This is a genomic window from Sphingomonas sp. BK580, from assembly GCF_014194975.1.
Lineage (GTDB): Bacteria > Pseudomonadota > Alphaproteobacteria > Sphingomonadales > Sphingomonadaceae > Sphingomonas.
In genome coordinates, this window is the sequence record NZ_JACIAY010000001.1 from 1 (window position 1) to 57234 (window position 57234).

Here is a 57234-nt window from a genome sequence, read left to right on the forward strand (position 1 = left end):
CTGCATCGACAGGCCGGACACACGGAAGCACCTGAACCCGCGCTAAAATCTCTTCAACACCCTCTTGCATCCGAAGGGGCGTCCACACACGGTCATTCACCGTTTCGAGTGTGGCTCCCTGGAAACGGACGTCCGTTAAGGTAACGTGGCCTCACAAGCCTCCACCATCGCCATACTGTCACATGTGCGCGGTAGCGGCGCTGCCATGACGATCTCGCGCGACCGGGCGGCGTGGCTAGGACGCCATATCTTTCCGAACGAGGCGGCGCTGCGGCTCTGGCTCGCGCGTCGACCCGCCATCGGCATGGACGTCGAAGATGTCGTCCAGGAGAGCTACGCGATCCTCGCGGCGCTAGATCGCGTTGACCATATCGTGGATCCGCGAACCTACCTCTTCCAGGTCGCCAAGTCGGTCGTATTGCGCACGCTACGCCGAGCGCGGATCGTCGCGATCGACGCACAGATCAGTGTCGAGCTGCTGGAAGTGCCGGCCGATCTCCCCTCGCCCGAGCGCGTCGCGGCGGATCGTCAGGAACTGACCCATGTCGCGAAGCTGATCGCGGCGCTGCCGGCGCGCTGTCGCGAGGTGTTCACGCTGCGCAAGTTCCACGGCCTGTCACAGCGGGCGACCGCGGAACGACTGGGCATCGCCGAGAGCACCGTCGAGAAGCATATGGTCAAGGCATTGGCGCGCCTGACGGATGCGATTGGGCGTGGCGGAAGTGGGCAGCTTCGGTCATCTAGTCCGCGTGACCCAGGTGCCGCCCGATCCGATGACGAAGACCGCGACGCCGAGCTCGCTTGACGAGGTGGCGGCGCGCTGGGCGCTTCGCGTCGACGCGGGCGCGCTGTCCGTCACCGAGGAAGCCGAGCTGAACGCCTGGGCGAGCGCGGACGTGCGACATGCGGGCGCCTTCGCCCGAGCCATGGCGGCGAATGCCTACCTCGACCGCGCCGCCGCACTCGGCGCGCTCGACGCCGATGTCGCTGGGGAGCCGACCGCCCCGCCCGCGGTGTCTCGCCGTGCCTGGATCGGCGGAGCCGGGGGCGCCCTCGCAGCGGCGCTGATCGGCACGGTCGCGCTCTCGCGCCGCCGTCCGGAGGCGCGCATCGACGCACCGATCGGCAGTCAGCGCCGCACCGCCCTCGACGATGGATCGTCCGTGACGCTGAACACGGGCGCTCAGATCGCGCTCGCCTTCGCGCCGGTCGAGCGCCGTGTGCGGCTTCTCGCCGGTGAGGTGAACTTCGACGTGGCAAAGGACCGCGCGCGGCCTTTCGTGATCGAGGCCGGAACAACGATCGTGCGAGTCGTGGGCACCAGCTTCATCGTGCGCCGGGAGCGAGAGACGGTGTTGGTGACCGTCCGTGAGGGCATCGTCGACGTTCAACGTGCGGCCCGACGACACCGGCTTCTAGCGGGCGATCGGCTGATCAGCAGCGATGGTGCCGATCGGCTCGATAAACTGTCGAGCGCGGACGTCGAGCGCGCAGGCCTGTGGCAGCGCGGTGAGATCGACCTCACCGGCATGACGCTGGACGATGCCGCGCGCGAATATGCGCGCTACTCCGACCGCCACATCCTCATCGCTGATCCCGCGGTTGGCCGCTTAAAGGTCGCTGGGGTCTACGCGACGAGTGACCCGATGGGCTTCGCCCGCGCCGCCGCGCTCGCGCAAGGGTTGACCGCCAGCGACGTGCAAGGCGGCATCCGGCTCGCACGCTGATCGCAATTTTTTTCGTCGCCGGCATGGCGGAGGCAGCGACCTCCACGCTCTACCCTCTCGAGGCTGCCACGATTGCGGCCGTTCGGGGGAACAGAGAAGAATGCGACCTTCCTACCTGCTCGGCTGCAGCACCGCAGCCGTCGCTCTCGCGAGCGCGTCTTCCGCGACGGCGCAGCAACGTGCCTTCGACATCCCTGCGCAGCCGCTCCACGCCGCGATCGCGGCCTTGAGCCGGCAGGCAGGCGTTCAGATCGTGGCGCCCGGGGAGGGCCTGGATCAGCGGCGTAGTACGCCGCTCTCCGGCACGATGGACGCGAGCGCCGCGCTGCGCCGTCTGATCACCGGCAGCGGACTCGAGATCGCCTCCGACGAGGGCTCCCGCATCGTGCTGCGCCGGCGTGGAGCTGACGCGGGAAACGACGCGGCCACGCTCGCGGACACCGGTGAGCCCGCCGACGCGGACATCGTCGTCACAGGATATCGCGCCAGTCTGCAGACGGCGCGCGAGATCAAACGTCAGTCCTCCGCGATCCTCGACACGGTCGCCGCGGAGGATATCGGCCAGCTCCCCGACAATAGCGCGACCGAGGCGTTGGCGCGCCTGCCCGGCGTGCAGGTATTCCGCAATCGCGGCGAGGGCCAGGCGATCACCGTGCGCGGCCTCAGCCAGGTTCTCACCACCTTGAACGGCCAGGAGTCGTATGTCGGCGCATCGCGCCGCAGTCTGCTCAACACCTATCCGGCAGACCTGCTGCGCGCGGTCACCGTCTACAAGGCGCTCACGCCCGACCTGATCGAGGGCGGCATCGGCGGCGCGATCGACATCCAATTGCGCCAGCCCTTCGACTTCAAGCCGGGCTGGACGGTCGCCGGCACCGCGCGCGGCAGCTACGACGATCAGGCTCAGCGCTTCTTCTACAACGGCGACCTGCTGGTCAGCAATCGCTGGCACACGGGCATCGGCGAGATCGGTGTTCTGCTTAACGCCTCTTACGTCCGCCGCGACTATCTTGAATCGTATCGAGAGAACTTCGGCCCGCAGACCAGCACCGCGACCCAGTCGATCACTCCCGCGGGCTTCGGCGCGGTGCGCTTCCCGACGCGCAGTCTGGTCAAGCACCCCAACGGCAACTTCAAGCGTCCGGTGCTCACCGGCGAGCTGCAGTGGAAGCCGGTCGATGACCTACGGCTCGATCTGCGCGTGACACACATCCACGACAAGAACACCTATTTTGACAATGACCTTGAGCTGGTCATCCCGGCGGGAACGGCGCTGCGCGACGTGACGCTCGTGCCGGGCACCGATATCGTCAAGAGCGCGCGTTACACGCTGGCCACCCCGACCGGACCGCGTTCCTCCTACAACCTCAACGATATTCGCACGACACAGGGGGAGTTCGGCGTCCGCTACGACGCCGGACGTGCGACGCTGTCGACCAATCTGACCTACACGCGCTCCAACCAGGAGCAGATCGTTCGCGCGGTCCAGCTCGCCTTCCGCTCGCCACAGACGATCGACGCCGTGTTCCACGGCGACTCGCGCTGGGGTAGCCTCTCCTATCAGCTGGATGGCGCGACCGATCTCGAGGACCCCGCCACCTTCAAGGCCAACCTCTACAGCGACGCGCTGGTGCGGCAGAAAAGCCGCGGACTGCAGTGGCGCGGCGACCTCGTGCTCGACACCGATGGCGGCCTGGTCAGCGCGTTTAAGAGCGGGTTCCGCTACACCGACCGCAGCACCGACTATCAATCGGGCTCACGCTCGGTCAGCCTCTCCGCGCTGAACCTGCCGCTCTCCGCGCTGCCGGGCGGGGCGTCGGCTGAGACGATCGACCGCGGCTTCCGCGGCGACGACGTGACCGTCCCGTCGCGCTGGGTCCAGTATCCGGCGGCACTGCTCGGCACAGACGCGGGCTATGCCGCGCTCAACGCCTACGTCGCGACCCTGCCGGGCCAAGCTACCACATTTGCCAGCGAGCGTCCGGCGTTCAGCCCCACCGCCTCTTTCGGCGGCACCGAGCGATCCTACGCGGTCTATGGTCAAGCGCAGTACGGTTTCACGCTGGCGGGGGTCGCTTTCGACGGCGTAGCGGGCGCGCGCGCGGTCAACACCGTGTTGTCGATCCGCGGCACACAGCTGCGCACCACCGGCACCGGAGCCGGCCGGGTGACCACCGCGGTCGCGTTCGACCAGCGTCAGAACTACCTCGATGTCGACCCGAGCGTCAGCCTCGTGGCGCACCTCTCGCCCGAGATTCAGCTGCGGGGTGCCTGGACAAAGACCTTCAGCCGGCCGGATTTCACCCAATTGAACCCGAGCGTGTCGGTGGTGGAGAGTGCCGGAGGTGCCAGTGCGACCGCGGTCGCGAGCGGCAACCCGGCGCTGCGCCCGATCAGGTCCGAGAACCTCGACGTCTCGCTCGAGGGCTATTTCGGGCGCGCCGGCGCGGCCAGCGTGGCGCTGTTCCACCGCGACGTCGACGGCTTCATCATCAATACCATCGATCGCGTGACGCTGCCTGGCAGCACGACGCCGACCAACGTGACTCGCCCGTTCAACGGCGGTGCGGGCACCATCAAGGGCTTCGAGCTCTCGGTCAGCTCGTTCCTCGACATAGCCCCAGGCCTGCTCCGCAATCTCGGCGCCTCGGCGAACTTCACGTACATCGACACCGAGCAGGTGCTGCCGCAGACCGGCGCGAATGTCGCGAGCAGGGGGCTCATCCCCGGCATCTCGAGGCGCAGCTTCAACTCGTCGCTGTTCTACGACGACGGCCGCTTCCGCGCGCGCGTCGCCTATAGCGTGCGCAGCCGGTTCATCCTCTCCTACGTGCTCGCTGACCCGACCGCCAACCTCAACTGGTTCCCGATCAGCCGGCTCGACGCCTCGACGGCGTACAAGCTCACCGACGCAATCACGCTGACGCTCGACGCGCAAAACCTGCTCGGTCGACCGCAACGCGCCTTCTGGGGCGCCGGATCGCTCGCGTTCACCGGCTATACCGACCGCGTCTACTACGAGGGGCGGGTCTACTCGCTCGCGGCCCGCTTCCGCTTCTGACGAGAGGGAGAGCGATGATCCACCGTCGACACGTCGCGCTTGCCATGGCGCTCGTCCTGTTGTGCGCCGACGCCGGCGGGACGCCGAGTCTGTCGAACGCGCGCTGGGCCGGCGCATGGGGCTATGCCCCCTCGCCGGCGACCGCGGCGACGCCGCCGACGCGTCCCGCCGGGCGCTTCCTTTATAGGCTGCGGCTCACACGGGGCGGGAGCGCACTCTCGCTGCGGCTCGGCAATCCTGAGCGCTCGCTACCTATGAGCGTCACCGCCATGACCGTCGTCGTCGAGGGTCGGGCCGCGGCACCGACGCGGCTGCGTTTCGGCGGCAGCCCTGCGCTCCGATTGGGCGCCGGCTCCGCGCGCGACAGCGACCCGGTCCCCCTGGCGGTCCGCGCGGGCGACACCGTCGCGGTGACGATCAGCACCGATGCGCCGAGCACGCAGGTGACCGGCAACGCCGGCTTCGTCGGCAGCTTCGCCGACGCGGACGGCGTCGAGAGCGAGTCGCGCGATCGCCCCTTCGTCACGCTCGCGTCGGTGCGCGCCACCGCGCGCTGCACGATCGTCGCGCTGGGCGACTCGATCACCGAGGGTGCGCGGAACCAGGACCCGGCCCGGCGCGGCTGGCCCGACCGGCTGGCCGAGCGACTGGCCAAGTCACCGGGTCACGCCTGCGGTGTGGTCAATGCGGGCATCAGCGGCAACCGGTTGTTGCGCGAGGGCCGCGGGGTGGCGGCGGTCGACCGCTTCGAGCGCGATGTCGCCGCTGTGCCCGGCACGACGCATCTGATCGTGCTCGAGGGCATCAACGACATCGTGCGCGGCGGGCAGCCAGACGAGACGCCGGTGACGTCCGCTGACCTGATCGGCGGGTACCGAAGGGTCATCGCCGCGGCTCACGCGCGCGGGATCAAGGTGATCGGCGGCACGCTGACGCCGGCCTGGGGCTATCGCCTCATGACCCCGGCGCTGGAGGGCGTGCGCGTCGACACGAACCACTGGATCCGCACCAGCGGCGCCTTCGACGCGGTGGTCGACTTCGAGGCGGCGGTCTCGACAGGCGAGGACATTCCCATGCTGCGCAGCGACGCCGACTCCGGCGACAAGCTTCACCCCGGTGATGAGGGCTATGCCGCGATGGCGGCGGCGATACCGCTTGGATTGTTCGACTGACGCGGCCCCTCGCCTCATCCTGTCGGGACGTTGCAAGGGTCCTTCGTCGTCAGCGCCTTGTACAGGACACAGGAGAGCCGCAGACCAGACTGCTGAAGTCGCGTCGCGACGATCGGGTATTTGCGCGTCGTGTAATCATAATCGAGCGTGGTCCGGTGCTCGATGTCGCACGACGGATTACCTTGGCCTCCACAGATCGGCAGGGTGACATAGCCCTGATCCTGGTAGATCGAGACGCGCGCCCACTCGCGGCTCTCAACCGCCCAGTCGCGCGGGGCGCCGTCGACCCTCACCCCCGTCCCGATCTGCGCACTGACATCGTCGGCGAACAGCGCGAAGTTATGCATCCAACCTTTCGCGATCGCGCGGTCGTTGATGATATTCCGGTCCCACACCGAATGAATCTGCCAATAATGGTGTGGATTGCCCTTATCGTATTCAACCGGGTTTAAGATCCAGACATCGGGGATAGTGAAATCGCCCGGCTGGTTCGGAAGGTACACGTAGTTGTAGCCGATCGGATCAGAACCGTGCAGCGGCTGGTGCAGGTCGCCGACGAGATGGACCACATATTTGAGCGCCTCACGCCGCTCGTCAGCCGAAAGGCTGTTCAGTCGCGCGATCTTTGCGGCGTAGAAGGTGACCGCATCGCGCCGCCCGCCGGGCAGGTCATCGGCGATGGTGCGGCGGGCTATGTCGTCTCGCACGCCACCAACAACAGCTTCAGGCTGACCAACCGGCTGCTCAAGGCCAAGCTTCCTGTCTCCTGGATCACCGCGCCGGTCACCCTCGACGGTGAAACGCTGGCGCCGGGCGCGCTATGGATCCCCGCCTCCGCGCGCGCCGCGAGGATGGTGGGGAGCGCCGCGAGCGAGCTCGGCATCACCGTGCACCGCGTCGCCGCGAAGCCGACGGCACCGACGGTGCGGCTTCGCCCGGTACGGATCGGACTGGTGGATATATACGGAGGCTCGATGGCCTCGGGCTGGACGCGGTGGATCTTCGAGCAGTTCGAGTTCCCCTACAAGCTGGTCTACCCGCAGGAACTCGACCGCGGCGGACTTCGCGGCAAGTACGATGTCCTGCTGTTCCAGACCGACGTCTTCGGCCGCGAGGGCAGACGCCCCCGGCCGCAGCCGGAGGCGAAGGATATACCGGCAGCGTACCGCACCATGCTCGGGCGCCTAGGCGACGAGAAGACGCTGCCGCAGGTGGCCCGCTTCGCCGACCAGGGCGGTACGGTGATCGCGGTCGGCAACGCCACCACGATCGGCCCGAAGCTGGGGCTGGCCGTCACGAACGCCCTGTCCACGCCGAAAAATGGCAAGCAGGTTCCGCTGCCCAGCAGCAAGTTCTACGTGCCCGGCTCGATCCTCTCAGCAAGCTTCGACCCGAACCATCCCCTCGCTTATGGGATGCCGGCGACGGGGGACGTCTTCTACTATAACAATCCGAGCTACAGGCTTGCCGTAGGCGACGCCAGCCTGCGCAGCGTGGGCTGGTTCACGTCCGACGATCCGCTGCGATCGGGTTGGGCGTGGGGACAGAAGCTGCTGAAGGGGACATCCGCGATCGTCGACGCCAAGCACGGCAGAGGGCACGTCTATCTCCTCGCCCCCGAGGTGACTCAGCGAGCCCAATCCTATTCGACCTTCAAGCTGCTGTTCAACAGCGTGCTTTATGGGCCCGCTAGCACGTCGGCGCGGTAGCACTCGCGAGCTCGGGTACGATCGCTCATAGAAAGACTGCGTTCCGCGTGCTGTACGCCGCTGCTAGGAGGTAGCCCATGCCGCGACAGATGCACCTCGGTGCCTTCTTGCGCCCGATATCGATCCATACCGGAGCGTGGCGCTATCCCGGCGCCTGGCCGGACGCGAACTTCAACCTGGCGCCTCTCAAGCGCCTGATCCGCACGCTCGAGGCGGCCAAGTTCGACGCCTTCTTCATGGCCGATCACCTCGCGGTCTTGAACATGCCAACCGACGCGCTCAAGCGGAGCCATACCGTCACGTCGTTCGAGCCGTTCACCCTGTTGTCCGCGCTGTCGCAGGTGACCGAGCGCATCGGCCTGGTCGCCACGGCCTCGACGACCTACGACGGGCCGTTCCACGTCGCCCGGCGCTTCGCCTCGCTCGACCACCTGAGTGAGGGCCGCGCCGGGTGGAACGTTGTGACCACGGGCAATCCGGAGACGTCGCATAATTTCGGCAACGAGGAGCATCTCGCCCACGCGGACCGCTACGTCCGCGCCCGCGAGTTCTACGACGTCGTGACCGGCCTGTGGGACAGCTGGGCTGACGACGCCTTCGTGCGTGACGTCAACAGCGGCATCTTCTTCGATCCGGCCAAACTTCACGTCCTCAACCATCGGGGGCCTGCCTTCTCCGTCCGCGGGCCGCTGAACATTGCCCGGCCGGTGCAGGGCTGGCCGGTGATCGTCCAGGCCGGCGCGTCCGAGGCGGGACGCCAGCTCGCCGCGGAGACGGCCGAGGTCATCTTCGGCGCCTCGAGCACGCTCGCCGACGGGCGCGCCTTCTACGCGGACGTGAAAGCGCGCATGGCGGCGGTTGGACGCGATCCCGACGACCTCAAGATCCTGCCCGCCGCCTTCGTCGTCGTCGGCGACACGGCGGCCGAGGCGAAGCTCAAGCGTGACCGGCTGGATAGCCTCGTCCACTACGACAGCGGCATACGGTCGCTCTCGATCGCGCTGGACTATGACGTATCGGCCTTCGACCCCGATGGCCCGCTACCCGATATCCCCGAGAGCAACGCGAGCAAGTCGGCGCGCGATCGGATGGTCGCCTATGCGCGCGCGACAGGCGCCACGATACGGCAACTCGCCGCCAAGGTGGGGAGCTACGCTGGGCTCGCCTTCGTCGGCACGGCGGAGACGATCGCGAACCAGATGGAGGCGTGGCTGGAGGAGCGCGGCTCGGACGGCTTCAACGTCATGTTCCCGTTCGTGCCTGGAGGCCTCGATGATTTCACGTCCAAGGTCGTACCCGAGCTGCAGCGCCGCGGCCTGTTTCGCTCCGACTATGTCGGCTCGACGCTGCGCGATCACCTCGGCCTGTCGCGGCCGGCCAACCGCTTCTTTGAGTGACCGCGCCCACGCCGGCAGACCCGTCTCCAATCGGATTGTCTTGTTTTGGGCGGCTCGCGATCACGAGCCAAGCGGGAGATTCCATGACCCTCGACGACTCTGATCAGACAGCGGCGGTGCTCGGCATGACCGTCACGAGGTCGGGCCCCGTTCTCGGAGCCGAGCTGGCCGGTCTGCGTGTCGATGACCTGCGGTCGTCCGACATCGCGGCGGTGCTCCGTTCCCTGCTGACGCGGCACAAGGTGCTGTTCATCCGCGACCTCGACCTGTCGCACGAGCAGCATCTCGCGCTGGCACGTGTCTGGGGTGAGCTGGAGGGGCATCCGGTGATCGGCCACGTTCCGGGCTATCCAGAGATCCTCGACATCCGCGGGTCCGACGGTCGAGTCGAAGACAACGTCGGCGACCGGCGTTTCCGCACACTCGATAAGTGGCACGCGGACGTCACCTTCCGCGAAGCGCCGTCGATGGGCGCCGTCCTCCGCGCGCGCACCTTGCCGAGCATCGGCGGCGACACGCTCTGGGCCGACGCCGCAGCGGCGTATGACGGCCTGTCAAACGAGGTGAAGTCGCGCATCGAGGGGTTGACCGCGACGCACGACCTTCTGTTCGACTTCGGCGACCGTATCGCGCCGGAGAAGCGCACCGCGATGGCGGCCGAGTTCCCGCCGCAACACCATCCGATCGTCCGCACGCATCCTGAGTCGGGCGAGCGCGTGTTGTTCGTCAACGCCAGCTTCACCAGCCGGATCGACGACATGGACGAGGCCGAGGGCGCCGCGCTGCTCGCGCACCTGCTCGATCGCTTCAAGGTGCCGGAGTATCAGGTGCGCTTCCGCTGGACGCCGAACGCGATCGCGATCTGGGACAATCGCGCGACCCAGCACTATCCGGTGGCCGACTATTGGCCGGAACGCCGCCGCATGGAGCGGGTCACGATCCGGGGAACGAGGCCATAGCGATCGGGCAGGTTCCGCCGCGGATCTGCTGCGCTGGCCGATATGCGGATGCGCCGGCCGAGCAGCGGCGTCCGGTGATCGATCGAGCTACGACTCGATCACCTGGCCGGCGCCGCGGCGCTCAGGCGACCTTGAGGTCGGGCAGCCGCGCCGGGCTTAGCTGACGGCTGGTGCGCCCGTCGACCGAGACCGGCGGCTCGCCGTGGATGGTGACGCGGCGGACGATCCGCCGCTGGTCGCCATAATCGTCGATCGCGTAATGTTGCGTCGCCTGATTGTCCCACATCGCGATATCGCCCTCGCGCCACGCCCAGCGGCAGGTGTTCTCGAGCCGCGTGACATGCGCCTGGAACGTGTCGAACAGCCGCCGCGACTCGCTGCTGCCGAGCCCGACGAAGCGCTTGAAGAAGGCGCCGAGCACCAGCGCGCGCTCGCCCGTGAGCGGGTGCACCCGGACGAGCGGGTGCTCGGCCTCGTAGACCGTCGAGACGAACTCCGCCTGATAGGCGTCAGTGTCGGCGTCCTGCTCGGTCTGGTTGGCGGCATAATCATAGTCGTTGCTGTGCACCGCCCATAACGTGTCGGCGAGCGCGCGCAGCGGCGCCGGCATCCGGGCATAGGCCTCAACGGTGTTGGCCCAGACGGTGTCTCCCCCGACCGGCGGGATCGTCACCGCGCGCAGGATCGACGCGGCGGGATAGCTGGTGACGAAGGTCAGATCCGTATGCCAGACGTTCGACTTGCCGCCGTGCTTGGAGTCGAGCTCGAGCAGGAAGTCACCGACCTGCGCCGGCGCGGTCGGGTGAGTCGTCGGCGCACCGAACCTCCGGCCGAGCGCCTGATGCGCGGTATCGTCGAGGTGCTGCTGGTCGCGGAAGAACAGGACCTTGTGTCGCGAGAGCGCGCGGCGGAGCTGATCGACGGTGACCTGGTCGAGCGCCGCGGAAAGGCTGACGCCCTCCACGACCGCGCCGATTCGTCCCGCCACCGGGCGGAGTCGGAGCGGGATCGTCGGGTCGGTCGCGTTGGGTAGGTTGATGCCTTCGGTCATCGTCATCTCTCCTAGGCTACCATGATGGTGGAATGGGGTTGGGCGGTCTGTCGCGCGCTCAGCAGCCAATCGCGGACGATCTCGACCGCGCTGTCGGCGCCGCGGTCAGGGTGCTCCACGACGTGATAGCCGCGGTCGCTGCGCAGCGGCGCGTCGGTCAGCCGCACCAGCCCGCCCGCGGCGATCAGGTCGTCGATCAGCGGCGCCCAGCCGATGCAGACGCCGCGGCCGAGCAGCGCGGCCTGGAGCACCAGCTGGAAGTTGTCGAAGGCGAGGCCGTCGTCACGGCGGTCTTCCGCCAGGTGGTGCGCCGCGTGCCAGTCCGACCAGGTGAACCAGCGTCCCTTCGCGCCGCCGCGGAGGTGAAGATGCCGCAGTCGCGCGACCTCGCGCGGCGGCAGCGCGCCGGCCGCCCCCGCATAGGCCGGGGAACAGACCGGATAGACTTCCTCGGGGAAGAGCGGGGTCGCGGCATAGCCGCTCCAGTCGCCGCGGCCGAACATGACCGCGATGTCGAAGTCGTCGCTCGCCGCGGCGACGTCGGCCTGGGTCGTCGCGATCCGCACCTCGATACCCGGCAGCAGCCGCTCCAGCTCGGACAGCCGCGGCATCAGCCACCACGCGGCGAAACCGAAGTCGGTCAGGATCTGCAGCACCTTCCGCCCCGCGTGCCGGCGCGTCCGCTCGACCCCCAGCGCGATCGCGCGCAGCCCTTGCTCGACGTCGGCGAGCAGGGTGGTTCCCGCGGCGGTGAGCTGCACGCCGCGCGCGCCGCGCTCGAACAGCGCGACCCCCAGATCTTCTTCCAGCTCGGCGATCTGCTGGCTGACCCGGGCCTGCGACATGGCCAGCTCGCTCGCCGCCGCGGTGAAACGACCGTGGCGCGCCGCGGCCTCGAACACGGCCATGTTCCGCAGCGGAAGGCGGTGAAAGCGCGGTGCGATAAGCTCCACTTATACCCTCCTTAAGAAACGCTTGGGTGCTCGCCTCGGTCGGATCAGTCTACCCAATCCCTACCAAGCTGGTAGAGAATATGGAAGCACCCCGCTGAAGCGCAGCTTTCAGCCCAGCGACCAGGCTCTGCGGCGCAGCGGCGCGATCGCGCCGGCAACATGGGGGACGTCAGATGCTGCTCTCGCTTCTCGGCACCACCGCGCTCGGCGCGGCCTTGGCGGCGACGGCCGCACCCGCTGGCCCTGCCGTGGGCGCGGAGGAGGACCGCGCGGCCGTGACGTCGTCGGCGGAGACGGGCGGCGAGGTCGTCGTCACCGCCACCAAGCGCGCCGCGCGCGCGCAGGACGTGCCGCTGTCGCTCACCGTCGTCGATGCCGACACGATCGCCGAGCAGCACCTCAAGGACGGCATCGCGCTGGCGCGCCAGACGCCCAACCTGGTCGCCGAGTCGGCGATGGGCGCGGCGATGCCGCGTTTCCGCCTGCGCGGCATCGGCACCAACGACTTCACCCCGACCACCGCGTCGCCGGTCGGCGTCTACGAGGACGAGGTCTATATCAGCGCGGCCTCGGGTCTCAGCCGCCCGCTCTACGACCTCGACCATGTCGAGGTGCTCCGCGGCCCGCAGGGCACGCTCTGGGGCAAGAACACCACCTCGGGCGCGATCCATTATGTAACGACGAAGCCGGGCGGGACGTCGTCGGGCCAGGCGCAGCTCAGCTACGGCACCGACGACACGCGCGAGGCCGAAGCGGGCCTGGGAGGGCCGCTCGGCGAGCGCCTCAGCTACCGCGTCGCCGGAGTCTACAAGCATCGCGACGGGCAGTTCGTCAACGACGCGACCGGGCGAGAGGCCGGCGGCTACGAGATCTGGGACCTGCGCGCGCAGCTGCGCTGGGAGCTGGCGCCGGGTGCGACGCTGCTCGTGAAGGGGCACGGCGGCCGCACGCGACAGGATCAGCCGCTCCAGCACGTCGGGATCCTCGCCGGCGGCGCGGACAGCGACGGCTATGTCGAGCGCGCCGACCGGGACGCGCTCAGCAACAACGGCCGCGGCGACACCTCGGCGCATCGCGCGGGCTTCGACGCGCAGCTCGACGTCGATCTCGGCGGCGCCACGCTGACCAACATCGCCGCGTTCGAATGGGCCGACTCGCTGATCTACTCCGACGACGACGCCAACCCGATCTCGCGCTACCACGAGCGCTACGGCGGTGGGTCGCACACGTTCACCGACGAACTTCGCCTCGCCTCGCCCGATACCGACCAGCTCGGCTGGATCGTCGGCGGCTATTACCTGCACGATCGCACCAACAGCTTCGGCCAGCTCGGCCTCTACAGCCCGACCAACTTCGGCGTGAACGGCATCGGCTATGATCTCGACGTCACCACCGACAATCTCGCCGGCTTCGCCAGCCTGAGCTACCGCGTGACGCCGCGGCTCAAGCTCGTCGCGGGAGCGCGGTACACGTGGGAGCGCAAGGGGATCGAGGGGCGCGCCTTCGAATATGCGACCAACCCGAGCGACGTCTTTGACAGCCGCGACGAGACGATCGTCTACGTCGACACGCGCGCCGGCCGCTCCGTGGACGAGAGCGGCGCTCCGCTTGCCCCCGTCACACCGCATCGCGCGTGGCGCAAGCTGACCTGGGATGCGTCCGCCGACTACGCGCTGTCCGACGCCGCGCACCTGTTCGCGCGCGTCGCGCGCGGCTTCCGCTCGGGCAATTACAACACCTATATCGCCACGCCGGGCGACCTCTCGGTCTACGACCCGGAGACGCTCACCTCGTACGAGGCTGGTATAAAGACCAACCTGCTCGATCGGCGGCTGACGCTCAACCTGACCGGCTTCCACTATGATTTCGACGACATGCAGGTCACCGTGCTGCAGGACGCCGGCACGCGCACGCAGAACGCGGCCGCAGCGCGGGTCAACGGGCTCGAGCTCGAGGCGGTCGCGCGGCCGCTCGCCGGGCTCAGCCTCAACGCCGGCTGGGGCTATCAGGACTCGCGCTACAAGGATTTCACCGACGCTTCGGTGCCCTTCCCGATCAACCGCGGCGCCCCGCTCGACCTCTCGGGCCAGCCGCTCGAGCGCGCGCCGCGCCACACGGTCAACCTGGCCGCGAGCTACGAGACCCCGCTGGGCACGGGCACGCTGCGGCTCAACACCGACTGGCGCTATACCAGCCGCTACCGCTTCCACGTCTGGTCCGACGCCACCAACAACGATCCCGCGCCCTTCCTCGCCGACGCTTCGACCCGCCAGCTCGTCCGCGACACGTTCAGCCAGGATGACCTATGGCTCGGCAACGCCACGGTCGCCTATCGGCTGCCGAGCGGGGTCGAGGTGGCCGCCTGGGTCCGCAACCTGACCGACCGGGCGTATAACACCAACGCCTTCGGCATGTTCTTCAACCGCTCGATCAGCACCTACCCGGGCGAGCGGCGCACCGCGGGCGTCTCGCTGAGCTATCGCTTTTGACCGCCACGGCGCGCCCGGCGTCGTCGTGGCGGGTGCTGCTCGGCATCGGTGCCGCGACAGCCGCGGCGCATATCGGCAACAATTTCAGCACCTATCTCATCGGCGGCTTGATCGACCGCTACGGCTTCTCCCCTGCCGCCATGGGCGCCTGGAGCATGACCGAGACACTGTCCTACGCCGCGGCCATGTTCGTGATCGCGCCGCGGGCCACCACGATCCGACCGCGTGGGCTGGCGATCTGGGCGGGGCTGCTTGTCGTCCTCGCGCAATTCGCGGGTGCGCTCGGCGGCGTATATGAGCTGCTGCTCCTAAGCCGAATCGGCACCGGGATCGGCTTTGGCCTCGCCAATGCCGCGGTAAACCTAGCCGCGGGCACGACGCGCCATCCCGCGCGCGCGATCTCGATCGGAATCACATGCCAGACCTTGCTGTACGCGGGGGTCAACCTCGGGTTGCCGCTGGTCGGCAAGCAAGGCGGTGTCGCCGGCATGTTCCTCGCGTTGGCGGTGCTGTCCGCGGTCCTAACCGTCGCGGCATCGGCGCTGCCCGGTCGACCCGTTGCCGCGCGCGACGCCGCGCCGCTGCCCCATACGCCGCTGAGCGCGGCGGAGCGGCGCGTGCTCCTCGCGATGGCGCTGTTCACCTTCGGCAGCCTAGCGATCTGGCCCTTCATGGAGCGAGCCGCCCATGCCATCGGCATCTCCGCGGTGACGTTCGGGCGCTATCAAAGCGCCGCGACCCTCGCCAGCGCGCTCGGCAACGTCATTCTCGCGGCAATCGTTGGCCGGATCCGCGGCGACGTGGCGGTGGCGCTCGCACTGGCCGCCTGCGGTGCTGCATGCTGCGCGCTCACGCTCTCCAGCGCAGCCTGGGTCTTCGCCGTCGCCCTGGGGGCCTATAATGTCGCGTGGTTCGTCAGTTACCCGCTGTTGCTAGGGATCGCTTACCGCGTCGATCGGAGCGGGCGCCTGCCCGTGCTCTGCTCGGCGGTGTGGCTGACGATGACGTCGGTCGGGTCGCTGCTGACCGGGATCATCGCTCAGGTGCTGGGCAGCTACGCGCCGGTGGGACCGCTCGGCCTGGTCTTCTGCCTGCTCGCCGCGGCCTGCGCGGTGCCAATCGCCCATCGTGCGCCCGCGACCGAGCCGACGCTCAATGCCGCGCGCCCGAGAACAGGTTGATCACTATGGTGCCCGCCAGGATCAGGGCGATGCCGAGCAGCGCTGCCCCATCAAGCCGCTGGCGGTACACCAACAGGCCGACGAGCGAGATCACCACGATGCCGATGCCCGACCAGATCGCATAGGCAATGCCCATCGGAATGACGCGCAGCGCGACCGACAAACAGTAGAAGGCGGCGACGTAGCCTAGGATGACGATGATCGAGGGGATTGGCCGCGTGAAGCCGGCCGCCGCCTTCAGCGCCGAGGTCGCGACGATCTCGAATTCAATCGCCCCCGCGAGATAGAACCAGTGCAATTACACTCCCTTTCGAAGCCTTGACGAAAGTAGCTGAGTGCCATCTCATCGGGGCAACAGGACCTAGCCGCCCCTTACAACAACGCCGCTTCGTTGTTGCCGGGAACACGAGCTCGTTCGCGATCGTGTCAGCTTCTTAGCGTGCCAAGGTCTGACAGACGGTCGGCTAGCGCAGCAATGGCATCGTCATGGAAGACGTGTGTCAAAGCCCCGTTCATTTGCACCGGACGTTCCGGGGTCAGGACGGCCCCCTCGCGATAAGCAGAGTCTAGCGTCAGCCACATTCGCACGGCGCCGTCCAGACTCGTAACCTCGGCGAGATCGTCATTTCCTCTAGGCACATTCTCCAGCGCGGCGCTCATCCGCCAGTCAATCTCCGGTGTCGGGCCACCACCCCACGTGGCCCCAGCCATCTTCTACTCCGTGCCCGCGTCCGACTGGCACTTTGAGCGCTCCCGCTGACATGAAGTTCCGCGCGCGTACCCAAGCGTCGGGGCAGCGAGCAGGGAACACTTTACAACGCGGAGGCGATGACGGGAGCGACACCGCGCGCATATCAATCCTAAAAAGGATGCCGCTCGAAAGCGCTCCCTCAGCCCTTTGCCAAGGCAGGGTTGGTGGAAGACAGACCTCAACCGATCCACTCGGGTGCTCGGCTCACAGCAGAGGCAATCAACACCAGCTGTTCCGCCGTCATGCCGTCCTCTCCCCTTGCCGTGCTCGCTGAATCGTAATCCGACCCGCGGCGCGTCGTCGCGAGTCGAGCCCGTCGTCAGCGCCGCCGCGGCCGCGTGGAGGATGTGGTCCGGCCACCCTCCACGAACTCAGGCTCCGTGATCGCGCGCTCGATCTTTGGCCGCTCCTATCAATTTGCGCTGCGGCTCGGCTATTGACGTGCGGGACCAAGGAAGACGCACGAATGGACAGGCGTAGCTTATTGAGGGCGGCGGCAGCCGCGGCAGCAGCGACCTCGGGCGGAGCGCTTGCCACCATACCTGGTGGACGACAGCGTAACGTGCTGCTGCTGATCTCCGATGATCAGGGGCTGGATGCCGGCTGTTACGGCGTGCCGATCCGCACGCCTCGGATCGACCGGCTGGCGCGGCAGGGCACGCGCTTCACCAACGGCTTCGCCGCCGTATCCTCGTGCAGTCCCAGCCGCGCCGTCATCAACACGGGTCTCTACGCGCATCAGAACGGGATGTATGGACTCCAGCACGACGTCCATCACCAGTCGCTGCTGCCGGGGATTGAGACGCTGCCTGCATCGCTGCGTCGCGCCGGCTATGCGACGGCGTTGGTCGGCAAGAAGCATGTCGGTCCCGACAGCGCCTTCCCCTATGAGGCGGAGCTGGTGCCGGAACGATCAGGTATTCGCGATGTGCACGAGCTTGCGGTGGCGGCAGCGAGCTTCATCCGCTCGAGCGACGACCGTCCGTTCTTCGTCACCATCGGCTATAGCGACCCGCACCGCGCACCGGTGGATTACGGCAACGATCGGCCTTGGCCGGACGTGAAGCCCGTCGTCTACGATCCCCGCACCGTGCCGCTGCCGTCGCACCTGCCCGATTTGCCGGCGGTGCGGCAGGATCTGGCGCAATATTATGAATCTATCAGTCGGCTCGACAGCGGCATCGGCCTGCTGCTCGACATGCTCGATCAGAGCGGAAGGGCGAACGACACGCTCGTCCTCTTCCTGAGCGACAATGGCCGGCCGTTTCCGGGAGCCAAGACGAATCTTTACGACCCGGGCCTTCACCTGCCCCTCATCATCCGTGCGCCTGGAACCTTAGCGGCGGTCAACGATGCCTTGGTGAGCTGGATCGACATCGTCCCGACCGTGCTGGAATGGGCCGGGGTCGCACCGCCCGCTGCCTATCCGCTGCCCGGCACCTCGCTGCTGCCGCTTCTCGGCCAAAGCAGCGGAAGCGGACGCGAGGCGGTGTTCGCGAGCCACGAATTCCATGAGATCAACCAATATTATCCGATGCGTGCCATCCGTACGCGCTCGCACAGCTATATCCTCAACCTCGCGCACCCCCTGCCGTATCCCATCGCGGGCGACGTGGCCGGATCATCCAGCTGGACGGCAATCAGCGCCGATCCTGCCATCCCGCTTGGGCACCGCACACAGGCAGCCTATCGTCAGCGCCCAGCCGAGGAACTGTACGACCTTGCCCGCGATCCCGACGAACTGGTCAACGTCGCCGGCGATCCAAGCCTCCAGTCGATCAAGCAGGATCTGGCGGGCAAGCTGCACGCCATGCGACGTTCGACGAAAGATCCGTGGCTGGCTGAACTCAACGACCCCTACGGCCATGTCGGGCATGACTAACCGATGCCGTTGATCGTAGATTGCCGTGGCGGTCAGGATGCTTCTCCGACCGCTGGGCTCTCGACCCAGAAGCGGTCACTCAGGACCACCTGGCGCCCTCCCACCTTCGGACGCTTGTTCATCTCGGTGTTTAAGCCTTCCCGAGCGGCTCGCGTAGGTGCCAGATGGCTTGAGTGGAAGCCTAGCGGTCACTTTAGCTCGGTTTGAACGCCCCAGAGGATCCTCCTCGCAGCTGAGGACCGCCGGCAATGCGCTGGAGCGTCTCCAGGGCGACTTGGTGCGGCGGACGTGCACCTCCTCTATGGTCGCTGTCGTGCCGGTAGCGGCTCAGTAAGATAATCGAATTACGACCGGTTGAGTGTCCCTCCGCGCCGTTCTTCGATGGTCAGTGCTTCTGCTGCTAATGGCAGCGAGCGTCTTGGCCGTTGTCCGCGCAGTTGCATGGGTACGGGAGCGTGACCCGTACGTTCCCGCCTGGCTTCGAATGATAGACACGCCCCTCGGCCAGGTAGCAGTCGACGAACAAGGTTCTCGTTCCGGGCGAACCGTCCTGATCGTACCCGGAACAGCAGGCTGGAGCGGCTTCTGGAGGAACGTGACCGCGCATCTGGTCGCACGCGGCTACCACGTGGTGGCGGTGGATTTGCCGCCGTTTGGCTACTCGGAGCACGATGCTCGCGCCCGATACGACCGAAGATCACAGGCTGCACGCCTGCGCGCGGTTCTGGCGGCGACATCTCCGATGCCAGCTATCGTGGTGGCGCACAGCTTCGGAGCCGGGCCCGCGACCGAACTCGCGCTCGTTGATCCAAAGAGGGTCGCCCGTCTGGTACTGATCGACGGGGCACTCGGCGAACTTGATCCCGCCGGGCCAGGCGGCAACGCATTGCTTCGGCTGCCCTTCATCGCGCAGCCACTTGTCGCGGCAACGCTCACCAATCCGCATGCGATCGGCGCGCTGTCCCGATCGATGCTCGCGCGCAAGGAGGCGGCCGCGGAATGGCGGGAGACCCTGCGCGCTCCTATGCGCCGCCCCGGCACCACTGCGGCGTACGCAGCCTGGTTGCCGTCTTTGCTGGCAGCCGATGATGGGGCACCGAGCCGCCGTACTGAAGCGCTGCTCGGCTTGAAGCCCGCCGTACGGCTAATTTGGGGAGAAGCCGACACCGTCACCCCGATCTCGCAGGGGCTCGCGCTGGCGAGGCTGTTGCGCGCGCCGATCACCCGATTGCCCGGCGTCGGGCATGTGCCTCATATCGAAGATCCGACCCACTTCCTACCGGCGCTGGACGCCGCGCTTGAGGAGCCTACCCAGTGACGCGCAAGCACTTGTTGGTTGGGGCCTCGCTGCTGGCGCTCGCCGCCGCTGGAGCAACCGCCTATGTCGCGCCGCTCGCAGCTGACCCGAAAGGTCCGAAAGACTGCGCCTCGGTACTGCCTGAGCTGCCGAACGCGCACTCGCGGGCGGCTGACGCACGCGAACCGAACTGGGCTCAGCGCGGAGGGAACGTCAACGATGCGAGCTGCCTCAGCCGCACATCCGTGGCGGGCGTTGTGCGGGTACGCACCGACGCAGATGTCGAAACCGCGCTACGATACGCCAGCGCACATGGGCTAACCGTGTCGGCCGCGGGCGTGAAGCACTCGATGGGCGGCCAGGCGTTCAAGCGTGGTGGCGTCGTTCTCGACATGCGAGGCATGGATGCGATCCGGCTCGATCCGGAGGCCCGCACTGTCGAGGTGGGCGCGGGCGCTACGTGGCACCAGATCCAAATGGCCCTTCACCCTCGCTTCGCGGTCAAAGCCATGCAGTCGACCGACATCTTTTCGGTAGGCGGGTCGATCAGCGTCAACGCACATGGGATGGATCACCAGGCAGGCGCGGTCATGGGTTCTCTCAGGAGCCTCCGGCTCATGCTCGCGGACGGCAAGGTCGTGACCGCCTCGCGGACCGAGAATGCTGACCTCTTCCGTCACGTCGTCGGCGGCTATGGTCTGTTCGGCGTGATCCTCTCGGCAACGCTCGATGTGGTGCCTAACGACGTCTATCGCTCCGGGCGCGAGATCATCGACTACCGAGCCTTCCCGGCGACCTTCGAGCGGATCGCAGCCGACCCGAGCATCGGCCTCAGCTACGTTCATCTCTCCACCTCGCCTGACAGCCTGCTGCGGGAGGCGCTCGTCTACACGTACTCGAAGCATGTAGAGGACCAGAGCCTTGATCGCGCGGCACTCGGCGAGGTCGCCTCGACCAAGATCCGCCGCCTCACCGTCAACCTCGCCAAGCGCAATGACACGTTCAAGCGGGTGAAATGGTGGAGTGAGAAGCACCTGGAGCATCGCTTCGAGAGCTGCACGATCACCCGTAGCCAGGCCCAGGGATCCGGCGAGGCCTGCCTGGTCGCGCGCAACGATCCGATGCACGACTCCGTCGCCTACCTGTTCAACGATCTGCCGGCGGAAACCGACATCCTTCACGAATATTTCGTGCCCCGCGCGCGTATCATCCCCTTCATCGACGGCATGCGCGAGATCTTCCAGCGCGAAAGTGCCAATCTCGTCAACGCGTCGATACGGGCGGTGGGCCGCGAGGACAACGCGCTCAGCTATGCGCCCGCGCCTGCCTTCTCGGTCGTACTCTACCTCAACCAGCCGACGACACCCAAGGGCACCGACGCGATGCGGCAGCTGACGAGCGACCTGATCGATCTTACGGCCCGGCAGGGCGGACGCTTCTTCCTGCCCTACCAGCTCCACTACAGTCCCGAGCAGCTCGCGCGCTCATATCCGGAGATTGGCGGCTTCTTCGCAGCCAAGCGCCAGTGGGATCCGCAGGAGCTGTTCAGCAACACCTGGTATGCCCGCTATGCTCCGGCCTTTGAGAAGCAGCCCCCCGCGATCCGGCCCTCGAACACCGCCACAGCTCCGTTAGCGTAGAGGCGGCGGACAAAACCAGGATAGCGGGAGCGCGCCAGCGTTGCGCCGCGGCGCACCTCCACGACCTGACCACCAGCGGCCACGATGGCGCGCATCGCCCTGTTGGCATCACCGACGACCGCGACCTGCCGGCCCGCCGGACCTATGAACGGCATCGCGATCATGACAAAGCTCCAGAGCAGCAGGACCAACGCCACGTGAACGGCGGTCCTAGTAATCGTAGACATGCTCGATAGCCGCTCCGTGCGCTCGCGCGGCGGATACCATTGGCAGGAGCTCAGGCACCTTCACCGACACGCCATAGCGTGACCAGCCTGGCCGCTCCGCCAGCCTCATCGTCATGAGGGTGGTGCCCTGCCACCGCGCGCCATCCGGCGCCAGCAGGGTCACGAACACGTCGTCATTCCCTGCGATCTCGACCAGCTGCAGGTGCGCGGACGCCATCTTGGCGATGAGATCGGTGAACTGCGCGTAACGCGGAGTGTCGACCACGGTCAGTCCGTCCGAAGCGAAGCGCACGACGCGCAAACGCGGATCGATGGCGACGATCTCGTCCGGCGTCGAACGGGCCACGAAGCGCATGCGAACCTGGTCGGGCTGCATCGCCGCCGCGTCGGCAGCGCCGATCAGCTTCGCATAGATTGCCTTTACGCCATAATCGGCAGTCGTCGCGAAGCGGCGCTCGAGGTGACGGATGCCGCGATCCCTCGTTCGCCACTCACCACGTAACGCCTCGTTGAACGGGAAGCGGTACCAAGGGGTCTCATGCATGAAGGTGGCGTAGCGCTGCTGCACGGTGGCAGCGTAGCGGTCGTCGGCGCTTCGCCAACCACCTATCCACTCCGACAGCCGGCCCATCGTCCGCTCATAGGTCGCTTTGATCACCATCTCGGCGGTGAAGCTCACACCGATGGTGTAGATCATGACCTTCGCGTCCGATGCCCCGGGTCGGGCCCCGCTTACTCGGCTGATGGCGCAGAAGCTGCGCCAGAAGCCCGTGATGTCGTCACCGTACGGGTAAGCGCTCGGCGGTCGTCCGGCGGCAAGATGACGGCCGAGGCTCTCGGCGGAGTAGACGATGTGCCACTCGGGATAGGTCAACCAGGTCCTCGCCTCAGGCCGACCTTCACCGATCGGCAGTAGTCGACGGTAAGCCGCGTCCGGTGAATACCCGTCGACAGGCGCACGACAACCGAGCTCGATCCCGGCCACAGGAACGAGCACCGCGGCAGCGAGCAGCGCCCCAACCGCGATGAGGAGCCGCCAGCGCCGCTTCACGCCTCGTCGCCAGCCAGCCCAGGCGATCGCGCAAGCCGATAGCCCACCCAGATCGCGGCCCCGCCGATGAGGAGATGAGGCAGGTTGGCGAAGACATGCGCGTAGAGCGATTGGCGGATCGGTCCATAGAGGAAGATGCCACCGTCCAGATAGCCGCTCCCCAGGAACAATCCCATGACGCCATCGGCGAAGTAGAGCGGGCCGAACAGCCGGAAGTAGCTCCGTGCAGCGCCGTACGACCACCATGCGGCAACGCCGGCCCAAAGTCCGGAGAAAAAGTGCAGGCTGTCATCGTACAGGTCGAGCTTGAACAATCCAAACAGGTTGCCGTCAGCGTCATGGAAGCTCGGCACGTAGCCGATCGCGACGACGAGCATGAAGCCGACGCAGTAAGCGAACCCCCACCATCTGACCCGGTTCATAAACATCCCTCTTGCCTTCGCCCGCTTGTCACGGTTCCGGTTAGGAAAGGATGAGCATGCACGAACGCCGCCGGGTCAAGTGCCGCCTTCAAACGCCTTCGGTTACTCCCTTGTTGAGCGGGCGCGATGATGGGTGACCGCGCCACGATCGCGAAGGCGCCTCTGCTCACACGTGGCGAGGACCCAGAACCAGTCATCCAGATGTCCTTACCTGCTTCTCAACTCCGGCCGCTCGTTCATCTCGCCGCTCGAGCCTTCCCAGCGCTATGTAGCGGTCTCGCTGGCCGGATTTGGCAAAGAGGGACGTCAGCTCTCGGTGGTGCTTCGCTGAGGTATCTGTCAGTCTCGTCGTCAACGCCTATCGGAGACTCGACATGCGCCTCGTGCCTGCGTCCACCGTCGGCCTCGTCCTGGTACTGTCGTCACCGTCTCTCGCCCAAACTCAGCCCTTGAAGGGTGCGGAAGCTGCGCTGGCCGCTCTCGACATGCAGCAGAAGGAGATGGTTGCCCGCGCCGACGTCGGCGCGCTGGACGCCTTGTCCGCGCCTGGACTGACGATCAACGCTCCCACCGGTCGCGTCCTCACCCGCGCGCAGTTCCTTGCGATGATGCGCGACGGTCGCATCGGCGCAGAGGATTTCGACCGCACGATCGAGAGCGTGAGTGTCGACGGCGACGTCGGCGTTGTGATGGGACGGGAGGTCTTCACGCCCACGCCGAGAAGCGAGCTCGGCCGCACCTACGGCGCCGTCCCGCTCGATCGCCGCTACACCAACGTGTACCACCGGGAGGGCGGCAGATGGCGCTGGTTCGCGCGGCACGCGAACGTCGTGGCGAAGAGTGCAGCGGAAGCCCGCTAGTGGGCGTTGCGCCTCCTGCCCTCTCGCGCGGAGGACCCAATTGCGGTCATTCCCGGCTTGATTGGCTCGTTCCCAAACCGGACGTCCGTTCATCATCGAACTGGGGAGCTTCCGACCTAATCAGAGCTGCGCCCTAGTGGCCACCCTCGATCCGACCAAACGGCTCAGGTTCCGACGCCAAACTCTCGCACGCCGAGCTCCATGCGCGTCCGTCTCTAAGAAGTTCGCGGCGGAGATAGGCAAGCGTCGATCGTTGGATAACGAAGACCCGCTTCGGGTTCTCGTCCGTAGTCTCCGACACGTCATAGCCCGAGATGCCGCCGAGCATGTGCTCCGCGCCGAACAGTGTTAGCAGCGCCTTCCTCCCGGGGCTGAGTCGATATGGATCGGCGAACCAGTCCGGCCCGCGTGTGGTCAGCGGCGAGCGGTCCGCGTCGCCGGCTACCACCAGCGTCGGCGTCGTCATATGCTCAAAGCCGGAGTTGAGATAAGGCGTAATCTCACGGCCCACATCGCTCAGGTCGCAGCCACCGCGGCCGCCCGACGCGAGCAGTATCCCGGCGTGGACGCGTTCGTCGGACATGTCTTCGCCGTCGCCATCAGCCGCGAGCATCCGCGCGCCCAGCAGCATGCTTGTCGTCTGGCCGCCGAACGAGTGCCCGGCTGCAGCTATGAGAGCATGGTTCACGCGGCCTTCTACGCCCGGCAGCGACTGCGTGATCGTAGGCAGCTGGTCGAGGATACGCTTCATGTCCTCGACACGGGTGCGCCAGATCAGCGGGCGGCGCGGATCGTCCTGGGCGAGGCCGAGGCGCCTGGCGTCGAGATGCGTCGGCTGGATAACGACGAAGCCGTGCGCCGCCCAGTAATCTGCGAGCGGCGCATAGCCGTCCATGGACGAGCCATAACCGTGGGAAAACAGGAGGATTGGCAGGTTGTCGCCCGTCGCCGGGGCGGAGACCCGCATCCGCAGGTCCTCTCCGCGGCCGGGCACCGGCAGCACGATCCCGCGCACCGAGAGCACGGGCGTGGGTGGGTCCATGTTCGCATCGCGCCAGCTCGTGTGGTCCGTCACGCGGATCTTCCTTCTTCGCGCTCGCCGGCGACATCGATCACGATCTTACCGAACGGGCCGGCGTCGAGCCGCTCGAGTGCGGCCGGTAGATCGGCAAGTGCAAACCGGCTGTCGATTACCGGGGTTATGCCGGTGCGCGCGACGGCCCGGACCATGTCTTCCAGCGCGCGGCGGTGACCTGTACCGATCCCCTGGATCGTCACGCCCTTCATCATCAGCGGCATGGCGGGAGAGGAGTTCTCGAAGCCGTCGAGCGCTCCGATCTGAGAGATGCGTCCGCCCACCGCCGCAGCCAGGACCGACCGGGCGAGATAGGCGCCACCTACGGTCTCCAGGATCTGATCCGCACCACGGTCGCCGGTCAGCGCATAGAGCGCCTCGAGCTCGTCGGACCGGTGCCGGTCGATCGCATGGTCGGCCCCGAGCGCCAGGACACGCTCGATCTTCTCCGGGCTGCAGGTGATGAGCACGGTCGCGCCGTGCAGCTTCGCGAATTGAAGCCCAAACAGCGCCACGCCGCCGGTCCCCCGGATCAGCACCGTGTCACCTGCGCGTACCCCGCCGCGCTCGACCAGCGCGAACCAGGCGGTGAGCGCGGCGCAGGGAAGCGTGCTCGCCTGCGCGTCGCTCAACGTCACCGGTGCCGCCACGAGCCAATCCTCCGGCAGGACGACATACTCAGCCAGCACGCCCGCGAAGAAGCCGCCGAGGGTGCGATAAGCCGGCGTGCGGGCGTTACCGGGGCGCACGCCGTCGACCCACTCGGGAGTGAAGCAGGAGATCACACGATCGCCGACGAGGAAGCGCTTGGCGCCGCCGCCTCTTGCCACGACCTGTCCGGAAAGATCGGAGCCCGGCGTGAACGGGAAGTCGAGCGCTAGGCCGCGCCCAGTGTCGACGACCATCTTATCGCGGTGGTTGAGCGAAACGGCACCGACCTTGATCAGCACCTCGTGCTGCCCGGGCGTCAGGATTGACCGCTCGCGCAAGACAAGGTGATCGCGGCCGAGCCGGTCCATCTCCCATCGCCGCATCATGTCCGTCATCTTCAACCCTCGCCCTGTCCTGGGTTGATATCGGGCATCCTCACGTTGAGTGTAATGCACCGGTCTTGGTACAGGCTGTTGAACAGGGTTCACCAATATGCGTGGCGCAGAGTTCGCTGAGCTGATGGCCTTCATGGCGATCGCGGAGGAACGAAGCTTTCGTGGCGCCGCACGGCGCCTCGGTATGTCGCCCTCCGCTCTCAGCCACAGCATGCGGTCGCTTGAGCAGCGCCTCGGCGCCCGTCTCCTGCACCGTACGACCCGAAGCGTGGCGCCTACTGAGGCGGGGCAAGCCCTGCTGGAGCGGCTCGGACCACCGATCGCGGAGGTAGGCGACGCAGTACGCGACGTCGGCGCCTTCCAGCAGCAACCACGTGGGCTGCTGCGGATAAACATGCCGCGCACTGCCGCACAGCTGACCGTGATGCCGAGACTGACCGCGTTCCGCGCCGCCTATCCTGACATACGTCTTGACCTCGTGATCGATGACAGCATCACCGATGTGATCGCCAAGGGGTTCGATCTCGGGATCCGATCGGGCGCGATCGTTCAGCAGGACATGATCGCGGTGCCCCTCACCGCCGATCTACGCATGGCAGTGGTGGCGGCACCAAGCTACTTCGCGGAAAGGCAGCTGCCGCGGACGCCTGCCGATCTCAGCGGCCACGACTGCCTGACGTATCGCTGGTACGAGAGCGGCGCCCTGCATCCCTGGCGCTTCGATGGTCCTGACGGGCCGTTGGACGTGATCGTCGACAGCGTGATGACGGCCAATGACACCAACCTTTTGCTTGACGGCGCCTTGCAGGGCTGCGGCGTCGCGCTGCTGCTCGAAAGCCTCGTCCAGGAGCATATCGCCGCGGGGGCGCTCCAGCGTGTGCTGGCGGACTGGTGCAAGCCGATTTCGGGGTTTCATCTCTACTATCCGAGCAGGCGCCACATGCCTGCGGCGATGCGGGCCTTCATCGACTGGATGAGGTTCCCCAGCCAATTCATCGCTCATTCCTAACGCAGGGCCCTCACCCCTGCCTAAGGACGATCTCTGCCGCGACAAGGTCGGGAATTCAGCAGAGAAAGGAAATAGCGGGATAGGACGGCGATCGAGTTGGCGTGGTTTGGCATGAAAGCGAACGTTTGGACCCGCTGCGACAGCAGCGGGCTCGGTCACACGATGAACGGCCTGCTACGCCTCATTGCAGCCGCTGCTTAAGCCGCTATCCTCGCGCCGGAGGGTAGTCGTATGGCCATGTTCGGCATCGCACTTTTCTTTGGTCTGCTACTCTGCGGTTTAGCGTTCCGTGCGAATTCGCGCTTCCGCCGTGAGGATCGGCTCCCCATGCAATGGTGGCTAACTGGACACGTGACGTGGTCTGCTCCTCGGGTGCTGGCTCTCGCATTCATTCCGGCGTTGGCGATCGGCGTTCTGGCGATCGATGCTGCGCTGGCGATGAACCTGCAGCCCCGGCCGGGCCAGGAGGGTATGGTGCTGCCGGGGCTCATCGGCACCGGCCTTCTTTTCCTCTTGGTTCAGCGCCTTCACTTATGGCTCATCGAGAAGACGCTGCGTCGTGGTGACAGCTAACCCGTCTCGCGGCGGGTCGTCACCACTCCCGATCGGACCGACCTTGAGCGTCTGACATTAGGCGCTGCCGGCCACCCTTCCCTCCCGTGCCGAGGACCCAATAGCGATCATTCAGAGCACCCTGCCGCTCCCCAACTCTGGCGGCCCGTTCATCTCCCTGTCGATGCCTCGGGCGATCGGCGGAGGCTGTTCCAGAAGGCTTTGTCGGCGAAGCCAATCGACAAGCACGCCCTTCCGTCTCGGCAACTCGACCAGGCAAGGCGTGGCGGACCGCAATCTGACCTTGGACGCCGTTACCTGATGTAGTGGAATGGGCTGAATAGCTCGGTGAGCGAGGCACAGCCCCAATACACCAAGTACTTACAACAAGTTCAATAGCTAACATGCGAGGCGACGGAGCCACTCAGCAGACCAGCCTCTCATCCAGACGCACGAACGGCCGCTCCATCGCTGGAGCGGCCGTTCCATTGCCAGCCGCTGACGGTCGATAGGTTAGAAGCTTCGACCCGCTACGAGGCCGGTCGAGTTCTGACGATCCGCCTTCAGCGGCATGTGGCAATGAGACATTCGACCACCTCCTTTCCGTTGTTGAACAGGAGCCCGGATATGGGTGACGATCGGGAAACTTGAAGGATTGTAGGTGGTTAGAACGCAGATGCAGGTTCCTTTCGACAACAGCTACGCCCGCTTGCCCGAACGATTCTTCGCTCCCGTCCGCCCGCTACAAAGCCCTGCACCGACGCTGATCGAGGTGAACGACCATCTCGCGGCCGAGCTCGGAATCGATGCGTCGTGGCTGAAGAGCTCGGATGGCTTGCATATGCTCTCCGGCCGCGCGATCGCCGACGGGTCCGAGCCGCTCGCTCAAGCCTATGCCGGGCACCAGTTCGGCAACTTCGTGCCCCAACTCGGCGACGGCCGCGCCATCCTGCTGGGCGAGGTCGTGGATCGGCATGGGGGCCGGCGAGACATCCAGCTCAAGGGTGGAGGCCGCACCCCGTTCTCTCGTGGCGGGGACGGACGGGCGGCGCTTGGCCCTGTGCTCCGCGAATATCTCGTCAGCGAGGCCATGGCGGCATTGGGAATACCAACCACCCGTGCGCTTGCCGCGATCACCACAGGCGAGCCGGTCGTGCGCGACGAAGTCCTGCCCGGAGCCATTTTGACCCGTGTGGCGTCGAGCCATGTCCGCGTGGGCACCTTTCAGTATTTCGCGGCGCGAGGTGACGACGAAGCATTACGGCTGCTCGCGGACCATGTGATCAGCCGTCACTACCACGAAGCCGCCGGGGCGGAGCAGCCATACAGGGCGCTTCTTGACGCGATAATCGCTGCTCAATCGCAACTCGTCGCCCGCTGGCTGCTCGTCGGTTTCATTCACGGCGTGATGAACACGGACAACATGTCGATAGCCGGTGAGACGATCGATTACGGCCCCTGCGCTTTCATGGACGCCTATGATCCCGCGACGGTATTCAGCTCGATTGATCGGATGGGTCGCTACGCTTATGGCAACCAGCCGCGGATCGCGCATTGGAACCTCACCCGGCTGTCAGAAGCACTGCTTCCGCTCCTCGACGAGAACGAGGACGCGGCCGTCGAACAGGCGCAGGACGCGCTCGCCGCGTTTGGACCGTTGTTCGAGCAGGCCTATTTCGCCGAGCTGCGCCGCAAGGTCGGCTTGGCGTCGAACGAAGATGCGGACGTTGAACTCATCAACACTCTCCTGACCAGGATGACCGAAAACCAGGTGGACTTCGCTCTGTTCTTCCGCGCTCTTGGGCAAGCCGCGCTTGGTGAGGAGGAGCCGGCACGCGCGCTCTTCATCGATCCTACCGCCTTCGACGCCTGGGCGGCGGAATGGCGCCTGCGCTTGGCCCGTGAGCAACAGGATGCGGCGAGCCGCCGGTCAGCCATGGACCGGATGAATCCTGCCTTCATCCCGCGCAATCATCAGGTCGAGGCAATGATCGCCGCAGCGGTCAACCGGAAAGATTTTGGACCCTTCCGGCGTATGCTGGATGTGCTCTCCCGGCCCTACGAGGATCAGCCCGACGCGCGGGCGCTCGCCGCCCCGCCGCTACCGCACGAGCGGGTGGCAGCGACCTTCTGCGGCACCTAGCCGAGAGGAGTTGACAATGAACCACGTCGCACTGCTGGGCGACTCCATTTTCGACAACCGCGCCTATGTCGCCTCCGCACCCGACGTCAGTACGCAGTTGCGGGCGGAATTGGGGACAGCTTGGAAGGTAAGCCTCGTCGCGGTAGACGGCCGTGTGACGCAAGACGTGCGGGATCGTCAGCTCAACCGCCTGCCGGACGGGATCAGCCACATCGTCATCTCGGTCGGCGGCAATGACGCGCTCGGCCAGGCCTCGATACTGGGCGAGGGCGCCCGTTCAGTCGCGGAGGCGATCGACCGCCTTGCCGAAGCGCAGGCGCGGTTTGCACGATCCTACGAAAGCATGGCGAACGCCGTTGTGGCGCTTGGCCTTCCGGTCGCCGTCTGCACCATCTACGACGCGAATTATCCGGAACCGCAACGCCGCTTGGTCGTGTCGGCGCTGTCTTTTTTCAACGATGTCATCATGCGCACGGCCTTTTCGCGCAGGCTGCCCGTCGTCGACCTGCGCCTGATCTGCAGCGCGCCGGCGGACTACGCCAACCCGATCGAACCGTCTGCGCAAGGTGGTGAGAAGATCGCACGGGTAATTGCCGCACTCGTTCGCTCCGTTTCGGCGGAGCGCTCGTCCATCTGGACCTGACGCTTGGGGTTAGCGAAGATCCGCCCTCAACCGCGCCGTGCGAATGATCAGGCTGAAATGATCGAACGTAGCCGGTAAAGCGCTGGTATTGAGCGCCTCGCCCGCCGGCATGTCGAACCGGCTCTCTCGGAGCAGCGACTGCAACATCAGGCTGCCGAGCAGAAGGACCAAGTTGCGCGCCGGGCACTCGCCCGGTCCGCCACTGAAGGGGATCAAGCCCCAGCGCTCCCCCTCCCCCGTCAGCCACACCTTTGGCGCGAAACGATGCGCGAAGGGCAGGCGCTCGTCGTCGCGGTGAAGGAAGGGCAGATGGATCAGCACGCCCGTGCCCGCTGGCATGATCGCGTCGCCCCAGCGCGTGTCGCGGTCCGTCTGCCGGAGCACCGCCGGGGTCGTCGGCCACAGGCGCACGGTATCGAGCAGGCAAGCGCGCAGAAACGGCAATTCTGGTGCTGCATCATCACGCGCCTGGCTGGCCGACGCAGGGTCAGATGCGAGCACGGCCAAAGCGCGGAAGGTCGCGATGCCTGCCGCATCGAAGGCGAACAGCCATTGCGCGACTTGGTCCTCGGGGCGCGCGCGCCGGTCTCCGGTGGCTTTGGCAAGCGCGCCAAGGGTGTTAGGCTCGGCGGAATGAAGTGCCGCGGCGATGCTCGACAGCGTGCGGTCTCGCAGCACCCGGTCCTTGGGCGCTAGAAAGGCCCCATTAGCGCGGCTGCGCACGCGGATCAGCAAGGCTGTAAGCCGCGTATCGCCTCCGGCGTGATCGCCGAATGTGCAGCGCCGCACGATGCGAAACCAAGCATCCTTGAACGCACCCCAGCTCAGGCCCTCGCCCGCTTGAGCAAGCAGCATCGGAGCCTCCTCCTCTATCACCTGCCGGAACCGCGGGAGCAGGATGTGCAACGGGCAGCCGCTCTGCAGGACATCGTCGCTGAAGGCACGCCGTGCCGCTCGCTCCGGCCCGCGCGAGATCAACGAACCAGCCGGCTCGAAATGGCTCAGCGTCGCATGCTTTTCGCTCGTGTCGCTCTGGAAGGGTTCGGGCGTCTCCGCCAGCACGCGCCGCGCGTCGGCGGACGACAGCACCACCGCATGTTCTCGAAATGGGATTCGCAATAGCACCGGGCCGTCGCCATGCCGCCGCCTGAGACGCTGAAGCAGTTGCGCGCCCGCCCGCTCGGCTCCCGTGGCCTGAAGGAGCCAGACGACCAGCGGCCGCCTGACGATGATCCCCTTGGCAAAAAGGGGTCCGCCTGCCGCAAGCAGCAGCGCTACAGTTTCCCCCACCGACAGGCGTGGCAGGGTCGATCGATCTGGGCGCGAGCTTTTCGTCATTCCGCCTGAACTCGCGAACGATGACTTCGTTGTGTCGTGGTCGAATGTTGTTCGCGAACGGCTAATTAATGACACTGGTTAGGAACGCCCATGTTTCCAAAACCGAAGATCTTGACCGATCAGCTCATGGTAATCGTCGGCGTTATCGACAGCGTTTGCCGAGTCATAGCTCGCTTGTTTGCAGGGAGCCTTGGCGAACAGCGCCAAGCGAACATGGTTCACCCGAACATACGCCACCTCGAAACGGCAGGGCAGCCAATACCGCACTGCATAACTGCTGCGCGGGCGTAGCAGGGCATGCGCCTCCCCCTTGCTGCTGGACTCCTGGCAACCGCGACGCTCGCTGGGTGCGCGACCTCGACCCATCTCAGCCGGAGCGAACTGTCGCGCGTTGCTGGGCGCACCTATGTGATCGTCGGCGCGTCGAGCGGTTTTGGACGCGGAGCGGCGCTCCGGCTCGGCGAGCTGCGGGCCAACGTGGTGCTCGCAGCGCGGCGTACGGACGCGCTCGAGGAGGTTGCGGTCAAGATCCGCGCGACTGGGGGACAGGCGCTGGTTATGACAACCGACATCGCCGAGCCGGACCAGGTTAAGGCGCTCGCAGACGCCGCAACACGCCAGTTCGGCCGCATTGATGTTTGGATGAACATCGCTGGGGTGGGTGCTGCCGGCAAGTTCTGGGACGTGCCCGTCGCCGATTATTCGCGCATCGTCGACGTTAACTTGAAGGGGGTGATCTACGGCAGCCATGTGGCGCTGCGCCGCTTCCTAGCGCAGGGCAGCGGCACGCTGGTCAATATGGGCTCGGTGGAAAGCGAAATTCCGCTCGCCTATCATGCAACCTATGCGGCGACGAAAGCGGGCGTGCTGAGCCTCGGACGCGCTCTAAACGAAGAGATACGCCATGCCGGTCAGGCGCGGACGATCAAGGTGGCGACGGTAATGCCGTGGGCGGTCGACACGCCCTTCTTTACGCACACTGCCAATTATAGCGGCCATGCCGACCGGATGGTGATGATGGACGGGCCGGAAAAGGTTGTGCAGGCGCTGGTGTGGGTGTCGCTCCATCCGCGCGAGGAGTTGCCCGTCGGGTGGAAGGCGCAAATGGCTTCCACCGGCCACCACCTCTTCCCCGATCTGACCGAGCGCATCTCAGCCAACATTCACCGGGCCGAGCTGGCCAAGGGCTCAGCCGTCGCTCCGACGGCGGGCTCGGTGCACCAGCCGATGGCGGAGGGCCGCGACGTCGAGGGCGGTGTCCGTGCGCGGATGAAGGCGGAGGACGCGCGGTTAAGGGACAAGCCGAAGCCATGATCCAGCCTCTGGAGGCGAGTGCCTGACGGACGCAGCTTGCCTTCGACGTGAGAGCGATACGTGCTGAGGAGAAGGTGGCGCCCCGCCGCTTGAGGGGGTTGAGGGCAAGCGGGGCGCCGAGGAGCCTGATGTGCTTGGGACACGTCAGTGCCTGTCAGAACTTCACCAGACCGCCCGCGTTCCGTCTCTCGATCTAGGTGAGAAAAGTTGTTCGTCTTCGTTCGACGCGGCCAAAACCAAGCGAAAAATTGCTTCTTGGGCCTGTGAGGGATCAACGGTTCGGGCTTGGCAACTAGATGTCGCGCAGCAGCCTGTGACCAGCCGCTACGGCCGCTCTCTATGTCGTCGGGCCCGTATCATGGATACCACGAAGCCGGCCAGCGCGCCGCCCATCACGAAGACCAGCACGTTCTCCGGTGCCGCCGCGGGCGCCACGCCTAGCTTCAAGATATAGAGCAGTAATCCAACGATGGCACCAGCCACCGCGCTGACCAGCGGGGCGGACCTGTCGCGGGGACCGGGGCGGGAGGGTTCGCTTGTCGGTTGAGCCATGATCTAATCTCCATATCTGCACCGCTTCTCGCCGGCGTCGTCGCTGCCACTCGCGTCACCGATGCTCGCGCGTGTCTCCCCGCAGTTCGTCCGCGGTGAGTTCATCCTGCGCCTTGCCGCAGATGTCACGGTCGGCGTCATCTTCGCCCGGGTCATCTGCGCCGGCGCGCTGGGGATCGTTCTCCACCTCGAGCGCACGTTCGAAATCTCCGGCGGGCTCGTCGTCGTCATCGAACATTGAATATCTCCATTCGTGCGCTCCGTTCGGAAAAGGAGCGATGGCGCCGTCGGTCAGGCGTGGATTGCCGCAGGCGCCTGTGTTGTCGCCGCCGGGGTGAGTTGTGCCATGTCGCCCGCCTCGGGAGGCGGCACGTCGGGCGCGCTGGCGTCGCGACGGTGCCACCAGCGCCAAGCCAGCACACCGCTGCCGACAAGCGCCGCGGCCGTCAGCGCCGGGCGCTTGGTCGCCTTCACGTAGAGGCTCGATCCACGGAGCAGGTGCGGCTCGTGTGTGCCACGCTCGTGGCCACCATAGCCGGGGCTGAACAAGGCGCGGCGATGATCGTCGTCGGATACGCGAGTTCGCGATTGTTGCGACGTGAACATCAGCGTCTCCATCACCTTGTCCGTGAGACGCGGGGCGATGGCGCCGACCATGGCGGCGAGCTTCGCCTGGCTGCCGACGAACATGTCGCGCTTGCGATGCGCAGCGCACCACAGGATCGCCTCGGCGACCGCTTCGGGCGAATAGATCATCCCGCGATGCACCGGTTGCATCGGCATGAAATTCCCCGCGTGCTCGTTGTACGGCGTGTCGATCCGGCCGGGGTGGATCAGTGACACCGAGATCGGCCAGCCCTCGTGCTCAATCTCCTGCCGCAGCGCCCCGGTAAGCCCGTGGACGGCAAATTTCGCGGAAGCATAGCTGCTCTGTACCGCCGGCGCCTTGTCGCCGAACAAGCTGCCGATGTTGACGATCGCGCCGGGCTTGTTGGCGGCACGATAATAGCGCAGCGCGGCGAGCGAGCCGTGGACGGTGCCCCAATAGACCGTGTCGAACATGCGGTGCCACTCGGCCAGCGGCACGTCCCAGAGCCGGCCGAAGATCGAGATGCCGGCATTGTTGACCCAGGTGTCGAAGCCGCCGAAGACGCGTTCGGCGGCCGCACCGACGCGCGCCACGTCCCCTTCCTGCCCTACGTCGCAGACCACGTAAGCGGCACGACCACCGGCGGCCTCGATCTCCTCGACCAGGCCGCGCAGCGCCTCCTCGTTCCGGGCCACCGCGACCACCGCTGCGCCGGCCTTGGCGGCCATGCGAGCGGTCGTCAGCCCGATCCCACTACTCGCTCCGGTGATGACGATGACCTGCTCGGCCAAGGCTTTGAGAGCCGCCACATCAATCTCCTGATGTCGTTTAACATCATGTATTTGGATGATTATCTATTGCTCATGCGCCAACGAGGGGAGCGGCGCAGGAGTTCAGAACGACATGAAAATACTCTCGGACCGTGCTGCCGCTGGCCCGAACCCCTCTCCCGCACGACATGATGTCACATCGCAGCCCTGGTTTTTTCGCTCGTGACGCAGAGGTGGCTGCCCGCGCTGCCACTGCTCACCCACTTCGGTTGGTAAGGCACATGAAAGTCTCAGTTTCCCGCGCCGGCTAAGGAGGGCCCGCACCGCCGGGAGACGATCGTGAGCAGCACCGATAACGCCTTTACGCCGAGTGAGCGCCGGACCGAGCGGTCGATCGACGCCGCCGACATGCGCGCGCGCTCCGACGAGGCAATGCGGACAGTCGATCCGGCGCTGGAAGGTGTCGGCGAGCAGGATGTCAACATCCGCAACTACACGATCAACTTCGGCCCGCAGCATCCCGCGGCGCACGGCGTGCTGCGGCTCGTGCTCGAGCTCGACGGCGAGATGGTCGAGCGCGTCGACCCGCATGTCGGGCTGCTCCACCGCGGCACCGAGAAGTTCATCGAGACCAAGCCCTACCTCCAGACGATCCCCTATTTCGACCGGCTCGATTACTGCTCGCCGATGTGCATGGAGCATACGTACGTGCTCGCGATCGAGAAGCTGATGGATCTCGAGGTGCCGCGTCGCGGCCAATACCTCCGCGTACTGTTCGCCGAGCTGACGCGGATTATGAACCACCTGCTCAACCTCGGCAGCCACATCATGGACGTCGGCGCGATGACGCCGAACCTGTGGCTGTTCGAGCTGCGCGAGGACACGATGAACTTCTACGAGCGCGCCAGCGGCGCTCGCATGCACGCCAATTATTTTCGCCCCGGCGGAGTGCGCCAGGACGTGCCGCTCAAGCTGCTCACCGACATGGCCGACTGGCTCGACACGCGGCTGCCGCGACTGTTCGAGGATTCGATCAGTCTCGTCGTAGACAACCGCATCTTCAAGCAGCGCAACGTCGACATCGGCGTCGTCTCGCGCGACGACGCGATCGCCTGGGGCTTCTCCGGCCCATGCATCCGCGCCTCCGGCATCCCCTGGAACCTGCGCAAGGCGCAACCCTATGACGTCTACGCCGAGATGGACTTCGAGGTGCCGGTCGGCACGCGCGGCGACTGCTACGACCGCTTCATGGTGCGGGTAGAGGAGGTCCGACAGTCGGCGCGGATCATGCGCCAGTGCTTGCGCGACCTGCCTGACGGTCCGGTGGCGAGTCATGATCGCAAGGTGAAGCCGCCCGCCCGCGCCGAGATGAAGCGCTCGATGGAGGCTCTGATCCACCACTTCAAGCTCTACACCGAAGGCTTCCACGTGCCCGCCGGCGCGGTTTATGTCGCCACCGAGAGCTCCAAGGGCGAGTTCGGCGTCTATCTGGTCAGCGACGGCAGCAACAAGGCCTATCGCTGCAAGATCCGCCCGACCGGCTTCAGCCACCTTCAGGCGATGGACTTCATGTCGCGTGGCCACATGCTGCCCGACATCACCTCGATCTTAGGCTCGATCGACATCGTGTTCGGTGAGGTGGATTCGCTGAAAGATGACTGCGGCAGCATCGGGTGAGCCGGCCCAAGGACGCTTGTGGCGGTGCGCGCAATCCGGCGCCGAGGTTGTCCTGATCGACACTTCAAGACGTGGCGCACCTTCTCACGGCGGAGTAGAACATGAGTGATTGGAAAGTGCCGAGCCGACGAGCGATTCGCGTGATCGAGATCTTCGCCGCCTTCGTGGCGGCGATCTGGATCATTGTGTTCGTGGGTGAGAATAACAGCCATTCGAGGATCAAGGCGGGGCAGGATCGCAACGGAGGCGGCGTTCCGCGCCAGCCGTGATCGGTCACTCAGAGCCACCTGCTCGCCTTTCAGATCCGGGCATTAGTTCATCCTGGTATTCGGCCATCAATACGCAAACTTCAGATCGAGCGTAAGGAAAGTTGTATCGGAAAGAAGCACTATCGCAAACGATGGCGCAAACGGAACGAGAGCTTCTCGCCCTGGTATTGGCTGAGACTTTTGAAAGTAAGCCGTCATTGCGCTGCGCGATGTGACCAGCTTCTTCAGCCATAGTCAGAAAGGTTTACTTTCCTGTTCTTCGAAAAGGTCCACGGGCGAGGCTCATCGTCAAAAGGAGCGGACGTAGTGCCCGAGTGCAAAGCCCAGACTCTACCTTGTAGACGAGATCTACTGCATCGTAGGCGAGATCGGTAGACGTGCCCTGACCTCCTCAGGGGAGGCGGGCTGCTGCTCGCGACCTCCGTAAGCGCGATCAAGGTAGTGCCCCGCTAAAGTGTAGTGGGCGAGCACCGCTGCAGGGTTCTGTGACGCCTGCGCCATCTTAAGCTCAGTTTCGGCGCGCCTGTAGAAATACTCATTGTCATCCAACGGCATAGCGCCCCTCCTCTGGCGCGCTCCGTAGCCATTGGGTACGCCGTCGATCTCTTACCTGTGTTGAAATAGCTACCAAATTCGTCCAATCTATATTCATGCTTTATTATGCCAACCTGAGTGCTGAGGGGTGACGTTGATGTGCCGGCGCAGTCTCAACCCGAAGGGCGGCAAGCCTTGTGGCGGCGGGGCTCTCGGCCAGCGCTTCTCGCGAACGGCATGGATGGGATCTCATTTTTCGGAGTGGATCCATCAAGTACCGGTCAGAAGCGGTCGAAGACGCAAGGAGGCTTGATCCAAGAGCCGTAAAGCGGAGGTCAGCGCTGAAGCGACGGCTGCTTCTACAAAAGTCAACTTCAGCTAAACACCTGTTTTAGCGTGATTCATCGTCCGAAAGCGGGACAGCTGATCGACGAGGATCGTTTATGCCGGACCTAGCGAGAGGAACGATCATGCGTTGGACAACGATAGTAGCCGCCGCTGCGGCGGCAGGCCTGGCAATGAGCGCGTCAGCGCAGACAAGCGGGGGATCGAGCACCTCCGGCGGCTCCACGGGATCGACCACAGGCGGCAGTGCCGGCAGTTCGAGCACGGGTCAGAACGGCGCCGGCACCTCAGCCGGATCTTCGACGGGCAGTCAAGGTGGAACGGCGGCCTCGTCGGGCTCACGCCAATCCGGCCACAGCTCTGCTAGCTCGCGTGGCAAGCATCGCTCCGGTCATTCGAGGGCCGGCGGTCAGCAGGGTTCCTCGACCAGCTCGCCACAACCGCGCTGACCGGAGTTTGAGCGAGCACCGGAGCGCCCGCTGGGCGCTCCGGGGTTCGCCTCCCCGCACAAACGTGTTCTGCTACCCGGAATCGTCTAAGTATGAACACGGAGCCGGCGGCTTTCGACCTGGCGAACTGCGCCACTCACGCATCCCTCCCTTCACGCGCTCATCCGCGGAGTGAAACAGTGGCTCATGTCCGCATCTACCGTCACCAGGGACTTGGCAGTCCGGTGCTCCAGAAGGAGCGCTTCGGGTGGACGCTCGAATTTCTGTCAGATTCGCCGCAGCGGGCTGACGCCTTGACAGGCTGGGCCGGTGGTGCCGACACGCAGGCACAAGTCCGGCTCATCTTTCCTACCTCGGCCGAAGCGGTCGCTTATTGTTCGCGCGAGGGGCTCAGCTACACGCTGCAGGATGCGCCGCGACGTAGGTTGCTGCTGCAGAGCTATGCCGACAATTTCCGCTGACCACGCTCATCAGCGAAGCGTGTCGCATGATGCGCAGGACCACGCCATCGTTGTAGTTGGCCTGAATAGGAGATCCAGCATGACCGATCACAAGAAGAAGGGCGACTTCGCGAAGAACGGCAAGGACGACGAGGGCGGCAATAAGAAACAGGATAACAGCCGCAATGCGAAGGACCACAGCCGCACGGGTGGGCAGAACGCCGGTCACGGCGGTCACTCGTAGGGCGTCGCGCAGGTCGGCGCCGGTACGTCCGTCAGACGCTATCCAAGCGACCGCAGCGCGGCCGCGACATCTAGTCGTCCACGACCGACGACCGGATCAGACCGAGTAGGCCGACGCGCATCGGCATGGGACAGCAGCGCTCCCGCAGCGGTCGCGCCGTCGGGCGCGGGTGTACGACTGAGCAGTAGCGCGACCGCACCAGCGACATAAGCGACCGAGTAGGAGGTGCCGGAGGTCAGGTCGCAGGTACGCCGACCGCATCCGACGATCACGTGCTGGCCGGGTGCCATGACGTAGCGATCCGCGGTCGTTCCGGCGCGGTTTGACCAGGGCGCGAGCGTACCGCGGGGCGAACTCGCGCCCGCTACCAGCATCAGCGGGGCGAAGCGCGGTTCGGCGGCATAGCGCGCTGGCCAGACCGGTTCGTCAGCGCCGTTATTGCCCGCCGCGGCGACCACCACGATCCCGCGCGCTACGGCCCGTGCCAACGCTGCCTCCAGCGCGGGGATCGCTCGGCCTGAGGCGAGCGGGAGACCGACCACCTGGGCGTTCTGAGCGACCGCATAGTCAATCGCCCGGGCCAACACATCGGCATCGAAGGCGCAAGTCCGCAGGCAAGAACCGTCCCGGTCGGCGCGGATCGACAGCAGTGTCGCGCCATAGGCGATGCCGAACGTCCCGGCGCCATCCACCCGCGCCGCGAGCAGGGTCGCAACCTGCGCGCCGTGACGGCGATCGCCGGTGTCGTGGCGGCGGTTTGGCACGAGGTCGATCGACTGAGGGGAGAGATGACCGAACAGCGCCGTGGCCGCTGGATCGATGCCGGTGTCGATCATCGCGACAATGACGCCGCGTCCGGTCGCCCCTTTTCGATAGGCACTGCCGATGCCGGACGCTTGCACGCCCCAGCTAAGGCGTGACTCAGGGCTGCCCGGTCGCGGTCTCGGCTCGTGAGCCACCGAGGCGAGCGCGGGAGCGAGGCAAGGGGACAGCAATGCGGCAATCGACAGCAAGGCGCTTAGCACGCCCCGACGAAACGGACGAAACACAATTTAAATTCCTGGAAAGCCTTAGCGGCGCCACCCAGATTGGAGTTAGACCGCTGTTTGTAAAGCCTTTTACCGACTTTCCGCCACACCTACGCTCCGACCGAACCTTTCTCGCTCAGCCATCGTTGGAAGCGTTAATGTATGGGATCCGCCAAGCTCAGGGCGGCGTTGCGAGAGGACGATCCACATGGCCGAGAAGCAGCCGATGCAGGCGGACGGGAGCGGTACCGAGCCGCACCTGCCGGACGAGAACGGCGAAGTGGCGAGCCGTCGTCACAGCGCGGGTGAGAGCCAGGGCGGCGCCTACCCAAATCCGCATAGCGGTAAAGACGGAGGCCACTTCCACGGAGGCCAGACTGAGCGCGCCTACCACGGCACTGGTCGGCTTGGCGAGCAGAAGACGGGCGAGCAACCGAATGCCGGATCGTCCGAATAGCGGACCGGAGGAGCCGCTCCAATACATGGGTGCCGCGACTACCACATGCGCTATCGCGCAGCGAGCCGATAGCTGTCCGGCGCGGCTCGCCGCCTAGGTCGTACGCGGACCGGCTTCATCCGAGTTGGTGCTGAAAGGGCGTGAAGTCCCGCCCTGCCGTTTGCTTAGCGGCCGGCTTCTACAACGGCCTGCGGAACCGCCTCATCATCGCTCACCTCTGCGTGGAAAACGGGAAGAGGTAACCAGGATCGAACCCGCACAAACTTCTCAAGCGTGGTACGTCTAACAGGCGGCAATCGGTCCCGGAACGAGCGATAAGCGAGTTTTCTTTTAGAACCTTGAAGGTTCGGTTGACGTGCACCGAGGTTAGGCCCGTGGCATCACCAATCTCCTCTTGGGTGAGCGGCAGGCTAAACGTGTCATCCCGCACCATGCCTAGTTCTGACATGCGGACGTGCAGCTCGCACAGTAGGTGCGCGATCATCTCAAAGGCAGTTCTGCGCCCCGCGCTAGCCAGCCATTGCCGCATGATCGCATTATGCGCCATTGCTGACCGCCACAGCGCTTCCATTAAGCTTAGCGAGGTGGCTACGTTTTCCTCGAACTCCCTCGCGGTCGGCGTAGCCACTTCACAGTCTGACACTGCCATGATGTTGTGGTCGAGCACTACTTGACGCCCACCGATCTCGTTCACCGTATCGCCTGGTAGCAAGATTGCCGTGATGCGGCGTGATCCGGTCGGCAATATGATGTAGCGGGCTGCCATTCCACCCATGAGAATATAGACGTGGTCGCTCGAGCCAGATTGACGGGCGATGTCACGACGACGGGTGACCGTTTCACGTGCCCGACAAAGTCGCTCAAGCGCAGGAAGTTTGGCAATATGGAGCCGTTCGGCCGCTTCGATCCTGCGACACGTTGCATCGTCGATGCTACGCGGAACACCCACGCCTTTGTACACGTCCGAAGACGATATGGATCGGTTCGTAACCGACTCTGCTGCAGCATCACGCCTCATTCGCAGAGACTCCCGATTGAAATAGCGAACTACTCCCTATTCAGCCTACGCCTGATGCGCACTGCTATGGCTCAAGCTGCTAGGGTAATTTGCGGACCATATGTTCGTACTTGCGAGCCGGACCACTTATCGCAGCAAAGAAGGTTAGTCCGCTGCAGGTTGCCATCGGGCATGCCGTCCCCTGCCCCGTCATCATCGAGCGCCATCAGTTCGAGCGGGTCGCCGCGCTTCGGGCGACACGCAATCCGAGGCAAACGCCGCCGCATATAGCCGCCGGCACGACATTGCTGCGCGGTGTGGCGAAATGTGGTGAGCCCGGGTGCGGAAGCGGCATGACCGTGCGCTCGGGCAAGGGTGGGCGGTATCATTACTACGTCTGCAACGAGCGCGTAAACAATGGCCGCACCTGCCAGGGGCCCAGCATACCACGCGACCTGCTCGACAAGGCGGTGCTCGACGCCGTCGCTCGGCAGCTCCTCGCGCCCATGCGGCTTCAGGCGCTGCTGGCAGACGTCGTGAACCTGTCCGACCAGCAGCGCACACGGCGCGAGGAGGAGCTCGTGCACGCTCGTGCCGAGCAGTCAAGGCTTCGCACCGCCATTCAGCGGCTGCTGATTCTCGTCGAGGAAGGCGCGATCGGACCGCGCGACCCGGCCTTTGCCGAGCGGATGGCAACGAACCGAGCTGCGCTCACTGCGGCATCCGCTCGAATCGACACGCTCGAGGCGCAACTCGCCCGTGGTTCACGCCGCATCACGGAGGAGACCGTCGCTAAATTTGGAGAGCTGCTGCTGGCGAAGCTGCGCGACGACGATCCGGCCTTGCGCACCGCTTACCTGCGGATGCTGGTATCCGACGTGCGCGTCTCGCGCGAGATAATCGTCATCTCAGGACGGCGGGCCGCCCTGGAGAAAGGTGTTTCCAGCGGCATCCCGCGCCTAGAAGGGACAGTGCCCATCTTTGACCGGGAGTGGTGCCGCTTACAGGACTCGAACCTGTGACCCCATCATTACGAACGATCCCCCTAGCCCGGACTTCTGCGGGTTTCAGGGAAGATGGGCACTCGTGACACCCCGTGAAATACCGCGGATTTCCGTGATCAACTTCGGCTGACACCGGAGTCACACCGGACCTCCACGGGAGCGGCGAAAACCAGCGACGACGGCGCCTCAGGGCGCCTTTCACAGCACGACATGCGCACGGCGATCGAATGCGATTCAGCCGGCGCTTTCGTGCGTCCGTCGACTGCCCGCCCGGGACGCCTTCCATGTCGCACTCCAGCTCGATCGAGCCCGCCACCATCTCGGCGCGGCAGACCTACCAGATCACAAAAGGATTTACTGCCCGCCTGAGCGGTCGAAGCAAGCGCGGCCCGGATCACGGTGAAGGACGCCGGATCCCGCACAAGCACAGCTACGACGTCGCAGACTCTCGTGCTCGACCATGGACGAGGATCGGCGACGGGTCTGTCGGGCAAGGCTTAGCCCACCGAGAGGCGTTGCTGCAGGCCGCGGAGGAATGGTACCATCAGGGTTGGAAGGAGACGCCGGCGTCGGACGTGCGCGCCGCTCGCGCGAAGCATGATGAATTGCAGGCGGAGCATGCCGCTCTTGCCGCGGCGTCACCAGCCGAGATCCCACCAGGGCGACCAGCTGCCATCCGGATGGAGCTATCGCGGCTGCGGCAGGTGATCGAAGGTGCCGACCGCCGCCTTCGTCGTATCGACGTATCTGTCCTCAAGGCGCTCTTGCGGCACCTCGACTTCGCGACAGGCCGACTTTTTCCCGAGCACAAGACGATAGCCGAGGCCGCGGGATGCCACCCGAACAGCGTGAAGGGCGCGCTGAATCGCCTCAAGGCGCAAGGCTTCGTGTCCTGGGTGCGGCGCACGATCCGTACGGGGAACGAAGGCGAACGCGGACCCCAGCGCGAGCAGACCAGCAACGCCTACCATTTCGAGCATCGCGAGAAGATGCCGACCCGTCTCTGGCAGCGTTACGCGCTGATCCTGGCGGCGAAGCTGCGCCGCCTCGGCCGCGTACCCGCTGCGCTCACGAACGCGCCTATCGCCCTCCTGAGCGCAGCTGGACCGGTGATGGCGGGGGCTTCTGACCTGAGAAGCGCGATCCACAGCCTGGGTGCTTCGATCCGTAACGCAAGGACATAGAATGTCCTCTATCCACCTCAAGGGGTTGAAGGGATAAGGAATGGGACCGCCTAAGGGCGGTCCCATGCGCAGATTGAGCATCCCCCCACGCCGCAACGGCACGACTCACCCACTCGATCGCCAAGACCCGGCTGTCGAGCGTGGCGGCTTGCGCCGCCCCGATGCTGCCTGGGGGGGATGGAGCACGAACGGTGCCAACCGCCCCGACCGCGGAGCTCGAGGCGCGGTCAGCCCGTCAGGATCTCGGCCCAGGTCTCGAACAGTCGCCGGCGTGGCGCGAGCTGCTGGGCGCGGTTGTACGCGCTCTCGACCTTCGCCACGGATCCGTCCTCTCGCTTGAGGACGTGGCCTAGCGCGCGATCGATCACGCCCCGCTGGTCCGGCGCCTGCTCGTTCATGATCGTCGAGAAGGTAGCGCGCCAGCCGTGCGGGACATGGCGCCGCGCGAAGCCCGCGCGATCATAGAGCGCGCCGATCGCGCCCTCGCCGATCGGCGCCGCGCCGCCTCGGCCCGGGAAGATCAGCTCGCCGGAGTCGCGATCCGCATCCGCAGCATGCATATTTGCATCGCCAGGATGCATATTGGCAACGCGCAGCGCGCGTGCGGCGCGCAAGACGTCGACCGCGGCCGGCGCCAGCGGCACCAAATGATCGTTCGCCGCGTCGCGCTTCTTCGCCGCCGCGAGCTTCATCCGCGCGGCAGGCACGCGCCAGAGCGGCTCGGCGCCGTCCAGGTCCTCGATCTCCGGCCAGCGCGCGCCGCGCACCACCGCGAGGCGCACCGCGGTGAGCGCGAGGAAGCGCGAGGCGAGCTTCACCGCCGCGCCGGCGTCGACGAGCTCGGCCGCGGCGAGCAGCTCGCGCGCGTCGGCGATCGTCGTCACCGCCGGCTGGTGCCGCGGCGCCGGCGCCGGCGCCAGCGCGCGGCCGACAACGGCCGCCGGGTCGATCGAGCACCAGCCCTCGCTGATCGCGAGCGCGAACACGTCCGAGATCCGCTGCCGCACGCGCGAGGCGGTGACGATCGCGCCGCGCCGCTCGATCGCGCGGACGATGCGCAGCACCGCCGGCGAGTCGATCGCGTCCAGCTCGAGCGGGCCCAGCTCGGGGAACACGTCGGCCTCAAGGCTGGCGAGCACGTCGCGGGCGTGGACCGGCGTCCAGCCGGCGAGCTGCTGCGCGTGCCAGGCGCGCCCGGCACGTTCGAAGGTCATCGCCGTGGCGATCGTCCGCGGATCCAGGCCGCGGCCGAGCTGCTCGCGCGCGGCCTCGGCCCGGGCCCGTGCGGCGTCGAGCGACACCTCCGGCCACTGGCCAATCGTCAGGAGCTGCTCGTGGCCGGCGAAGCGGAAGCGCCAGCGAAACGACTTGCGGCCGGTCGGTGCCACGAACAGGTGCAGGCCCCGCTCGTCAGCGATCTTGTAGGCGGCCGCGCGCGGCCGCGCGGCTTTCACCGCGGCGTTCGTGAGCATATCAATTTCCGCTTGTTGGAGCTTCGAGCGCCGCGATTCGCGCACGCCCGTGTTCCACGTTCGAGGAACGCGGATGATCTACGTTGACGCCTTCAAATTAGTTGACGCGATCACCGACCGCGCGAAACGAAAAGCTATCAAAGGTCGGCTGGACTACTACTCAAAAGCGCACTGGGCTGGGAGTGATCTTCACCTAGCGCGTGAGACGATTAAACTGATCGTTAGGAGGGAGGAAGCACAAGGATACGGCCCCCTCTCTCCCGACGATGTTCTTATCGACGCTGGTCTTGGCGCTCGTGCCTTCCTTTTATACGCCGAAGCGACCAGCAAATTTGATCCGTCGAAAGCGCTTAATGACGAGCAGAAAAGACGGCACGAAGACTTGAGAAACATTCGAAGAAAGGCTGTCGCTCACCGTGAGCATTTCGAGCACCCGAGTGGATCGTGGCTCGAATCGCACACCGTCTTTGAGCTTGAGGGCTTCGAAGCAAACCTTCGCTGGTATTCTGACCGAGCAAATTATTTGGGAAGCGCGTTGTTGGACATGGTGACGCTTATCGACGTCATCGAACCATGGATCATGGCGAAGGCCTCGGAGAAGGAGGACGAAATCTATGCTGAGTTGGAGGACGCTTGGCAGCGCGGTCTTCTCGAGCGCGGCCCGGGCTTAATCGCTCGTGTCCAGCGCGAGGCCCCGCCGATGTCGAGCGAAAGGACTGCTCGGGAGCACCTCGTCATCGATGGTCTGGTCGACCGTTCAAGCTGATCGCGGTGGAGGTTGCCTCCGCCTCGGTGTGCGAGCCGATGGCGGATTTCTGCGGGTGTGCGGGGTATCCGCTGGGGCTCGATACCCCGACCGATACCCCGCGCTGATCAGCCGATGTTGCTGACGACCAGCTCGGTGACGCGCTTTGCCGTTCCGGTCGACCTGGTCGCAATTGACCAGGCAACATCGACGTCGACGGTGCGGAACCGGCTGAATACGGCGCGCGACCCTTCGGTCGCGTTAATCGACAGCACGAACTTGCCGCGGATCCCGGCGAGCTGCTCGGCGAGCTGCTCGAAGTCGCCGCGCGAGAACACCTCGGCGCCGTAATCGTCCTCGGAGCCCCAGTAGGGCGGGTCCAGGTAGAAGAGCGTCTCGGCCGAGTCGTACCGTCGGATCAGGTCAGCGTAGGGTAGCCGCTCGATCGTCACCGGCGCCAGGCGCGCGCCGAGCGCGCGGATCTCGGCGCGGAGCGCCGCATAGTCGAAGCGGGATGGTCGACCAGCCGAGACGCCGAACGTTCGTCCAATCACCTTTCCGCCGAACGTGAGCCGCTGCAGGTAGAGGAAGCGCGCTGCGCGCTCGATGTCGGTCAGCGTGTCGGGATCGACCCGGCGCTGGCGGTCGAACTCGTCGCGGCTGGCGAGCAGCAGCTCGACCTCGTCGACGAGCGGCTCGAAGTGGCGCCGGGCGACGCGGAAAAGGTTGGAGACGTCGCGCGAGATGTCGTTGATCACCTCGGCCGGCGCGACGCGGCCGCGGCGCAGGAAGATCCCGCCCATGCCGACGAAGGGCTCGACGTAGGTGCGGTGCGGCGTCGTATCGATGATGGCGCACAGGCGCTTGGCCAGGTTGCGCTTGCCGCCCAGGTACGGCGCAAGAGGCCGAGCGGCGGTGGTGGTTGGCATGTCGGGGCTTTCTCTGCGGGAGGAAGCGCTCGGCTACGCGCGCGGGATCGCGCCGATCGGCGACGATCGACGGGCCTGCACCAGTGCGGCGCAGGATCTCGGCAGCGGCTCTCGGCCGCGAGGATCTGGTGGAGGTGCTGCGCGGCCAACCGACCCGAACCGGGTGGTTAGCCGCGCAGACCCAGGGAACTACGCCCCGCGTATTCCCCCGAAGGGTCTTGTATTAGCGGGCCACCCGGCGAACCGGTGACCCTGGGATGCCGCGCGCGCGGGCCGGTCCTCGCGGCTAAGCTCCGACCGGCGCCGGGGAGTATGGCACCGAGGCGAACGGCGCGGAAGCCTATCCGCGCAGGCGGCGGACCAGCTCCTTCCACTCGCGCTCGCTGCGCGGGCCCCACTCGGGCCCGGTCGGCTGGTCGAAGGTGAGCCCAAGGCGCACACGCTTGCCGCGGCACCTGGTGCAGCGAAGCCGGTCCTGGACCAGGTGCAGCCGGCCGTCCCAGAGGTGAGCGAGGAAGTATCGAGAGAGCTTCGGCCCATCGATGACGGCGCGGTGGCCGCAGGCGCAGCGCACCGCGACGTTGCCGCGCGCGGCCAGCTCGGAGAGCGTCTCAGGTCGGAAATTGGCGCCCATCGCTCGACCAGCATGCCGGAACATGGCGGGAACGTAAGGGCTGGCGATGTTGGATTTTCGGTGCTCGATGGGGCGCCGTCATGCAGCACCGCCGACTCGAGACCCTGGACGATTACGACGAGCGCGGCTTCTCCGCGCATGTCACCTGCAGCTGCGGCCGCATCGAGCTCGTCCCGATCTGCACCCTGCGCGCCGCATGCGCGCGGATCGGCGCCGGCGAGACGATCGCGGCGATCGCGCCGCACCTCCGTTGCCAGAAGTGCGGCGCGAGGTCGCCGACGATCATCCCCTTCCGAGCGCCTTACTGACCCAGGATCAGCCGGGTCATCGCGCTCGCCTCGGCGAACGCCGCGGGCGCGGCCTCGTGGAGGTCATCGGAGAACCAGCCGCCCGACTGCGCGCCGACGCGGCCGCCGAACATCGCCTCCTCGTCGAGGAAGAGCGCGCCCTTCGACGCCGCGAGCGCGCGCAGCTGCGGCTTCCACGCGGCGCGGGTCGCGTCCGTACCGCCACCCGCGGTGGTGCCCGCGACCGCCGGCCAGATCACGATCACGTCGCCGCTGAGCTGCGCCTTGTCGATGATGGTCGACTCGTTCGCCAGGAACGTCGCCAGCGTCTGCCCCTGGTTGAGGTCGTTGGTACCGAGGTTGATGACCGTCAGGCTGGGCGCGTAGGTCGCGAGGGCGTTTGCCGGCGACCAGGCGTTGGCGGTGTCGGCCTGGAAGCCGCTCTGGACGCCGGCGACGCCGAAGTTGGCGATCTCGACGGCGGGGGTGGCGCTGTCCCAGGCGACCAGACCGACGAAGTTGAAGTTACCTCCGCCGGTGCGCGCGATCGAGATCGGCGAGTTGTCCTTCGTGGTGAAGGTCACGTCGGCCTTGCCGAGCGCTGCCGTGCCGTTGGAGGTGAGGTTGAAGGTCTCCGGCCCCTTCGTCACCGTGAAGGTCGCGGCACCCGGCGTCTGGACGAAGTAGAACGACGCGCGGTCGACCGCCTTCGCCGGCGTGAACGTGCCCGCCGTCGTGCCGCCGGAGTAATAGGCTGCGCCGCCGAGCGAGATGTTGCCACCGCCCCAGCCCGAAAAGCCGGACAGCTTCGGGTCGTACGAGACCGCCTCGGCCATCGTGCCCGCACCGCCGGCGCCGAAGATGGTGTCGGTGATGGTGGGCACGCCGGCGTTGGCGAGCAGCTCGCCCACGCGGCGCGGCTTGCTCTTCGGCGCGGCGCCCGCGAGCGGGAAGAAGCGGGTCTTGCTGTCGCCGACGAAGGCGATGCGGATGTTGCCCGAGACGCCGGCGCGTAGCGAGTTGAGCGCCTTGCGCCACTTCGGCAACGCCGCGCCGGCGTAGGGCGTCGGGACGCCCGAGGCATTCGACAGCGTGGCGACGAGCGAGCCGATCGGCGCCGACTTCGTCGAGCCGTTTTGGATGACGCGGACGCTCTCGTCCCCGTTCACCGTGGTGACGGTCTGCGCCGCGACCGGCGTAGCGGCGGCAACCAGGGCGAGCGCGAACGCGCTCACCCGCATAAGCAGGTTTCGCATGGTGGTTCCTTCATGTTGAAGCTGGATCGATGCAAGAGCTCTGCGGATGATCAGAGCCCCTTGGGCCACGCGTCGACGAGCAGCTGCCGCCGCGCGTCGCACTCGGCGAGCGACACGTCCCCTTCGCGCATCGCCCGGAGCATGTCGGCCGAGGACATGGAGCCGTCACTCTGGACGGACAGCTCGCTCGGTCGGCACGGCGTCAGAGCCGCCGCTGGTGGAGGGCGCAACCGCAAAGAGATCGGCCCGGTCCTCTGCGAAGCTACGCACCCCGTCAGGAGCAAGGCAGCGAGTACGGCCGGCATCAGTTTGAGCATATTTCCTCACGGTGTTGGTGGAGCGGACGATCACAGGTCGCTGAGCGGCGAGCCGGTCGGCGAAGTTGGCGTTGCCTTTCGCCTCGCGCTGCGCGTTCGCGGTCTCGAGCTCGGCGAGCTCGCGGCGCGCGCGCTCGGCCGCGGCGGTCGCCTGGCTGCGCTCGAGCGCCAGGTGGTGCCTCGCGTCGGCGAGCTGCGCGCGCATCACCAGGACGGCGATCGCCAGGCCGACGATCGGCAGCGCCGGCCAGAACCGGCGCAGCAGCGCGAATGCCGCGGCGGGGGTCACGCTGCGACCTCGCCATGAGTCTGGGCCTTCAGCTCGGCGAAGTCGCCGAGGTAGAGCGCGGCCTCAGCCGCGCGCCGACGGATCAGCCCGCTCGAGATCTGCCCGTTGCTCTTGTTGAAGAGCGCGAACGCGCGCGCCGCCGCGTCGATCTCGCCGGCGCGGTGGAGCCGGAGCACGGTGGAGCTGCGGAACGCGCCCTTGCCGATGTTGTAGGCCAGCACGACCATGGCGCCGAACTGCGCCGCGGTAATCGGCGCCCGGCCGATCGCCGCCAACACCGCCGGCGCGAAGTCGCGCGCGAGCAGCTGCTCGAACATGGCGTCGGCCTGGTCCTGGGTGATGCGGTCGCCCGCCTTCACTCGTCGACCGTCGGGATAGTAGGTCATCCCCCAGCCGATCGTCCATTTGCCGGCGGGACAGAGGTAGGCGACCAGGCGGCACCGCTCGAAGTGGTGCAGCAGCGCGATCGCCAAGGGTCCGACCTTCATCGCCGGCGCCGGCGAGCTGATCAGGCCGAGGCGGTGCGCCGCGGCCGGCTGCGGCACCGTGCGCGCGACGGCGACGGCGACGAACAACGCCAAGCTGATCCAGGCCTGCAGGTGCTGGGGCAGCAGCGCGCGCAACTCGGGCGGCATGCTCGACCAGGCGGCCTGCAGCGCCGTCGGGTCGATCGTGAGCAGCGAGGCATAGATGGCGGCGCCGATCGCGGCGATGCGGACGGACCAGGCGTGCGTCGAGGCGCGCGCCCGCTCGAGGATGAGCGTCATGGGAGGTTCCTTGCGGGAGGGGTCAGGGCCGCTCGGGCGTGCGGCGGATGAGGAGGTCGAGCTTCGCGTTGATCGCCGCGAGGTTGGCCTTCATGTCGCTCTGCTCGACGCTGCTCGTGTCAGCGCGCACCTCGAGCTTTTCGATGCGCCGCGTGTTGTCGTCGAGCTTGCCAAGCATCTTCCCACCGGCGACCAGCATGCCGACGATGGTGAGCATGATGGTGAGGACCGGGATGAGGTCCTTCCAGGGCGCGCGCGCGGCCGCGGGCGCCACGACGACGGCCGTGGCGGTGGGTGTATCAGTCATGGGGAGGTCTCCGCGCGGGTGGCGCTGGTGGGTGCCTCGAGGCGGGGACCTCGAGGCGAGCTTACTTCTGCGTGCCGTCCGGATAGGGTGCGGCCTCGACCCAGTTGCCCAGATCGCCGCTCGGCGCGGGGCGCTTCGCCGGGGTGCAGGCGCAAGCCAGCGCCGCCGCGGCCAGCGCGGCCGCGATCGTCATCGTCTTCATAGTCGGTCTCCTTGGGGTTAAGGCTTCCAGGTCCAGTCAATCGCGGCGTAGGCGGCTCGCTTGGCGGCGGCAGTGGTCGCCGCCTTGATCGCGCGAATGGCCTCCAGCTCGATCGCCTCCCATGCGGCGATCTGGTCTTCGACGGTGTCGAGGCGCGCCTCGATTTCGCCGATGATCACGTCGATCGTGACGCCGCGCAGCTTGGCCTGCGCCATCGAGAAGCGGAACTTGCGCTTCTGCTGCGCCGCGGAGAGCGTGGCGAAGCCGGGCAGGAATGAACTCAGCGTCGCCGTCAGCGCGTTCGTGACCGGCATGCCGAGCGCGCCAGAGAGCGAGCGGAAGTCGAGGACCTCCTGCTGCTTGCGGCTATACTTCTTCTGCTTGCCGAAGTTGGTCGAGTAGATAGCCCGAACATTGGCCTCGTTCGTCGCCTTCACGAGCGCCATCAGGCTCGCCTCGACGGTCGCAAGGTCCTCGACCCAGGCCGGGGCGATCCACCGCATCACCGCCTGGTCCGGCACGGCGTCGATCCGCCACGCCTTCTGCTTCGCCGCGTCCCACGGCCAGCCGTTGTCCTTCGGGTGGCTGCCCACACTTGGCGTCGGATAAGCCGCTGCCAGCACCGTCGTGCCGGCGACGTCGGTGATCGTCCAGTATTGCATCAGCTGCCATCCGCCAGGACGACACCGCTGGTGTCGCCGGTCTGAACGCCCTGGTACTTGCGCAGGAAGAGCCCGAGCTCATAGCGCGCCGACCCGACGTTGACCTGCTGAGCCGCGTTGATCGAGCCCGGCTCGTTTATCGGTTCCGACTGGTTGTTGTTGTTGATGCGCGCCTGCGTGCCCTGGACTGCCGGCAGGTAGGACCAGGCGTTGCTCGTGCCGGCGAGCCGATAGCCGACCATCGCCTCGAGATAGACGTTGCCCTGCCCCGCCGCGGAATACTCGATGCTCATGTTCGTCCGCAGCACCCCGTTGAGCACGGACACGGTCACCGTGTTGAGCGGGATGCTGGGGTAGGACGTGCTCGAGATGCTGTACCCGGCCGCACCCATCGACCCAATCTCCGGCTTCTGCGGAGGCGGAGGATCGCGCTGCAGGGAGATTGGCACCTTGATGGTGTAAGCCTGCCCTTTGTAGGTGCCGGTGACACGCACGTAGCCCGACGCGGTGACGCTGTTGAAGGTCACGAGCCCCGACGACGTCATCTGCCCGGTGCAGCCCGAGAACTCAGGCACCGTCCAGTCGACCGAGGTCGATACATTGTTAGGCCCCTCGGTGTAGGTGAAGACGATCACCTGCGCGAGCTGGCCCGACTTAAGCGTACCGTTCGCCTCGGCGAGGAAGGTCAGGCTGCTGACGGATGCGGTGAGCGCCAGCGCGGCCGGGCCCGGCACGGTGCTGTCGGCGCCCTTGGCACCGTCTCGCACCTTGGTGACCGTGGAGCCCGTGACGACACCGGCCACCAGATCGGTGGCTACGTTGACGGTGTAGAACCCTTTACCGCCTGCGGCCACGTCGGCGTCAATGACTGCCACGCTCCACTGACCGCTCGCCCGGATCGTCAGGTTGTCCGGTCCGGTGCTGGAGAACAGCCCGGGGTAGTTGTTGACGTGGTCGATCGCCCGGCCCCACCCGAGCTGAACCACCCCCTGCGAGTTGATGACACTGAAGTACGGGTCGACGGGTGAGTTGAAGCGCGTCGTCTGAAACGAGATGTCGTAGAAAGACGGGCTGCCATCCGAATTATACTTCTGCGTGGTGGCAGAGGCGGACAATTTGATGTCCGGGAGCGCGGGGGACACCGGCTTGAAGTCGATGTTGCTCAGGATGGCGCCCGGCGTGTTGAGGCTGCTGTCGAAGAAGAACGTGCGGTTGAGCCCCGCATCCACGACACGCGCAACGTCTCCGTTGCGGAGGTATGTCACGTACCGACCGTTGTAGACCACCTGCAACAGGGTGTTCGCGTCATAGCCGCCGGCAACCACGCCGATATACGTGCCGCTCTCGTAGATCTGGAGGTTGTTGCCGTCTCCGGTGACGAACCATGCGTAATCGAGGGACCCGTAGCTGGCGTCAGTCCGAGGATCGCTGTTGAGACCAAACATGATCCCGCCATCGCCGGGAGAGGCCTGTCCGCTTGCCGCAGCGCCCCCGGTGTACCCGACCGTAGAGTATGCGTCGCTGTCCCAGTCGATGATTGTGCCGGCCGTGGCCTTGCGGATGGTCCGCCCTGACACCGAGGCGTAGCCTCGCGTGTCCATGCCGAAGGGCGGGCCGAGGTAGCGAGACCACGTGTAGAGGCCGGGGATCTGCGGCTCGGTCGGCGAAGTGCCGCTCGCGGTCCCCACATAGGAGCGCGACCCCGCCTCACCCGTGGTAAAGTTGATCGTGCCGTCCGGGCTGTCGGCGTAAGCGAAGTACGGGTACCAGGTGTCGCCGTTCTTTCCGGCCTCGCCCGGCAAACCGTCGGTGCCCCTGCTCCCACCGATCGCGAACGTGATGCCGGTGATCTGCTCGCCGGCGTCGCGGAAGAGGGCGAAGGCGCCGTAGAGGGACTCGCCGACCGTGTTGACCGGGTGCGAGTAGATCTCGCCGAAGCCCTCCATGCTGTAGCGCACGATCTTGCCGTCGCTGACGATCAGGCCGCGCGCGCCGGCGGGCGCCGACCACCCTTGCGGCTGGCTTTCCCAGACCGGAGTGCCGTTTCGCCAAACCGAGAAGAGGTTGCGATCGCTGCTCAGGTGAAGGCCATAGTCGATCGACCCATAGCTGGTGTCGGCCGAGGGGTCGGTGGTGAGGCCGATGAAGGTGTCGATCAGCATCTTGCCCGAGACCGACGCCGATCCGGTCGAGAACTCGGCGGTGCGGGCCTTGCCCACCCAATCGTTGCCGGAGCCGGCGACCTTCGCGATCGAGCTCGGCGACGGGAAGGTGCAGTTGCCGACGTTGATCAGTGCAAAGGCGCTGGCACCATCTTGGCCACCAACGCCTTCGAAACCGCCGGTTGTCACAGGACCGAGGATCAGGCGATCGGAGACGGCGCCGCGCATGCGATAGCGCACCCCGACTTCGTACTGCGTCGAGGCGGTGACGCTGGCGATCTCCTTGCGGGTGACCGTCGCCGGCTCGAGGCTTGCCCCCGTCCAATTCACGTCCGGCGCCGCGCCGGCGATGTACGGGCGATAGTCGAAGATCACCTCGTCGGCGCTGATTCGGTCGGCGTGGCCGATGATGACCAGCGCCGGCGTCGCCACGCCATCGGCCGAGAGCGTCGTGCCCTCGACCGACCAGTCGTCAGCGTCAGGCGGCGAGCGGTCGATGCCGGGGTTGCTCAGGTCAGGCGTAGGCGGAGGCGTGCCGGTCTTGCCGAGCGCGAAATCGTGCTTGCCGGCGGTTTCGGTTCGGCAGGTGAGCGTCGCACCCAGCGTGCCGCCGTCGATCTCGCGCTGCCGCACCACCACGTCGCGGCCGATCAGGTTCGCTTCCGGGATCTGGAGTGTGATGCAGTCGCCCGGACGGTAGCCAAGTGCATAGACCTTCGCGGGCACGACGATGCCGTCGAGCTCACGCGCGTTGAGCATCTCGTAGAGCGCGACCTGGGCGCCCTGCTTGGCGTCCTGGATCAGCGGGTAGCTGACCTCTTTGGGCCGACTACCGCCATCGATCGCGACATAGTCCGGCACGACGACGGGATCGAGCGGCACCATCTCCCAGCCATGCGTCTCGAGGCGCACGCTCGGGATGATGGTGTTGCGGCGCAGGCGGCGCGACACGGTAGCCGGCACGTCGACGTCGCCCATCACGTCGTTGGACGTGATCGTGCCGATCGACACGCGCGGCGCCGAGAAGGCGAGGGAGAGCTGCGCGCCCACCGGCAGCGGCTCGGCCGAGCCCGCCTGGCAGATCATCTTCAGCACGTCCCAGCCGTCGTCGGTGGTCGTGTAGACCAGACCGCCAACAGTCCAGCCGTTGGCGTCGCAGACGTTCGACCACTCGACAAACGGCGCCAAGTCGAGGCCGCTGGCCGGCAGCCCGCCGCCCGCCATCAGCACGCCGTTCTGATAGTGGCCGTATGCCCAGGTGATCGCGTGCGGTCCCGGGTTCTGCGAGTAGACGTACGTGCTCGGCTGACCCAGCCGGCAGGCGCCGGCGCCGCCGGGATAGGTCGAGTCCTGGCGCGGATCGTAGACGTAGACGCCCTCGATCACGCGGCCGCGCTCGGGCACGCCGTTCGGGAACTTCTCGCCCTTGCTGTCGAAGTCGAGGCTCCAGATATCGGCCGCCAGGCCGGAGAGCTTCGACGACGCGCCCCAGCCCGGGAAGGCGCCGAACGGGCCGGTCAGCGCTGCTGGCTCCGGGCATGCGCCGAGCTGGGTACGCAGCCACATGTTGCCGGCGAAGCTGCCGATGGCGGCGCCAGCGGCGTTGAAGGCGACAGGCGACTTGTCGATCTGCAACGGTCCAATCGACTTGACCGGGCCCAGCGAGTGGACGGTGACCCAGCTCTCCAGCTGGTTCTTCATTTTCGACGTCGGGTTGTTGTAATACTGCCGGTGCACGACGTTGCCGCCGCTCCAGGAGCGGCCGAGCATCACCGGAATACCGGCTTCCTTGTCGATCTTGAACTTGGTCGCGTTGCCCCCGACCGTGCCCTTGGGCGCGGCGGCTGCTGCGGCGATCGACAGCACGCCAGCCGTCGCCGACAAGGCCGCGCCAACGGTGCTCAGCGTCGCCGCACTCACGCCGATCGTACTGGCGGCGATCAGGCCACCGCCTACGGCAGCGCCGACGCCAGTCGCGACGAGGGCGGCGGCCCCCACCACGAAGGCCGCCGTGCGCAGTGCTTTCATGTCGATCGACCTCAGGCTTTGATCGGGATCCGCCAGGCGGCGACGTAGGCGACGGGCTGGATGACCGCGGCGCCGACCGCGTCCTCGACGAAGCCGCAGGCGCGGCCGTTGTTGAGCACCACTGCGAGACAGCCGATCGGCGACTCGGCCGGCAGCGCCAGCACGTCGGCCGGCAGCGCGGCGGCCGGCGCGACACGCTCGAACCCCATCGCGTCCATGGCGGCGGGCAGATCGGCGTAGCCGCGCGCGGCGAGCGCCTTCACCGCGCCGCGCAGCGACGCATAGCTGCCCGATGCCGGCAGCTTCACCCTGTGGCCCATCCGGCGCAGGTGACCCGCCACCATCCGGGCGCAATCATTGCGGCCGAGGCGGAAGGGCTTGTCGCGGACCGCGTCGAGCGTCGCCTGAGCGGCGTTCACGCGCTGCACCAGCTCGTGCATCAGAAGGACCTCGCGTAGGCGGCCGAGCCACCACCACCGCCGGTGCCGTAGGTCACCCCGGAAGGGACCTTCTCGACACCCCAGTAGGAGGTCTTCTCGATGCCGGTCATGTTCGCCAGCCCGGTTTCGCCGGGCCAGACCATCTTGTGGAAGGCGTCCGACAGGCGGGCGCCGGTCTCGGTTTCGTGGAAGCGCTCGAGCGCGGACACGCAGCGCCACTCGACGGTGCGGGTCGACTTGCCGACGCGCAGACGCGCCACGTCGAGCTCGCCGGCGAACACCTGCAGCGGTTCGGGTACCAGCACGCCGGTCGCGCGGTCGACGACGCCCAGGTAGCCGTTGACCAGGCTGGTCTGGACGTTGGCTTCGGTGAGGTCCTCCACCGCGGTCTCGCCCGGCGGGGCGAAGGTCAGCGTCCAGTCCGGCGCCTCGTCCGCCACGCCATCGGTGAGGTTGCCGGCCGCGACCAGGACGCCGAAGCGCGGATCCTTGCTCAGGAACTTGCGGTCGCCCCAGAGCAGCTCGCCGGCGCCGACCAGGTGCCGCAGCGTGTACCCGGGCAGGAAGATCTCGACCATGGGCGCGATCGGATCGCGGCCGGCGCGCAGACGCGCGGTCATCTCGGGCGTGAGCCGAAAGGTCATGCGCGCTCCGAGATCACCAGGCCGAGCGGATCGATCCGGTTGCGGATCCACTTCGCGCCCGAGAAGCCGGTCAACTTGCCCTCGATCCGCGGCTGCGCGAGCTCGACGATCTCGCCATCCACGGTGAGGAAGCGGAGCATCGGCCAGATCGGAAGCGCCACCTTGCCCGCGCTCGAGACCACCGAGGCCGCGGTGGTCATATGCACGTAGCGCCGGCCGGCGTGGACGATGGAGAAGTAGATGCCGCGCGCGATCGCCATGCCGGCGGGCAGCCCGCGCACAGTGAGCGACGTGCCGCCGCTGCCGCTTCCGTCGACCAGGCCGTCCGCCGCGATCATGTTGGCCGGCCGGTTCGGCTGGTCGATGGAGATCGAGCCGTCGTCCGTGAGCGCCTGCGTCAGGGCTGCCACCAGGTCGCGGCCGGGCGCGTCGAGGCGCAGCTGCGCGGTCTCGATGTCGGCCGCCCAGCGATCGCCCATCCGAGGGATCGGCAGGCTCTCGCCGCCGAATGCGCCCTCCTGCTCGCCGCTGTATAGCATCGGGCGCAGCGTGACGCTGGCGATGCGCTGGCGCGGGATGGAGACGCTCACCAGCGGCGCCCCAGC

At 66.4% G+C, this 57234-nt stretch carries 54 protein-coding genes (1 of these 54 only partly in view); 27 read left to right on the forward strand and 27 right to left on the reverse strand.

The window, feature by feature from the left end; all coding sequences use genetic code 11:
• Positions 1-205 precede the first annotated feature (205 nt).
• The 4 genes from FHY05_RS00005 (at position 206) to FHY05_RS00020 (ending at position 5960) form a co-directional block, all read left to right on the forward strand.
• Positions 206-805 (forward strand): RNA polymerase sigma factor, encoded by a 600-nt coding sequence (locus FHY05_RS00005; protein ID WP_183942379.1) that lies wholly within the window; start codon positions 206-208, stop codon positions 803-805.
• Positions 750-1727, forward strand: a complete 978-nt coding sequence (locus tag FHY05_RS00010; RefSeq protein WP_183942380.1) for a FecR domain-containing protein — start codon at positions 750-752, stop codon at positions 1725-1727. Before FHY05_RS00005 ends, FHY05_RS00010 begins: the two co-directional genes overlap by 56 nt.
• Before the next feature lie 253 nt (positions 1728-1980).
• Positions 1981-4788 carry a TonB-dependent receptor gene (locus tag FHY05_RS00015; RefSeq protein WP_183942385.1) on the forward strand — a complete coding sequence of 936 codons (2808 nt, stop codon included), beginning with the start codon at positions 1981-1983 and terminating at the stop codon, positions 4786-4788.
• Positions 4789-4802: 14 nt separating this feature from the next.
• The gene (locus FHY05_RS00020; protein WP_183942388.1) at positions 4803-5960 is read left to right on the forward strand and encodes an SGNH/GDSL hydrolase family protein; all 1158 of its coding nucleotides are present in this window, start codon (positions 4803-4805) and stop codon (positions 5958-5960) included.
• Positions 5961-5974: 14 nt separating this feature from the next.
• Here the strand turns inward: FHY05_RS00020 and FHY05_RS00025 are convergent, their stop codons facing one another.
• Positions 5975-6529 carry a S1/P1 nuclease gene (locus tag FHY05_RS00025; RefSeq protein ID WP_183942389.1) on the reverse strand — a complete coding sequence of 185 codons (555 nt, stop codon included), beginning with the start codon at positions 6527-6529 and terminating at the stop codon, positions 5975-5977.
• On the opposite strand from FHY05_RS00025, the gene FHY05_RS00030 reads away from it, so the two are divergent.
• The 3 genes from FHY05_RS00030 (at position 6491) to FHY05_RS00040 (ending at position 10025) form a co-directional block, all read left to right on the forward strand.
• A complete protein-coding gene (locus FHY05_RS00030) occupies positions 6491-7669 on the forward strand; it encodes a hypothetical protein (RefSeq protein WP_183942390.1) in 1179 nt (392 codons plus the stop codon). The genes FHY05_RS00025 and FHY05_RS00030 overlap by 39 nt on opposite strands.
• Before the next feature lie 77 nt (positions 7670-7746).
• Entirely contained in the window at positions 7747-9066 is a 1320-nt protein-coding gene (locus FHY05_RS00035) for an LLM class flavin-dependent oxidoreductase (protein WP_183942391.1), read from the forward strand.
• An 83-nt stretch (positions 9067-9149) separates the two neighbouring features.
• Complete coding sequence (locus FHY05_RS00040; protein WP_260181061.1) at positions 9150-10025, forward strand: TauD/TfdA family dioxygenase; 876 nt, start codon at positions 9150-9152, stop codon at positions 10023-10025.
• Positions 10026-10146: 121 nt separating this feature from the next.
• Here the strand turns inward: FHY05_RS00040 and FHY05_RS00045 are convergent, their stop codons facing one another.
• Together FHY05_RS00045 and FHY05_RS00050 are read right to left on the reverse strand one after the other, a co-directional pair.
• Positions 10147-11076, reverse strand: coding sequence for a TauD/TfdA dioxygenase family protein (locus tag FHY05_RS00045; protein ID WP_409321501.1), 930 nt, complete (start codon positions 11074-11076; stop codon positions 10147-10149).
• 11 nt (positions 11077-11087) lie between these two features.
• On the reverse strand, positions 11088-11984 hold the full coding sequence (locus tag FHY05_RS00050) for a LysR substrate-binding domain-containing protein (protein WP_221190924.1): 897 nt from the start codon (positions 11982-11984) through the stop codon (positions 11088-11090).
• A gap of 218 nt (positions 11985-12202) precedes the next feature.
• On the opposite strand from FHY05_RS00050, the gene FHY05_RS00055 reads away from it, so the two are divergent.
• Both FHY05_RS00055 and FHY05_RS00060 read left to right on the forward strand, forming a co-directional pair.
• A complete protein-coding gene (locus FHY05_RS00055) occupies positions 12203-14518 on the forward strand; it encodes a TonB-dependent receptor (protein ID WP_183942394.1) in 2316 nt (771 codons plus the stop codon).
• Positions 14519-14550: 32 nt separating this feature from the next.
• Complete coding sequence (locus tag FHY05_RS00060) at positions 14551-15699, forward strand: MFS transporter (RefSeq protein WP_409321551.1); 1149 nt, start codon at positions 14551-14553, stop codon at positions 15697-15699.
• On the opposite strand, the gene FHY05_RS00065 is transcribed toward FHY05_RS00060, so the two are convergent.
• Positions 15671-15997, reverse strand: coding sequence for a multidrug efflux SMR transporter (locus FHY05_RS00065; protein ID WP_183942396.1), 327 nt, complete (start codon positions 15995-15997; stop codon positions 15671-15673). The two genes, FHY05_RS00060 and FHY05_RS00065, sit on opposite strands and share 29 nt — an antisense overlap.
• A gap of 1015 nt (positions 15998-17012) precedes the next feature.
• On the opposite strand from FHY05_RS00065, the gene FHY05_RS00075 reads away from it, so the two are divergent.
• From FHY05_RS00075 to FHY05_RS00085, 3 genes are all read left to right on the forward strand, one after another.
• Positions 17013-18332: a sulfatase gene (locus tag FHY05_RS00075; protein WP_221190925.1), complete on the forward strand. Its 1320-nt coding sequence runs from the start codon at positions 17013-17015 to the stop codon at positions 18330-18332.
• Positions 18333-18816: 484 nt separating this feature from the next.
• Entirely contained in the window at positions 18817-19650 is an 834-nt protein-coding gene (locus FHY05_RS00080) for an alpha/beta fold hydrolase (RefSeq protein WP_260181063.1), read from the forward strand.
• Positions 19647-21269 (forward strand): FAD-binding oxidoreductase, encoded by a 1623-nt coding sequence (locus FHY05_RS00085; RefSeq protein WP_183942400.1) that lies wholly within the window; start codon positions 19647-19649, stop codon positions 21267-21269. Before FHY05_RS00080 ends, FHY05_RS00085 begins: the two co-directional genes overlap by 4 nt.
• Before the next feature lie 210 nt (positions 21270-21479).
• On the opposite strand, the gene FHY05_RS00090 is transcribed toward FHY05_RS00085, so the two are convergent.
• Together FHY05_RS00090 and FHY05_RS00095 are read right to left on the reverse strand one after the other, a co-directional pair.
• Positions 21480-22547 (reverse strand): hypothetical protein, encoded by a 1068-nt coding sequence (locus FHY05_RS00090; RefSeq protein WP_183942401.1) that lies wholly within the window; start codon positions 22545-22547, stop codon positions 21480-21482.
• Positions 22544-22969, reverse strand: a complete 426-nt coding sequence (locus FHY05_RS00095; RefSeq protein WP_183942402.1) for a DUF4383 domain-containing protein — start codon at positions 22967-22969, stop codon at positions 22544-22546. Before FHY05_RS00095 ends, FHY05_RS00090 begins: the two co-directional genes overlap by 4 nt.
• A gap of 374 nt (positions 22970-23343) precedes the next feature.
• On the opposite strand from FHY05_RS00095, the gene FHY05_RS00100 reads away from it, so the two are divergent.
• Positions 23344-23829 carry a nuclear transport factor 2 family protein gene (locus FHY05_RS00100; protein ID WP_183942403.1) on the forward strand — a complete coding sequence of 162 codons (486 nt, stop codon included), beginning with the start codon at positions 23344-23346 and terminating at the stop codon, positions 23827-23829.
• 133 nt (positions 23830-23962) lie between these two features.
• Here the strand turns inward: FHY05_RS00100 and FHY05_RS00105 are convergent, their stop codons facing one another.
• Together FHY05_RS00105 and FHY05_RS00110 are read right to left on the reverse strand one after the other, a co-directional pair.
• A complete protein-coding gene (locus FHY05_RS00105) occupies positions 23963-24904 on the reverse strand; it encodes a chlorophyllase/cutinase-like alpha/beta fold protein (protein ID WP_221190926.1) in 942 nt (313 codons plus the stop codon).
• Positions 24901-25950: an NAD(P)-dependent alcohol dehydrogenase gene (locus FHY05_RS00110; RefSeq protein WP_183942404.1), complete on the reverse strand. Its 1050-nt coding sequence runs from the start codon at positions 25948-25950 to the stop codon at positions 24901-24903. The genes FHY05_RS00105 and FHY05_RS00110 overlap by 4 nt, the downstream gene beginning before the upstream one ends.
• 124 nt (positions 25951-26074) lie before the next feature.
• On the opposite strand from FHY05_RS00110, the gene FHY05_RS00115 reads away from it, so the two are divergent.
• The 4 genes from FHY05_RS00115 (at position 26075) to FHY05_RS00130 (ending at position 30297) form a co-directional block, all read left to right on the forward strand.
• Complete coding sequence (locus tag FHY05_RS00115) at positions 26075-26959, forward strand: LysR family transcriptional regulator (RefSeq protein WP_260181064.1); 885 nt, start codon at positions 26075-26077, stop codon at positions 26957-26959.
• A 231-nt stretch (positions 26960-27190) separates the two neighbouring features.
• The gene (locus tag FHY05_RS00120) at positions 27191-27532 is read left to right on the forward strand and encodes a hypothetical protein (protein ID WP_183942406.1); all 342 of its coding nucleotides are present in this window, start codon (positions 27191-27193) and stop codon (positions 27530-27532) included.
• A gap of 655 nt (positions 27533-28187) precedes the next feature.
• Entirely contained in the window at positions 28188-29654 is a 1467-nt protein-coding gene (locus FHY05_RS00125; protein WP_183942407.1) for a YdiU family protein, read from the forward strand.
• Between the two features lie 16 nt (positions 29655-29670).
• Positions 29671-30297, forward strand: coding sequence for an SGNH/GDSL hydrolase family protein (locus FHY05_RS00130; RefSeq protein WP_183942408.1), 627 nt, complete (start codon positions 29671-29673; stop codon positions 30295-30297).
• Positions 30298-30306: 9 nt separating this feature from the next.
• Here FHY05_RS00130 and FHY05_RS00135 read toward each other — a convergent pair whose 3' ends face one another.
• Positions 30307-31635 carry a cytochrome P450 gene (locus FHY05_RS00135; RefSeq protein WP_183942409.1) on the reverse strand — a complete coding sequence of 443 codons (1329 nt, stop codon included), beginning with the start codon at positions 31633-31635 and terminating at the stop codon, positions 30307-30309.
• Positions 31636-31932: 297 nt separating this feature from the next.
• Here FHY05_RS00135 and FHY05_RS00140 point away from each other — a divergent pair, with 297 nt between their 5' ends.
• A complete protein-coding gene (locus FHY05_RS00140) occupies positions 31933-32949 on the forward strand; it encodes an SDR family oxidoreductase (RefSeq protein ID WP_183942410.1) in 1017 nt (338 codons plus the stop codon).
• A gap of 607 nt (positions 32950-33556) precedes the next feature.
• Here FHY05_RS00140 and FHY05_RS00145 read toward each other — a convergent pair.
• Complete coding sequence (locus tag FHY05_RS00145; protein ID WP_183942411.1) at positions 33557-33739, reverse strand: hypothetical protein; 183 nt, start codon at positions 33737-33739, stop codon at positions 33557-33559.
• 53 nt (positions 33740-33792) lie between these two features.
• On the reverse strand, positions 33793-34899 hold the full coding sequence (locus FHY05_RS00150; protein ID WP_183942412.1) for an SDR family oxidoreductase: 1107 nt from the start codon (positions 34897-34899) through the stop codon (positions 33793-33795).
• A gap of 393 nt (positions 34900-35292) precedes the next feature.
• On the opposite strand from FHY05_RS00150, the gene FHY05_RS00155 reads away from it, so the two are divergent.
• The 4 genes from FHY05_RS00155 (at position 35293) to FHY05_RS00165 (ending at position 38818) form a co-directional block, all read left to right on the forward strand.
• Positions 35293-36537, forward strand: a complete 1245-nt coding sequence (locus tag FHY05_RS00155; protein WP_183942928.1) for an NADH-quinone oxidoreductase subunit D — start codon at positions 35293-35295, stop codon at positions 36535-36537.
• Between the two features lie 140 nt (positions 36538-36677).
• Complete coding sequence (locus tag FHY05_RS22330; RefSeq protein ID WP_260181065.1) at positions 36678-36806, forward strand: hypothetical protein; 129 nt, start codon at positions 36678-36680, stop codon at positions 36804-36806.
• Between the two features lie 1507 nt (positions 36807-38313).
• Complete coding sequence (locus tag FHY05_RS00160) at positions 38314-38595, forward strand: NADH dehydrogenase ubiquinone Fe-S protein 4 (RefSeq protein WP_311732327.1); 282 nt, start codon at positions 38314-38316, stop codon at positions 38593-38595.
• A 79-nt stretch (positions 38596-38674) separates the two neighbouring features.
• On the forward strand, positions 38675-38818 hold the full coding sequence (locus tag FHY05_RS00165; protein ID WP_183942414.1) for a hypothetical protein: 144 nt from the start codon (positions 38675-38677) through the stop codon (positions 38816-38818).
• A 38-nt stretch (positions 38819-38856) separates the two neighbouring features.
• Here FHY05_RS00165 and FHY05_RS00170 read toward each other — a convergent pair whose 3' ends face one another.
• Positions 38857-39867 carry a S8 family peptidase gene (locus FHY05_RS00170; protein ID WP_311732328.1) on the reverse strand — a complete coding sequence of 337 codons (1011 nt, stop codon included), beginning with the start codon at positions 39865-39867 and terminating at the stop codon, positions 38857-38859.
• Positions 39868-40054: 187 nt separating this feature from the next.
• Here FHY05_RS00170 and FHY05_RS00175 point away from each other — a divergent pair, with 187 nt between their 5' ends.
• A complete protein-coding gene (locus FHY05_RS00175) occupies positions 40055-40303 on the forward strand; it encodes a hypothetical protein (RefSeq protein WP_183942416.1) in 249 nt (82 codons plus the stop codon).
• A 211-nt stretch (positions 40304-40514) separates the two neighbouring features.
• Here the strand turns inward: FHY05_RS00175 and FHY05_RS22750 are convergent, their stop codons facing one another.
• On the reverse strand, positions 40515-41264 hold the full coding sequence (locus FHY05_RS22750) for a Crp/Fnr family transcriptional regulator (protein WP_183942417.1): 750 nt from the start codon (positions 41262-41264) through the stop codon (positions 40515-40517).
• Positions 41265-41617: 353 nt separating this feature from the next.
• Here FHY05_RS22750 and FHY05_RS00185 point away from each other — a divergent pair, with 353 nt between their 5' ends.
• Together FHY05_RS00185 and FHY05_RS00190 are read left to right on the forward strand one after the other, a co-directional pair.
• Positions 41618-42322 (forward strand): recombinase zinc beta ribbon domain-containing protein, encoded by a 705-nt coding sequence (locus tag FHY05_RS00185; protein ID WP_311732357.1) that lies wholly within the window; start codon positions 41618-41620, stop codon positions 42320-42322.
• A 266-nt stretch (positions 42323-42588) separates the two neighbouring features.
• A complete protein-coding gene (locus FHY05_RS00190; RefSeq protein WP_183942419.1) occupies positions 42589-43488 on the forward strand; it encodes a helix-turn-helix domain-containing protein in 900 nt (299 codons plus the stop codon).
• A 227-nt stretch (positions 43489-43715) separates the two neighbouring features.
• Here FHY05_RS00190 and FHY05_RS00195 read toward each other — a convergent pair whose 3' ends face one another.
• Positions 43716-44960, reverse strand: coding sequence for a phage integrase central domain-containing protein (locus FHY05_RS00195; protein WP_183942420.1), 1245 nt, complete (start codon positions 44958-44960; stop codon positions 43716-43718).
• Positions 44961-45033: 73 nt separating this feature from the next.
• Between FHY05_RS00195 and FHY05_RS00200 the strand changes: the two genes are divergently transcribed.
• Complete coding sequence (locus FHY05_RS00200; protein ID WP_183942421.1) at positions 45034-45726, forward strand: hypothetical protein; 693 nt, start codon at positions 45034-45036, stop codon at positions 45724-45726.
• 107 nt (positions 45727-45833) lie between these two features.
• On the opposite strand, the gene FHY05_RS00205 is transcribed toward FHY05_RS00200, so the two are convergent.
• Together FHY05_RS00205 and FHY05_RS00210 are read right to left on the reverse strand one after the other, a co-directional pair.
• On the reverse strand, positions 45834-46634 hold the full coding sequence (locus FHY05_RS00205) for a DNA adenine methylase (RefSeq protein ID WP_183942422.1): 801 nt from the start codon (positions 46632-46634) through the stop codon (positions 45834-45836).
• 340 nt (positions 46635-46974) lie between these two features.
• Positions 46975-47292, reverse strand: a complete 318-nt coding sequence (locus FHY05_RS00210; protein ID WP_183942423.1) for a hypothetical protein — start codon at positions 47290-47292, stop codon at positions 46975-46977.
• 56 nt (positions 47293-47348) lie between these two features.
• Between FHY05_RS00210 and FHY05_RS00215 the strand changes: the two genes are divergently transcribed.
• Positions 47349-47576, forward strand: a complete 228-nt coding sequence (locus FHY05_RS00215; protein ID WP_183942424.1) for a hypothetical protein — start codon at positions 47349-47351, stop codon at positions 47574-47576.
• On the opposite strand, the gene FHY05_RS00220 is transcribed toward FHY05_RS00215, so the two are convergent.
• The 11 genes from FHY05_RS00220 to FHY05_RS00270 form a co-directional block, all read right to left on the reverse strand.
• On the reverse strand, positions 47570-48811 hold the full coding sequence (locus tag FHY05_RS00220; RefSeq protein ID WP_183942425.1) for an SGNH/GDSL hydrolase family protein: 1242 nt from the start codon (positions 48809-48811) through the stop codon (positions 47570-47572). The two genes, FHY05_RS00215 and FHY05_RS00220, sit on opposite strands and share 7 nt — an antisense overlap.
• 165 nt (positions 48812-48976) lie before the next feature.
• The gene (locus FHY05_RS00225; RefSeq protein ID WP_183942426.1) at positions 48977-49417 is read right to left on the reverse strand and encodes a hypothetical protein; all 441 of its coding nucleotides are present in this window, start codon (positions 49415-49417) and stop codon (positions 48977-48979) included.
• Entirely contained in the window at positions 49414-50184 is a 771-nt protein-coding gene (locus tag FHY05_RS22340; RefSeq protein ID WP_260181066.1) for a lysozyme, read from the reverse strand. Before FHY05_RS22340 ends, FHY05_RS00225 begins: the two co-directional genes overlap by 4 nt.
• 22 nt (positions 50185-50206) lie before the next feature.
• Positions 50207-50458: a hypothetical protein gene (locus FHY05_RS00235; RefSeq protein ID WP_183942427.1), complete on the reverse strand. Its 252-nt coding sequence runs from the start codon at positions 50456-50458 to the stop codon at positions 50207-50209.
• 94 nt (positions 50459-50552) lie between these two features.
• Complete coding sequence (locus FHY05_RS00240; protein WP_183942428.1) at positions 50553-50693, reverse strand: hypothetical protein; 141 nt, start codon at positions 50691-50693, stop codon at positions 50553-50555.
• Between the two features lie 17 nt (positions 50694-50710).
• On the reverse strand, positions 50711-51355 hold the full coding sequence (locus tag FHY05_RS00245) for a hypothetical protein (RefSeq protein WP_183942429.1): 645 nt from the start codon (positions 51353-51355) through the stop codon (positions 50711-50713).
• A complete protein-coding gene (locus FHY05_RS00250; RefSeq protein ID WP_183942430.1) occupies positions 51355-55545 on the reverse strand; it encodes a hypothetical protein in 4191 nt (1396 codons plus the stop codon). Before FHY05_RS00250 ends, FHY05_RS00245 begins: the two co-directional genes overlap by 1 nt.
• 11 nt (positions 55546-55556) lie before the next feature.
• Positions 55557-55985, reverse strand: a complete 429-nt coding sequence (locus FHY05_RS00255) for a DUF6950 family protein (RefSeq protein ID WP_183942431.1) — start codon at positions 55983-55985, stop codon at positions 55557-55559.
• Positions 55985-56629 carry a hypothetical protein gene (locus FHY05_RS00260; RefSeq protein ID WP_183942432.1) on the reverse strand — a complete coding sequence of 215 codons (645 nt, stop codon included), beginning with the start codon at positions 56627-56629 and terminating at the stop codon, positions 55985-55987. The genes FHY05_RS00255 and FHY05_RS00260 overlap by 1 nt, the downstream gene beginning before the upstream one ends.
• Positions 56626-57219 carry a hypothetical protein gene (locus FHY05_RS00265; RefSeq protein ID WP_183942433.1) on the reverse strand — a complete coding sequence of 198 codons (594 nt, stop codon included), beginning with the start codon at positions 57217-57219 and terminating at the stop codon, positions 56626-56628. Before FHY05_RS00265 ends, FHY05_RS00260 begins: the two co-directional genes overlap by 4 nt.
• A protein-coding gene (locus FHY05_RS00270; protein ID WP_183942434.1) for a D-Ala-D-Ala carboxypeptidase family metallohydrolase crosses the window boundary here: on the reverse strand, positions 57216-57234 show its 3' portion. It continues 2447 nt past the right edge of the window; the window shows 19 of its 2466 coding nt (coding positions 2448-2466); its start codon lies off the right edge, out of view — the gene reads right to left on this strand; the stop codon is at positions 57216-57218. The genes FHY05_RS00265 and FHY05_RS00270 overlap by 4 nt, the downstream gene beginning before the upstream one ends.

Bases quoted from the DNA above. Each gene is read 5' to 3' on its own strand.
- FHY05_RS00005 (WP_183942379.1), top strand. From the start codon at position 206: ATGACGATCTCGCGCGACCGGGCGGCGTGGCTAGGACGCCATATCTTT.
- FHY05_RS00020 (WP_183942388.1), top strand. From the start codon at position 4,803: ATGATCCACCGTCGACACGTCGCGCTTGCCATGGCGCTCGTCCTGTTG.
- FHY05_RS00035 (WP_183942391.1), top strand. From the start codon at position 7,747: ATGCCGCGACAGATGCACCTCGGTGCCTTCTTGCGCCCGATATCGATC.
- FHY05_RS00040 (WP_260181061.1), top strand. From the start codon at position 9,150: ATGACCCTCGACGACTCTGATCAGACAGCGGCGGTGCTCGGCATGACC.
- FHY05_RS00045 (WP_409321501.1), bottom strand. From the start codon at position 11,076: ATGACCGAAGGCATCAACCTACCCAACGCGACCGACCCGACGATCCCG.
- FHY05_RS00050 (WP_221190924.1), bottom strand. From the start codon at position 11,984: ATGGCCGTGTTCGAGGCCGCGGCGCGCCACGGTCGTTTCACCGCGGCG.
- FHY05_RS00055 (WP_183942394.1), top strand. From the start codon at position 12,203: ATGCTGCTCTCGCTTCTCGGCACCACCGCGCTCGGCGCGGCCTTGGCG.
- FHY05_RS00080 (WP_260181063.1), top strand. From the start codon at position 18,817: ATGATAGACACGCCCCTCGGCCAGGTAGCAGTCGACGAACAAGGTTCT.
- FHY05_RS00095 (WP_183942402.1), bottom strand. From the start codon at position 22,969: ATGAACCGGGTCAGATGGTGGGGGTTCGCTTACTGCGTCGGCTTCATG.
- FHY05_RS00100 (WP_183942403.1), top strand. From the start codon at position 23,344: ATGCGCCTCGTGCCTGCGTCCACCGTCGGCCTCGTCCTGGTACTGTCG.
- FHY05_RS00110 (WP_183942404.1), bottom strand. From the start codon at position 25,950: ATGACGGACATGATGCGGCGATGGGAGATGGACCGGCTCGGCCGCGAT.
- FHY05_RS00115 (WP_260181064.1), top strand. From the start codon at position 26,075: ATGGCCTTCATGGCGATCGCGGAGGAACGAAGCTTTCGTGGCGCCGCA.
- FHY05_RS00120 (WP_183942406.1), top strand. From the start codon at position 27,191: ATGGCCATGTTCGGCATCGCACTTTTCTTTGGTCTGCTACTCTGCGGT.
- FHY05_RS00125 (WP_183942407.1), top strand. From the start codon at position 28,188: ATGCAGGTTCCTTTCGACAACAGCTACGCCCGCTTGCCCGAACGATTC.
- FHY05_RS00130 (WP_183942408.1), top strand. From the start codon at position 29,671: ATGAACCACGTCGCACTGCTGGGCGACTCCATTTTCGACAACCGCGCC.
- FHY05_RS00135 (WP_183942409.1), bottom strand. From the start codon at position 31,635: ATGACGAAAAGCTCGCGCCCAGATCGATCGACCCTGCCACGCCTGTCG.
- FHY05_RS00140 (WP_183942410.1), top strand. From the start codon at position 31,933: ATGCGCCTCCCCCTTGCTGCTGGACTCCTGGCAACCGCGACGCTCGCT.
- FHY05_RS00145 (WP_183942411.1), bottom strand. From the start codon at position 33,739: ATGTTCGATGACGACGACGAGCCCGCCGGAGATTTCGAACGTGCGCTC.
- FHY05_RS00155 (WP_183942928.1), top strand. From the start codon at position 35,293: ATGCGGACAGTCGATCCGGCGCTGGAAGGTGTCGGCGAGCAGGATGTC.
- FHY05_RS00165 (WP_183942414.1), top strand. From the start codon at position 38,675: ATGACCGATCACAAGAAGAAGGGCGACTTCGCGAAGAACGGCAAGGAC.
- FHY05_RS00175 (WP_183942416.1), top strand. From the start codon at position 40,055: ATGGCCGAGAAGCAGCCGATGCAGGCGGACGGGAGCGGTACCGAGCCG.
- FHY05_RS00190 (WP_183942419.1), top strand. From the start codon at position 42,589: ATGTCGCACTCCAGCTCGATCGAGCCCGCCACCATCTCGGCGCGGCAG.
- FHY05_RS00195 (WP_183942420.1), bottom strand. From the start codon at position 44,960: ATGCTCACGAACGCCGCGGTGAAAGCCGCGCGGCCGCGCGCGGCCGCC.
- FHY05_RS00200 (WP_183942421.1), top strand. From the start codon at position 45,034: ATGATCTACGTTGACGCCTTCAAATTAGTTGACGCGATCACCGACCGC.
- FHY05_RS00205 (WP_183942422.1), bottom strand. From the start codon at position 46,634: ATGCCAACCACCACCGCCGCTCGGCCTCTTGCGCCGTACCTGGGCGGC.
- FHY05_RS00210 (WP_183942423.1), bottom strand. From the start codon at position 47,292: ATGTTCCGGCATGCTGGTCGAGCGATGGGCGCCAATTTCCGACCTGAG.
- FHY05_RS00215 (WP_183942424.1), top strand. From the start codon at position 47,349: ATGCAGCACCGCCGACTCGAGACCCTGGACGATTACGACGAGCGCGGC.
- FHY05_RS00220 (WP_183942425.1), bottom strand. From the start codon at position 48,811: ATGCGAAACCTGCTTATGCGGGTGAGCGCGTTCGCGCTCGCCCTGGTT.
- FHY05_RS22340 (WP_260181066.1), bottom strand. From the start codon at position 50,184: ATGACGCTCATCCTCGAGCGGGCGCGCGCCTCGACGCACGCCTGGTCC.
- FHY05_RS00240 (WP_183942428.1), bottom strand. From the start codon at position 50,693: ATGAAGACGATGACGATCGCGGCCGCGCTGGCCGCGGCGGCGCTGGCT.
- FHY05_RS00245 (WP_183942429.1), bottom strand. From the start codon at position 51,355: ATGCAATACTGGACGATCACCGACGTCGCCGGCACGACGGTGCTGGCA.
- FHY05_RS00250 (WP_183942430.1), bottom strand. From the start codon at position 55,545: ATGAAAGCACTGCGCACGGCGGCCTTCGTGGTGGGGGCCGCCGCCCTC.
- FHY05_RS00255 (WP_183942431.1), bottom strand. From the start codon at position 55,985: ATGCACGAGCTGGTGCAGCGCGTGAACGCCGCTCAGGCGACGCTCGAC.
- FHY05_RS00260 (WP_183942432.1), bottom strand. From the start codon at position 56,629: ATGACCTTTCGGCTCACGCCCGAGATGACCGCGCGTCTGCGCGCCGGC.